The sequence below is a fragment of the Tepidiphilus olei genome, from assembly GCF_006980705.1.
In the GTDB taxonomy this organism is placed as follows: domain Bacteria; phylum Pseudomonadota; class Gammaproteobacteria; order Burkholderiales; family Rhodocyclaceae; genus Tepidiphilus; species Tepidiphilus olei.
Window position 1 is genome coordinate 111700 of record NZ_SBHO01000005.1, and the last position, 57671, is coordinate 169370.

Below are 57671 nucleotides of genomic sequence, written 5' to 3' on the forward strand. Positions count from 1 at the left end.
TCCCCGCGCCGTGCCTGGGTATTGGCGCTGATCACGACCGTGGCTTCGGTGCTGGGCGGATTGCTCGGCTACACCATCGGTTACTTCGCGTTCGCCACGATCCGGCCCTGGCTCGAGGGTTCCTCGTATTGGTCGTCTTATCTCGTGGCGCGGGCGTGGTTCGACGATTGGGGTGTATGGGCAGTGTTCGTCGCCGGCTTTTCTCCGATTCCGTACAAAGTCTTCACGATCGCCGCGGGGGTGGCGCAGATGGCGTTGCTGCCTTTTACTCTGGCTTCCCTCGTGGGGCGAGGTGGGCGTTTTTTCCTCGTCGCGGCCCTGATGCGTTGGGGGGGCGAGCGCATGGAGGCGAGGCTGCACCGCATCGTCGATCGGCTCGGCTGGGCGAGCGTGGCGCTGGCCGTGCTCGCCTTTGGCCTGTATCGCTTGGGCTGGATCTGAGTGACCGACTCGCCCGGATCAATTCACGGGTTCTACGGCGGGTGCGGGGCGTTCGGTCATGCTTCGGTACGCGGCGCTCCAGAACCATTCCCGTTCGCCGAACGCGGGTTCGAGTTCGTCTAGCCAAGTGGCGTTTTCGTCGTATCGGGCAAAGAAGGGGCGATAGGTCCATTGAGGATCGCGCGCCTGGAGAAATCTCAGGACGAAGACCCGTTCGCCGGCGACCGTGCTCACCCCTAGGATTTCCGCTTTGCCCGGCGAGGCGGACATACTGGGGCCGCGCACCGTGCGCGCCAGACCCGAGACGCGGCTCGCGGCGTCGCGATAGATCGTCCAGCAGCGTACCAACGGCACGGCGAAGTGTTGCTTGGCGCCGGTATCGCGTTCCACGAACATGTAGTAGGGGACGATGCCCAGCTCCACTTCTTTTTGCCACAGTTTCGCCCAGACGTCGGGGTCATCGTTGATGTGGCGAATCAAGGGGGCCTGGCCTCTGAGGGTCGCACCGATGCCGCGCAGTCGGGCGATGGCGCGTTGCGTCGCTTCGGGTTCGAGTTCGCGCCAATGGTTGAGGTGCGCCATGATCGCCAGGTGTTTTCCGGCGGCCAGCACGCGCTCGAAGAGCCGCATCAAGGCGTCGCCTTCATCGGGATCGAGGAAGCGGAACGGCCAGAAAGTAAGCGCCTTGGTGCCGATGCGTATGCTGCGAATGTGGGCGAATTCGGGTTCGAGCAGCGGCTCGAGATAGGCGGCGAGATGGGTGGTTTTCATCACCATCGGGTCGCCTCCGGTGAAGAGCACGTCGGTGACCTCGGGGTGACGGCGCAGGTATTCGGTGAGCTGACGCGCCTGTGAGGTGGCGATGCGCAGCGTCTTGTCGCCCACGAATTGGGCCCAGCGAAAGCAGAAGGTGCAGTAGCTGTGGCAGGTCTGCCCTTGAGCCGGGAAGAAGAGCACCGTTTCCGGGTATTTGTGCTGTAGCCCCCAGATGGGCTCGCCGGAGTCATCACGGGGAATGTTGAGTTCGATCTGGCCGGCGGGGTGCGGATTGAGCGCCTGGCGAATGCGCTTTACCGCTTCTTCCAACTGCGCTTTCTCCGCGCCTCGTTCTAGGAGGGTGGCGATCGTTTCATAGTGCTCGTCGGCGAGCATGCCCCGCTGCGGAAAAGTGAGCTGGTATATGGGATCGTCGGGAACGGCGTCCCAATCGATCAGGTGCTCGACGACGTAGCGGTTGACGCGAAAGGGCAGGACGGTCGAAACGACTTGCATATCGAAGCGCACTTGCCGTGGCAGGCGCTCCAGTTGCGGAATACGTTCGAGATCCCTGGCCGTATAGACTTCAAAGGCGGGGAAAGTGTTGGAGTCGAGAAGGGTCGCATTCATGGCGTTCTCCTGCGTTGGGGACCGCGCATCGCCCGGTACGATTTCAGGGGGAGGGCGGTCGATGGTCTCTTCGTGACGGCCGATTCCGGGGAATCGACGGCCTCGCTCGGTTCGGATCACGAACCCAGACGCTTTTCTTGGCGTCACCTCCTTTTTCGTTTGATGACAATATAGTAATACTCGAACACACGAGGCGCCGAGGCGAGCGGGAATCGGCGCGGTGTAAAAGGGTGCGGCGTGTCGGATTGCCGGATCAGCGTCCGCGCAGGAACAAGCGGTCGAGCTCGGTGAGGCTCAATTGCACCCAGGTGGGGCGACCATGATTGCACTGGTCGCTGCGTTCGGTGCGCTCCATGGCACGCAGGAGCGCGTTCATCTCGGGGATCGTGAGTGGGCGGTTGGCCCGTACGGCCCCATGACAGGCCATCGTCGCCAGAATCTTATCACGGAATGATTCGACGGCAAGGCTTTGTGGAAATTCGGAAAGCTCGTGCAGCAGGGCGCGTAGCAAGGGTTCCAGCGCGCCCTGGGCGAGGAGCGCCGGCGCCGAGCGCACGGCCAATTGCCCCGGCCCGAGGGCACCGATGTCAAAGCCCAGGCGCTCGAGCGTGCTGCGCTGTTCTTCCCAGGTGGCGTATTCCCGAGCATCGACCGCGAGCACGAGTGGCACGAGCAGGCGCTGCACGTTCGGCGTGCGATCCCAGGATTCCTTCAGATGCTCGTAGAGGATGCGCTCGTGCGCGGCGTGGATGTCGACGAGCACGAGCCCGGCGGCGTTCTGCGCGAGCAGATAGACCCCGTGCAGTTGCGCGAGCGCATAGCCCAGCGGCGGCGTGGCCATGGCATCGTCGGAGGCGATCTCGGCGACAGGGGCAGGGACGTCGAATGCGCTCGACTTGGCGTGCGCCGCGACCGATGCTTCATTCATTTCCTGCACCGGAGCAAGTGCCGACCGGGCGAAAGCAAGATAGGCGGCCTCGGCGGCGGCGTCATGCAGGCGCGGCACAGGGGATGGAGCGGAAGGGGGAATCACGCGCGAGGTCGGAGCGTCGCTCACGGAAGAGGAGGGAAGGCTTGGCTGCCGAGGCACGGAAGGCTCGACCGTGGCGGCCGCCGCTTCACCCCCATCGTTTTTCTCCTGCTCGAGGACGATGCGGCTCGGGGCGAGCGCCCGGCGTACCGCGTCGAGCACGAAACGGAACACCGCCTGCGAATCGCGAAAGCGCACCTCGATCTTGGCCGGATGGACGTTGACGTCGACGAGTGCCGGGTCGATGGCGAGGAAGAGGGCGAAGGCCGGCTGACGTGAACCGTGCAGGACGTCGGCGTAGGCCTGGCGCAGCGCCTGGTTCAACATGCGGTCGCGCACGAATCGACCATTGACGAACCAGTATTGCGGCGGACGATTCTCCCCGGCATGCCGCGGTTCGATCACCCGCCCGAAGAGCCGTACTGGCCCGGCTTCGGCCTCTACGGGGCGACTGTGCTCGACGAACTTGTCTCCCAGCAGGGCGGCGAGCCGCTCCTGGGGGGTGCCCGGCTTGAGATGCAGCACGCCGCGGGCGTTGTGGCTGAGCGCGAAAGCGACTTCCGGGCGCGCCAAGGCCACGCGCCGCAGGGCTTCCTCACAGTGCGCGTATTCGGTGGCTTCGCTTTTGAGGAACTTCCGTCGCGCCGGTGTGTTGTAGTAAAGGTCGGTGCAGTCGATCACCGTGCCGGATTCCAGTGCCGCCGGCGCGAGTTCACCGCCCGTGGCATCGAACCGCCAGGCGTGCTCGCTGCCCCGGGCACGCGAGGTGATCGTGAGCCGGCAGACGGAGGCGATCGCCGCGAGCGCTTCGCCGCGAAAACCCATCGTGGCGATGCGCTCCAGGTCTGCGGCGGTGTGCAGCTTGCTCGTGGCGTGGCGCATGACCGCGAGCGCGAGCTCCTCGCGCGCGATGCCGTGACCGTCGTCCTTGACCCGGACGCGGCGCACGCCGCCCTGCTCGAGGCTGACTTCCACGGCGCACGCGCCGGCGTCGAGCGCATTTTCGACCAGTTCCTTGACGAGGGAGGCGGGGCGTTCGACGACTTCGCCGGCAGCGATCTGGTTGATCAGGGCATCGGGCAGCAGGTGGATTCGGGACATGGGGCTCGGCGGTAGACGCTACAATCCAAGTTTATCGTGAAGCCGGCGTGAAAGGAGCAGGCGTGCGCAATGTGGTGATCCTCATTTCCGGCCGCGGCAGCAACATGGAGGCGATCGTGCGCGCCGCCATTCCAGGCGCACGCATCGCGGCGGTCATCAGCAACCGCCCCGAGGCTGCCGGCCTCGAATTCGCCCGGCGCCACGGCATCGCCACGGCGGTGGTCGATCACAAGGCCCACCCCTCGCGTGATGCGTTCGATACGGCGCTCGCCCAGGCGATCGACGCCTTCGCGCCCGATCTGGTGGTGCTCGCCGGCTTCATGCGCGTGCTGGGAGAGGCGTTCGTGCGCCGCTACGAGGGGCGGATGTTGAACATCCATCCCTCGCTGCTACCGGCCTTTCCCGGGCTGCACACGCACGAGCGGGCGCTGCAGGAAGGGTGCCGCGTGCATGGGGCCACGGTGCATTTCGTCACCCCGGCGCTCGATCACGGGCCCATCGTCGTGCAGGCGGCGGTGCCGGTGCTGCCCGACGATACCCCCGAGACGCTGGCCGCGCGGGTGCTTGTGCAGGAACACCGTATCTATCCGCAAGCGGTGCGCTGGTTCGTCGAGGATCGCCTGCAGCTCACGCCAGAAGGGCGCGTGGTGCTGCAGGGAGCACCGGCCAGCGTGCAAGAAGCGGCCCTCGTCTGGCCACCATTGGAGTCATGATGTTGAAGAAAATTCTGGTCGTTGTTGGCATGCTCGTTGCGGCATCCGCTTTCGCTGCCGAGTCGCAGCGGCTCGTTTATCGCGTCCTGAGCGGCGAAAGGGGGCTACAGATCGGCCAGGCCGACCTCGCCTGGACGCTGGGCGACGACGGGCGCTACGCCATGACCCTGCAATTACAAACCACCGGTTTGGTCGCGCTGGTCGCCCAGGTCAATGAGAAACGCATGAGTAACGGCACTTGGGACGCGAAGACGGGTTTTCATCCGCTGCACTATGAGCGCCAGCGACAGGGTAAGCCGCCCGAGCTGCTCGATTTCGATTGGAATGCCCGCGTCGTGCGGACCACGCGCAAGGGCCAAACGAAGGAGCTGCCCCTCACCGATCAGGAGCAGGACTATCTTTCCTTGATGCACCAGCTCGGTTTCTTGCGCCAGAAAGGACCGCCGGAAGGCAAGATCGCCGTGGTCACGGGCAGGCGCATCAAGCAGGCGAGCTATCGCGTCGAACCACAGCCGGAGCGTTTGAAAGTGGACGGCCTGGGAGAAATCCCGGTGCAGCGCATCACGGCACGCACCGACAGCGGCGATTTCGCCATGACCGTGTGGTGGCAATCCGAGCCCGTCTCCCGACCGGTGCGCCTGCTCATCGAGTCCGAAGACGGCGTGTTCGATCATTGGCTGCAGTCATGAGCGTTTCCCGCCGCCGCAAGGCCCCATCGGGCGAAACCGCGCCGCGCGCCCCCTGGCTGAGCGAGGCGGTGGCGGCGCTCGCCGAGGCGCTGCGCTTCGAGCGACCGGCCGACGCCGTCTTGTCACGTTTCTTCCGCGAGCGGCCCCATCTGGGGCAGCGCGATCGCGGCGAGATCGCCGAGCGCGTCTATGCCGTATTGCGGCATAGACGCAGTCTGGAAACCTGGGCCGGGCGTACGAATCCGCGCGCGCTGCTGCTCGCCTGGCTCGTGCGCGGCGAAGGCTGGTCGCTCGCCCGCCTCGAGCCCTGGTTGGAGAAAGGGGAGCGCGCCTGGCTTGCCGAACGCAAGGCGGCCGCGCCCGTGCTCTCACGCGCCGAGCGGCTCGATGCGCCCGACTGGCTCATCGAGCGGCTCGATGCCGCCTATGGCCCACCGGAGACCGAAGCGCTGCTCGCGGCTTCGAACCGACCGGCCCCGCTCGATCTGCGCGTCAACTCGTGGCGGACGACGCGCGAGGCGGTGCTCGCGCGACTCCAGGCCGATGGCATCGACTGTGCGCCAACGCCGTTCTCGCCGCTCGGCATTCGTGTGCAGGGCAAACCGGCGCTGCATGCCCATCCCTTCTTTCAGGACGGGATGTTCGAAGTGCAGGACGAGGGGAGCCAACTCGTGACCCTGCTCGTGGCCCCCCGCCGGGGCCAGACGGTGGTCGATTTCTGCGCCGGGGCCGGCGGCAAGACGCTGCAACTCGCCGCAGCGCTGCGCAATACCGGTCAGGTCTACGCCTTCGACATCTCCGCCGGGCGGCTCGCCAAGCTCAAACCGCGGCTCGTGCGCTCTGGGCTCACCAACGTGCAGCCCATGGTGCTCGCGCACGAGAACGACGAGCGACTCGATCGGCTCGCCGGCAAGGCCGATCGCGTGCTGGTGGATGCTCCCTGTTCCGGCCTGGGGACGTTGCGACGCAATCCGGACCTCAAGTGGCGGCAGCACTCGGCGCTCGTCGAGGAGCTCGTCGCCAAGCAGCGTGCCATCCTGCAGGCCGCGGCGCGCCTGGTGCGCCCCGGGGGGCATTTGGTCTACGTCACCTGCAGCCTCTTGCCCGAGGAAAACGAGGCAGTGCTCGAAACTTTTCTCGAACGGGAGACGCGTTTTTCCCTGCTCGATCCCTGGCCGTTGCTCTTCAAGTCGGGCGTGCCCGAGCAGATCCCCCGCTGGGAAATGCCGACGGCCGATGCCCTGGTCGATCGCTTCAGCCCCACGGTGCTGCGCCTCGCGCCCCACGTACACGGCACCGACGGCTTTTTCGCTGCCGTGCTCGCGCGCAACGCCTCGCCCTGAGGCCCGATTTACTCACGAAGGAGGAGTCGCCATGACGCAAGAACGACAATTACCCGAAAAATTCAAATGCCTCATGATCCGCGAAGAGGATGGGGTGGTCCGCTCCGGCATCGAGGAGGTCGGCTTCGAGGTGCTCGATCCGGGCGAAGTCCTCATCCGTGTGGCCTATTCGAGCATCAACTTCAAGGATGCGCTCGCCGCCACGGGCAAGGGCAAGATCATCCGCCGCTTTCCCTGTATCGGCGGGATCGACCTCTCGGGCACGGTGGTCGAGTCGAGCGATCCGCGCTTTCGCCCCGGCGACCCGGTTATCGCCACCAGCTACGACATCGGCGTGTCGCACCACGGCGGCTATGCCGAATACGCCCGTATCCCTGCCGGCTGGGTGATTCCGCTGCCGCAGGGGTTGGATCTGTTCGAGGCCATGGCGTTGGGCACGGCCGGTTTCACCGCCGCGCTAGGCATCCAGCGCATGGAAGACAACGGCCTCGAACCGGAGAAGGGCCCCGTGGTGGTGAGCGGCGCCACCGGCGGGGTAGGGGGCTTTGCCATCCAGATGCTCGCGGGGCGCGGCTATCGGGTCACGGCGCTCACCGGCAAGGCGCAGGAGAGCGGCTATCTGCAAGAATTGGGGGCGGCCGAGATCCTGCTGCGCGACAGCATCGACTTCGCCGCCACGCGGCCGCTGGAGAAATCCCGTTGGGCCGGCGCCGTGGATAACGTCGGCGGCCCCATCCTGCACTGGATGCTCGCCACCATGCAGCAAGCCGGTACGGTGGCTTCCATCGGCAACGCCGCTTCGCCCAAGCTCGAGACCACGGTCTTCCCCTTCATCCTGCGAGGCGTGAGCCTGCTCGGGGTGGATTCGGGCTACATCGGGTTTCCGACGCGCGGCATCGTCTGGCAGCGGCTCGCCACCGATCTGAAACCGAAAAAGCTGCGCGAGATCACGCGCGTCATCACGCTCGACGAGTTGCCTGGCGCCTTCGACGACTTCATCGCCGGCCGCGCCAAAGGGCGCACGGTGGTGCGTATCGGCGGCGAGTAAACCGTATCCTTTTTGTGTCACAACTTCCCGGTTTCGCGGTTTTCTCCGCGAGGCCGGGGATTTCCCCTTTGGTATCATGTCTTATAATAGACATCTTTCGTAAGGCCGGACGGTGTCGTTCCGGAATTTCTTTGTCATCGGGGAGAGGACATGGGCAAGTACCAGGATTTCTACCGTCGCTCGATCGAGGATCGCGACGCCTTCTGGGCCGAGCAGGCGCAGTTCATCCACTGGGAGAAAGCACCCGAGGTCATCTGCGACTACAGCAATCCCCCCTTCGTCAAATGGTTCAAGGGCGGGCTCACCAACCTCTGCTACAACGCCGTGGATCGCCACGCCGCCAAACGCCCCGACGCGCCGGCGCTCATCTACGTCTCCACCGAGACGGGTGAGGAGAAAACCTACTCCTACGGCGAGCTGCAGCGCGAAGTCGAGCGCATGGCGGCGATCTACCGCAAACTCGGCGTGGAGAAAGGCGACCGGGTGCTCATCTACATGCCGATGATTCCGCAAGCCGCGTTCGCCATGCTCGCCTGCGTGCGCCTGGGTGCCATCCATTCGGTCGTCTTCGGCGGCTTTGCCGCTGCCTCGCTCGCCACCCGTATCGACGATGCCAAACCCAAGCTCGTCGTCACCGCCGAAGCGGGCATGCGCAACGGCAACGTCATCCCCTACAAGCATCTGCTCGACGAGGCCTGTCGGATTTCTCAATCTCCCCCCGAGAAAGTGCTCATCGTCGATCGCGGGCTCGACCCCAACTTCGCTCGCGTCGAGGGGCGCGACCTCGACTATGCAACCCTGCGCGAGGAAGTGGGCGAAGCGCGCGTGCCGGTCGAATGGGTCGATGCGACGCACCCGAGCTACATCCTCTACACCTCCGGCACCACCGGCAAGCCCAAAGGCGTGCAGCGCGACACCGGGGGTTACGCCGTGGCCCTCGCGAGTTCGATGAAGTACATCTTCTGCGGCGGCGAAGGCGAGACGATGTTCTGTACTTCCGACATCGGCTGGGTGGTCGGGCATGGCTACATCATCTATGGACCTCTGCTCGCCGGCATGGCCACGGTGATGTACGAAGGCACGCCGCTTCGCCCCGATCCCGGCATCTGGTGGCGGCTGGTGGAGAAATATCGCATCAACGTCATGTTCTCGGCCCCCACCGCCGTGCGGGTGCTGAAGAAGCAGGATCCTTCCTACATGAAGCGGGATCTCTCCTCGCTCAAGCACTTTTTCCTCGCCGGCGAGCCGCTCGACGAGACCACCCACCGTTGGATCCACGAAGCCTTGGGCGTGCCGGTGATCGACAACTACTGGCAAACCGAGAGCGGCTGGCCCATCCTCGCGCTGTGCCGGGGCGTGCAAGAAGATCTGCCCATCAAGTACGGCTCTCCGGGACTGCCGGTCTACGGCTACGATCTGCACGTCTATCGCGAAGACGGCACCGAGTGCGGCCCCAACGAAAAAGGCATCGTCGGCATCGTGCCGCCGCTGCCGCCCGGCTGTCTGAGCACCGTCTGGGGGCAGGACGATCGCTTCGTGTCGACCTATTTCAGCCTCTTCCGCGAGCCGCTCGTCTATTCCACCGCCGACTGGGGCATCCGGGACGAGAACGGCTACCTCACCATTCTCGGGCGCGTCGACGACGTCATCAACGTCGCGGGGCACCGCCTCGGCACGCGCGAGATCGAGGAGGCGATCCAGTCCAATCCCGCGATCGCCGAAGTGGCGGTGGTGGGGGTGCACGACGAGGTGAAAGGGCAAGTGCCGGTGGCCTTCGCCGTGGTCAAGGATCCGTCTCGCATCGCCACGCGCGAGGCCCGTCGAGCACTCGAAGAAGAAGTCAAGAAGACGGTCGACGAGCTGCTCGGGGCGATCGCCCGTCCTCATCGCGTCTACTTCGTGCAAGGGCTGCCCAAGACGCGCTCGGGCAAGATGCTGCGCCGTTCGCTGCAGGCGCTCGCCGAAGGGCGTGACCCCGGAGATCTTCCCACCATCGAGGATCCTACGGCCCTCGAGATGGTTGCCGAGGCCATCCGCGAGAGCTGAGCGCCCTGCTCATGCAAGAAGGTGGCGGCGCCGTGGCCCAAGGGCCAGGCGCCGCTTTTCGCCGAAGGGCAGCTCGAACAACCTGCTGCGCGGCTGCATGGCGGCGTTGCGCGGTGCTCGGATGCTCGCCTATCTGGGTGATATGTCTCGCATCCTGCGCTCCGTGCGCCTTGCCCTGCCGCCGCTCGCGACGGTTCTTCGATGCTGCCCAGAGAAAGACGCTCTTTCAAAAAAAGCGCCTTTCCCGTAAGATCATGGACTTTTCCTGACCCGGACCCCCTTCTTGCTGCACGGGAGAACCGGATTTCGCGGGAGCGTCACGCATGTCGCATCTGATGAACACCTACGCCCGTCTGCCCGTGGCTTTCGTGCGCGGCGAAGGCGTCTGGCTCTACGACGAACAAGGCAAACCCTACCTCGATGCGCTGGCCGGCATCGCCGTCTCCACGCTGGGGCACGGCCATCCGCGCCTGGTCGAGGCGATCGCGCGCCAGGCGAAAGCCGTGATCCACACATCCAACCTCTACCGCATCCCGGCGCAGGAGCGCTTGGCCGACCGCCTGTGCGAGCTCTCCGGCATGGACGAGGTGTTCTTCGGCAACTCGGGGGCGGAGGCCAACGAATGCGCCATCAAACTGGCGCGCTTCTACGGTCACAAAGTGAAGGGGGTGGAAACGCCCAAGATCGCCGTGATGGAGCAAGCCTTCCACGGACGTACCCTCGCCACCCTCTCGGCCACCGGCAACAAGAAAACCCAAGCCGGCTTCGAGCCGCTCGTCGAGGGATTCATCCGAGTGCCGTTTGGCGATGCGGCAGCGCTGACCAAGGTGCTGGCCGAGACGCCCGACCTGGTGGCCGTGATGTTCGAAGTCGTCCAAGGTGAGGGCGGCATCCGGCTCGCCGATCCGGAATACCTGCGCGCCGTGCGCGCTCTGTGCGACGCGCATGGCCTGTTGATGATCTGCGACGAGGTGCAATGCGGCCTCGGGCGCACCGGTAAGTGGTTCGGTTGGCAGTGGAGCGAGGTGCGCCCTGACGTGATGACGCTCGCTAAGGGGCTCGGTTCGGGGGTGCCCATCGGCGCCTGCCTCGCCGCCGGGCCGGCCACGGGGCTCTTCGGTCCGGGCAACCACGGCTCCACCTTCGGCGGCAACCCGCTCGCCTGCACCGCCGGGCTCACCACGCTCGATGTGATCGAGACCGACGCCCTGCTCGACAACGCCGCCCGTGTGGGGGGGTATCTCAAGGCGACGCTCACTGCGCGCCTGGCGCATCTGCCACAGATCAAGGGGGTGCGCGGCTTGGGGCTCATGCTCGGCGTCGAGCTCGACCGTCCCTGCGGGGCTTTGGTGCTCGATGCGTTGGAAGCGGGCCTGCTCATCAACGTCACCGCCGAGCGCGTCATTCGTTTGCTTCCGCCCTTGATCCTCACCATCGAGGAGGCGCAGCAGATCGTCGAGCGCCTGGTGCCGCTCGTCGAGCGTTTCGTCGCGCGTCATTGAGGGGGGAACGTCATGCCGCCGAGACATTATCTCCAGTTCAAGGATTTCAGCGTCGACGAATACGCCTACCTCTTCGAGCGAACGGCCTGGATCAAGCGCAAGTTCAAGAACTACGAACCCTGGCATCCCCTCTTCGATCGCACCCTGGTGATGATCTTCGAGAAGGCGAGTACGCGCACGCGTCTCTCGTTCGAAGCCGGCATCCAGCAACTCGGCGGTTTCGCGGTCTATCTCAACACGCGCGACTCCCAGCTCGGGCGCGGTGAGCCGGTGGAGGATGCGGCCGAGGTCATCTCGCGCATGAGCGACCTGGTGATGATCCGCACCTTTGAGCAGGCGATTCTCGAGCGATTTGCCGCCCGTTCGCGCGTGCCGGTGATCAACGGGCTCACCAACGAGTTCCATCCCTGCCAGGTGCTTGCCGACGTCTATACCTACATCGAGCACCGCGGCTCGATCCGCGGCAAGACCGTCGCCTGGATCGGAGATGCGAACAACATGTGCCACACCTGGCTGCAGGCGGCCGAAGTGCTCGATTTCACCGTGCACGTCTCCACGCCGCCCGGCTATACCGTCGATCCGCAGTTGGCGGGGGTCGTGCCGGGGGGGCACTATCGCTGCTTCGCCGACCCGATGGAGGCCGTGCGCGGGACGGATCTCGTCACCACCGATGTCTGGACCTCCATGGGCTTCGAGCACGAGACCGACGACCGGCTCTCTGCGTTCGCCGATTGGCAGGTCGACGCGGCGATGATGGCCCAGGCCAAACCCGATGCGCTCTTCATGCACTGTCTGCCGGCGCATCGTGGCGAGGAAGTCACGGCCGAAGTGATCGACGGGCCGCAGTCCGTGGTCTGGGACGAGGCGGAGAACCGCCTGCACGTGCAGAAAGCGCTGATGGAATACCTCGTGCTCGGCCGGATGGAGAGTTGAGAGCCTGTGAATCAATCTGCTACGCGGTCCGATTGCGTCGTTGCGCGGTGCTCAATCCTCGCCTGTCTGCGCGATATGTCTCGTCGCTGCGCTCCGTGCGCCTCGCACTCGAACCGCTCGCGACGATGCCTTCACAGGCTCTGAAAAATGTTTTGGGGATCCGGTGCATCTTGCATCCGGATCGTGTGCGAACGTTCGACGGGAAAGGACGATGAGCGAAGTCAAGAAAGTGGTACTGGCCTATTCCGGGGGGCTCGATACCTCCGTGATCCTGAAGTGGCTGCAAGACACCTACCGCTGTGAGGTGGTCACCTTCACCGCCGACCTGGGGCAGGGCGAGGAGCTCGAACCGGCGCGGCAAAAGGCGCTCAAGCTCGGCATCAAGCCCGAGAACATCTACATCGACGATCTGCGCGAGGAATTCGTGCGCGACTTCGTCTTCCCCATGTTCCGCGCCAACACGATCTACGAAGGGGAATACCTGCTGGGCACCTCCATCGCGCGGCCTTTGATCGCCAAGCGCCAGATCGAGATCGCCAAGCTCACCGGGGCCGATGCCGTGGCCCACGGCGCCACCGGCAAGGGCAACGACCAGGTCCGTTTCGAGCTCGGTTACTACGCCCTCATGCCCGAGATCAAGGTGATCGCCCCCTGGCGCGAATGGGACCTCACCTCGCGCGAGAAACTGCTCGCTTATGCCGAGAATGCCGGCATCCCCATCGAGATGAAACACCGCGAAGGCGGCTCGCCCTACTCGATGGATGCAAACCTGCTGCACATCAGCTACGAAGGGCGGCACCTGGAAAACCCGGCCGCCGAGCCGGAAGAATCCATGTGGCGCTGGACGACGGCTCCCGAGAAAGCGCCGGATGTACCGCAGTACGTCGAGTTGCAGTTCGAAAAGGGTGATCTCGTGGCCATCGACGGCGTGCGCCTGCGGCCGCACGAGCTCCTTGCCAAGCTCAACGAACTCGGCTCCAGGCACGGCATCGGCCGGCTCGATCTGGTGGAGAACCGCTACGTCGGCATGAAGAGCCGCGGCTGCTACGAAACGCCGGGCGGCACGATCCTGCTGAAGGCGCATCGGGCCATCGAATCGATCACCCTCGACCGGGAAGTGGCGCACCTCAAAGACCAGCTCATGCCGTGCTATGCCGAGATGATCTACAACGGCTATTGGTGGAGCCCCGAGCGCCGCGCGCTCCAAGCCCTCATCGACACGACTCAGCAGACGGTCAACGGCTGGGTGCGCGTCAAGCTCTACAAGGGCAGCGTCATGGTGGTGGGGCGCGACTCTCCCACCGACTCCCTCTTCGACCCGACGATCGCCACCTTCGAGGACGACCGCGGCGCCTACAACCAAAAAGACGCCGAGGGGTTCATTCGCTTGAATGCGCTGCGCTTGCGCATCGCCGCGAAACTCGAGCAGAAACGCGGCGCCTAAAAATATATTTTATAAATTGGCCGGGTCGACGGATCCGGCCAAGCGAGCACTCCCCATGGAAGACACGATACTCTTCGGACTCACCTTCCCCCAACTCGAAGACCTGGCCTTGAAGATCCTGGTGCCGGCCTTCATTCTCTACATGATTTTCATCATCGCTAACTTGGCGTGGAAGTCCAAGGCCGGCAAGTACGGCGCGATGTGGCTCTTCCTCGCGCTGGGCGTCGGGTTCATCGGCTTCGTCGCCAAAGCGCTGATTCAGTACCTGCTCGGGATCGAGTAAGCCTACCGCAGCGGTTTCGTCCTTTCGTAGAAGCGCGTTCGATCAGATCGCAGCAGCCTCTGATCGAACGGTGCTTGCATGCTCGTCCTTTCCTTGCTGCATTTGCATTGATACACCGTCGAGTAAGAACTTTCCACATCTCTGCCAATTCGTTCAAGACAGCCTCTGCGCTGGTGGTGGGGTGCTCAGCAATCGTCAAACCCGCTGAGCAGGCCCCCTTCCAGGCAGAGGTGGAGACCTTGAGCAAGCGGGATCGTCTTAGGGCGTGGCCCTACGGCAATGTACGCTGCGATGGTCACATGATCGAACCCGGCGTTTAATTGATGCTACAGTATGGCCTTGACGTGTCGATGGAAAATCGTTTCAGGCAGCAACCGGGAATTATTTTCCGTGTGGCTAAGTTTTTTTCTGATGAAACGGTTTTCCGGTGGTTTTTGTCGAGCGGTGATATACGTAAATGAAGAAAGGGGATAAGGATGACATCGAAGACTTTGCCTGATTGCAGCAAACTTTTTATCGGTGGAAAGTGGGTCGATCCGGCCGAAGGGCAATTCTATACCAACGAAAATCCTGCTCGGCGAGAACCGCTGGGTCAGGTTGCCATCGCCACCGGGCCAGACGTCGAGGAAGCAGTGAGGTTGGCCCGTGAGGCGATCGACGGCAACACGGCTTGGACGCAGATGAGCCCAGCGTCTCGCGGGCGCCTTTTGTGGCGTATCGGTGAATTGATCCGCGAGCACGCCGAGGAACTCGCCTGGCTCGAGGCGCTCGACACGGGCAAGCCCTATAGTGAAGCCCTCCATGGCGATATTCCTCATGCGGCTGCTGCTTTCGAGTATTACGCAGGCTGGTGTAACAAGCTCGCCGGCAGCGTTCCGCCAGTGTCACCGCGCTATCTCGACTATACGCGGCTCGAGCCGGTCGGGGTCGTGGGTGCCATCATCCCTTGGAACTTTCCCCTGCAAATGGCTGCGACCAAGCTCGCTCCTGCCTTGGCGGCGGGCAATGCCGTCATCCTCAAGCCAGCCGAACAGACTCCGCTTACCGCGATGGCCTTGGCGCGCTTCTTCGAAGAGGTCGAGCTGCCGGCCGGCGTGCTGAGCGTGCTGACCGGATTCGGTGAAACGGGAGCGGCGCTCGTGGCGCATCCCGGCGTAGACAAAATCACCTTCACCGGTTCGACCGCGGTGGGTAAGCTCATCATGCGCGGCGCGGCCGATACGCTCAAGCGGGTTTCCTTGGAATTGGGCGGGAAGTCACCCAACGTGGTTTTCCCTGACGCCGATCTCAAGCGTGCCGTACGCGGTGTGACGACGGGGGTGTTCTACAACCAAGGCGAAATGTGTACCGCAGGCGCACGGGTCCTGGTGCATGAGTCGATCTACGAGGCCTTCCTCGAGGCTTTTACCACGGCCGTGGCTGACCTTCGTCCAGGCGATCCGCTCGATCCCAATACGCGCCTCGGCGCTCTGGTCAACGAGGAACAGTTCCAGCGGGTGCAGGAATATGTGCGTATCGGTCGGGAAGAAGGGGCCGAGCTCGTGCTGGGAGGGGAAGCACCGGCCGGTCCTGGTTACTTCTTCCCGCCCACCATTTTCACCGGCGTGCGACCTGAGCAGCGCATCGCGCAAGAAGAAATTTTTGGCCCCGTCGTCGCAGTCATGCGCTTCTCCTTCGACGAAGAGGCCTTGCGCATCGCCAACGGCGTGTCTTATGGCTTGGCCGCCGGAGTGTGGACTCGCGATCTTTCCCGGGCGTTGCGCTTCGCCCATGGTTTGCGAGCCGGTACCGTGTGGGTCAATACCTACAACGCCTTGTGGAACGAGGCGCCTTTCGGCGGGTACAAGCAAAGCGGCATTGGACGCGAAGGGGGGCGTGAAGGCATCGAACAATACACCGAGACCAAGAACATCTGCATTGCCCTGTAAAAAAGGAATCCGATCATGTCCAAGACTGGCCGACTCGCGCTGTTCGAAAAACCCCACCAGCCTCTCGTGCTCAGAGAAATGCCTGTTCCCGATCCGAAACCGGGTGCAGCCGTGGTGCGTGTGACCATGGCCAATATCTGCGGCTCCGATCTGCACGCCTGGCATGGTGATTTCAAACTGGCAGGGCTGGGCGGCAAACTGCCTACCGTGCTCGGTCACGAGATGACCGGCCGCATCGTCGCCCTGGGGGAAGGGCTCACGCACGATGGCAATGGGGAGCGTCTGCATGAAGGGGATCTGGTGGTCTACACCTACTTCACCGGTTGTGGGCATTGCCCTTCTTGCCTGCGCGGACGGCGAGTCGCTTGTGATCATCTGTCGATGGCGATGACACACTCGGCGCTCGAGTGGCCCTATTTCGTGGGTGGGTATGCCGATTACTACTACGTCGAGCCCGGGGCGACTCTTTACAAGGTGCCTGAAGGACTGCCTGAAGAAGTGGTGGCCGGGGCCAATTGCGCCCTATCCCAGGTGATCGCCGGTTTCGAGCGAGCCGGGCTCACGTTCGATGAAACAGTAGTCATCCAAGGCGCCGGCGGTTTGGGTTTGTATGCAACCGCAGTTGCCAAGGCATTCGGTGCCCGCTTGGTGATCGTCATCGACGCGGTCGCCAAGCGCCTCGAAATGGCGCGTCGTTTCGGGGCTGATGCAACCATCGATCTCACGGAGCAGGCCGAGGAAAAGGAGCGCGTCAATTCGGTGAAAAAGCTCACGGATGGGCGGGGCGTGGATGTAGTGATGGAGCTCGTGGGGCGTCCCGAGGTGATTCCGGAAGGAATCCGCATGCTCGGCCAATTCGGGCGCTATGTCACGATCGGCAACATCAACGCCGGCTTGACCTATGCGGCCGACCCTTCACGCTTGGTGATGGCCAACAAAACGCTGTATGGGGTGTCCCTCTACGAGCATCCGGTGCTCGGTAAGGCTCTGCGTTTCCTTCAGCGCAACCGCGACCGCTTGCCTTTGAGTGAGCTGCTGAGCACGCGTTTTTCGCTCGAATCCATCAACGAGGCCTTTGCCAAGGCCGACGCGCGTGAAGTCGTGAGGGCAAGTGTCGTTCCATAAGGGCGCCTCGAAAACCCCCTCCACCCTCGCTTCCGATAAAATTCCCTTGTATTCATTCTCGTGAGGAGCCCGAACCATGACTCGCCGCACTGCGATTTTGGCTCGATTCTTTTTGCTGCAGGGGAACATCATGCCAAGCTCGAGCGGTTCGGTGTCCCTCCGCGGTTTTCGGGGACGATGGCCCGCCTCACAGGCAGCTTGTGAACCTGCCTGGCACGCCTGCTTTGGTAGGTGTTTCCCTTCGTGGTATGGGTGACTGGTATGGACCCACCGCTTTTGACCGCGCTTCTTGCTCATATTCCCGATGCAGTCTTGCTCACCGATGAGCGCGGCATCATCCTGGAGGTCAATGACGAGTTTTGCGCGCTGACGGGTTATGCCCGGGATGAAGTCATCGGTCAGACGCCACGTCTGTTGCGCTCCGGTCAGATGTCTCCTTCGTTCTACCGCGAGCTGTGGACGACGATCCGCGCAGGCAAGCGTTGGCGGCACGACATCCTCAACCGGCACAAGGACGGCTCGCTCTACTGGTCCGACGAGATCATCGAACCGGTCGAATTCGGAGGCAAGCGCTACTACCTTGCTTTTCAGCGCGACGTCACCGAACATTACCGCACGCGGCAGGCGCTCGATGAGGCCAAGGCGTGGCTCGAAGGTTTTCTTCGACTGAGTCCCGCGGTTTTCTACGTCTTGCCCGCGTCAGACCCTTTCGTGCCGCTTTTCGTGAGCGGCACGCTCGAAGCCCTCCAGGGTGAAAATCCTGAGCGCATTTTCTCCGATCGCCGCGCCTGGCTCGAGCGCGTGCACCCCGACGATCGATCGGCGCTACGACGCGCATTCGATCCCACGGCCTGGGGCGAAGATCGCCTCTCGGTGCGCTACCGCCTGCGCTGCGCCGATGGGAGCTACCGTTGGCTGCGCGAGCGGGCGATCCTCGTACGCGACGAAGCGGGGGTGCCGAGCTTCGTCGTCGGCGTGCTCCTCGATCTCGGTCAGGAGGCGGATCACTATCACCTGCTCGACAAACTCGCGACCAATCTTCCCGGGGCGCTCTACGTTTTCGAGAGCACGCCCGAGGGAAGAATGACCTTTCGCTATGTGAGCGAAGGCGTGGCCGATTTGTGTGGGGTTCCGGCCCGGGTCCTGCTCGCCGATGCCACGGCTTATTTCGCTTCGATCCATCCCCAAGACCTCCCTGCAGTGAAGGTTTATTATGATAATGTGGTAAGAACGGCCACGCCTTGGCACCAGCGCTACCGCCATCTGTTGCCGGACGGGCGCATCGTCTGGATCGAGGGGCGCTCAGTGCCGGAGCGGCAAGCCGACGGGTCGCTGTGGTGGTATGGTTTCCTTGCCGACGTTACCGAACGGGTTGAGACCGAGCAGCGGATGCAGCGGCAGGAGGCTTTGCAGCGTACGATCCTCAACAACCTCCAAGAAATTTTCTTCGTGGTGAGCGTGGAAGCAGATGGGTTTCGCTTCCGGAAAGGCAATGTTCGGTTTTGCGAGCTTTTCGGTATTGCTCCGGAATCTTTTACGGATCGCCTGCCGCGAGACATCTTCCCCGTTGGCATAGCTGAGCGCATCGAAGAGAGGCTGCAACGCTGCGTCCAAGAGCGTCAGACCCTGCGTTTCGAAAACACCGTACCCACGATCAAGGGGCAGCGGCGCTTCGCCGTTTCGCTCGCGCCCTTGTTCGATGAGCACGGGCAGGTGACGCACCTCGTCGGTCTGGCGATGGACGTCACCGACTACCATACGCTCGTGCGCCAAAGCGCAGAGAACGAAAGGCTTGCCGAAGAACGCGCCCAGACGCTCGATTCGCTCCTTCGGGCCGTGGGCGAGGGTATTTTCGGTATCGATGCCGCTGGGCGCATCGCTTTTTGGAATCCGGCCGCCGAGCGCATCCTTGGTTACCGCGCCGATGAAGTGATCGGGCTCGATGCACATCTCACATTCCATGCACAACGCCCCGATGGAACGCCCTATCCACGGCACGAATGCCCCGTGCTGCGTGCCCTGCGTGAGCGCAGGAGCTTTTTTCTGATCGAAGAGCACTTTCGCCATCGCGATGGGCACTGGATCCCCGTTTTGCTCACGGCCACGCCGGTCGATGCTGAAGGCTCGGTGGCCGTTTTCTCCGACGTGACCACGATCAAGCAGATGCAGGAGACGCTGCGCCGCCAAGCCGAAACTGACCCGCTCACGGGTCTGGCGAATCGGCGCGCTTTTTTCGAAGCTTTGCGCCGCTATGAAATTGCGGTGCGCCAGGGAGATTGCGCAAGCATTTTGATGCTGGATCTCGATCACTTCAAACGCATCAACGATCACTACGGCCATGCCGTGGGCGACGAAGTGTTACGGCGCTTTGCCGATGTGTTACGCGATACCGTACGGGGAGGAGATATGCCGGCGCGCATCGGCGGCGAAGAGTTTGCCGTCCTGCTGCCGCACACCGGGTTCGAAGGTGCCCTGACGCTGGCCGAGCGCATCCGCAGTGCCGTCGCTCAGCGCTGTTCGCTGCCGGAGCATCCCGAACTGCAGGTGACGGTGAGCGTGGGCGTGAGCGAACTCTCGGCCCAGGATGCGGCGGCAGATCGGGCGCTCGTGCGCGCCGATGCCGCCCTGTACGAGGCCAAGGCCCGCGGGCGGGATCGGGTGGTGGTGCGCGAAGGTGCGCTGGGCGCAGGGGATGCGTGAGCTTGAGCGCTTTAGGGAAACGCTGAATAATTGGCTGCGCGGGCGAATCGCTGCGTTGCGCGGTGCTCGCTCATTTCTTCAGCGTCTCCCTAGTTCGTTGGGTGCCTGGGCGATGCGCTCGGCTTCTTGGCGGGGCTGCTCGACTGCACCGGCCGTGCGTTCGATGTCTTGGGCCATCACGGTGCTGCCGCGCGCCGTTCCTGCAGGAGCGAGGAGATGTTCTGGATGGCTTCGAGCGCCTGTCGCGCGCCTTCATGAAGGACTTCTTTGCTCGGTGGTGCGCTGTGCAAGGATGTGGCCGATTCGGCCAACGGTGTGCTAGCACCGAAAACGGCATGGGCGCCGCGGCACGCCAGCGCTGCAGCGTCGCGGCTGAAATACTCAACTCGCGAGCGACCGTCTCCACCGCCGCGCTTCTGCCGCGGCAACAGCCGTGACACCGTCTTGTCCTTGAACGTTTGTCCGTATTCTCGCCACTTCATTCTTCCCTTATCGCTCTCGAGGTTTGGAATCTATCGAAACGACAACTATTCTGACACGGAAGGGCATGGTGGAACCTCTGCGTACTTTGTGGGCAATGACCTATGAGGAACGTTCCCTTAACATCCATACAGAACTTTAGTCCAGAGAGGGTGTTAATTCCAATATTTTTGGAACCAATTCTTCAATAGGGCGACATTCACGCAAAGAAAAATGATATTTTTCAGTTATTCCTATCTTTTGCCCATTGACATAATCTGAACCCGTTGCTTGTCTCGTAAATTTCCTTTTTTTGCCGTGTTCCATGTATATCTTTTTTAGTTCGGACAATTCCTGAAAAACAGTAATTCCTCCAATATCATGACACGGCCTATCAAATTTCCAAACGACAAAGATTTTAATTTCCCTGCCAAATTTATCGAGATCTTCTTTCTGGCATTTAAAATAACTCAGTAGTTTTGGCTCGTCGACGACTAACGTTTCTTTTGGAAAAAGAAATTCTCCAAGTTTTTCTGCTGCCTTCATGAAGGCGTAACCCTGCAAAAGTTTGGCCTCTATCCTGCAAACCAATGATTTTTGGTGACTGACATCGATTACCATAATATCAGGCTCTTTCACGTCTGTTGGTCTCCGACAAACGTAAGGAGTGTTGTTTTCTATGTGCCTTTTTATGACGTCAACGAGCTGTTCAGAGTATTGCAAATCCTTTTTAAAGGGATAATCGAATTTTGATCGTGCTTTGCATATATTGCAGTTTCCGCAAGACAATTGCTTGTCGGTTAAAAATTTTGGGTCAAATTTGCATGATAACACTTTTCATGATCCTTTTATGAAATCACATTATTTGCATTCTAATGTTTCTTGTCGGGCAATGATGCCGTTCAGTTCGAAGAGCAAACTTTTCGTGAGAGGAAAATTTCCGCTTTTCACAGGGTGAACAAACCTTGCTACTTTCCACAAGATTCAAACCTTGTTCCTGATCGTCAATCTTATACCCACCTACGGTGATGCCATCGAGTAAGGTTTTTTATTTCCGAAAAAGTGAGAGGGTTATCTGCCAACACTGACGCATCCTATACAAACTCCGTTTTCATTTTATGAAAACAAAACAGATCTGTTTCACCGAATAAGTTGGAACTTCAATAGGAATCAACCCTCTTCCCAATGAAAGCCTGGAGTGTCGAATAATTACATTTGTCAGACACTCTTGGCGTGTCAGTCGATGTACTTACCTCAAATGTATTGCACGAGAAACTCCGCAACCGCATCATTAACGAGGCGGTTGCTGTTGAAATTTTATCTAATTTTTTTATTGGGAATTAGAATCCAATCAATGGACGTCTGTCCTGAATAGTCTTTATCCCAAACAAACCAAGCAAAGGGGATCATGCTGCTTTGTTTTCTGGTTTCCGATTCCTTGGTTAAAGGCAATCGATTGGAAAATACATAAACTTTTTTCAATGGGTGATTTTTGAACATCTCATAACGAGACTTGCCCTCCAAAAAAGCAAGTTTACACAACATGGCGACTTTTTTTCTCGCACATTCCAAAGCATGTTCAACGAATTCTTGCGCCAAACGATATGGTGGATTCGTAATGATGTGGTCGACGGTACGCCATTCCTTTAGAAAATCTACCCCTTTTTCGCCATAGATATTATCGTAACGAATATCAGTGGCAATACAACCTGGGAAATACCTTGCGATATTTCCAGATCCGCAAGCAGGTTCCCAGACGGTTCCATCAAAAGATTCTCGTTCAAGAAGCGCCTCTACCGCAATTCCAGGAGTTGGGTAATTATCCATCGCATCTCTCGTTTTGCTAAATCCAACAATAGATTGAGCTTTCTTGAGCGAAGAATACTCCTGCTTCCCAGGAATTTTCATTTATTTTCTCCGATGCTATTCGTCACGCCACTTTTTGCTTGGGTTGAACCAAGGTTGTTTTAGCGAGAATTTTCCAGGTATCTCGCCCGAATCAGGCCATCGACAGGTAGCCGTCGGTACTCACGACCAACGGGAACATCGATCAACCTCGGTTTTCCGGAAAACTCGCGGTGAAACCGGCTCTTCATGATTCTCGGTACTGAATTCCCCCCGATTTCCCCCGTTCTGGCCGCCTGTCGCGGCCTCGTGCCCCGGTTTTTCCTTGTCCACGGCCGCTGTGGGCACACTGCGGCCGTGGGTGGGCCTCACTAGCGGATGGCACCGGACTTCACGAGCCACACCGTGCGCCGAAGGTTGTAGCAGGCGGCCATCAGGGTGAGGGCAAAGTCGGCTCTTGCCTGTCCAATGGTGCGGATCATCTTGCCGCCCAGGTGTTCGATCGCAGCAAACACGTGCTCGACCCGGGCACGGACGCGGGCAATGCGCGTGTTGCGCGCGCTCGGCCGCTTAGAGAGCGGCCGATGGGGCTTGGCCTTACGCTGGGGATCTGCGACCGATAGCCTTTGGCCTGCAGCGTTTCTTCCCGCTCCTTGCTCGCATAGCTCCGGTCGGCATAAACGTCGCGGCCCGTGTTGCCGGAGTCGAGCAGCGCCTCGAAGTGCCGGCCGTGTCGGTCTTCAGACGCCGGATGAGCTTGTGCTTGCGATCGACACAGACCAAGCGCTTGTAGCTGTAGTGGCTCTTGCCATGTTTCTTGGTCCAGGTGGCGTCGAGGTCTTTTTGACGGTGTTTCGCCGGACTCCACCCGATGGGCATGGTGAGGTGGTTCGCAATTTTTTCGACCATGCGCATGCTGAGGGTCTGGGCTCGTCTGAGACGTGCGTCTAGGGCGAATTATGGGCACTGGATGTGAGGTGTGTCAATCCGTGCAAGACCTACGAATGGATGATCTACTGGCAAGCAGGATGCGCCGTCAGGGCAGTGACAATACCTTGCTTGACCTTCGCGGCGATGGGTCAAGGTGGATGAACCGTGTCTTCGACGATCAGCCGGTCGAGAATTTCGCCGGTGAGGACGACGGGATCGTCGGTGAATCGTCGTCCGAGGTCCCAGATTCGGGTGTCTTTGCCCAGGGGGATCGTCACTTCTAGTGGGCAAACGCGGGTGGCGTTTGGGTTTGCGGCTCATGTCCAGTTCTCCCGTACGAAGTGTTCGAAGGCGTAGAGGATGCGCATCGTTTCGTTTTGCCAGCGGGTCCGTTCGGCGTGGTACGCGGCGAGTGCCCAGCGTTGCGCAGGGTATTGCAACGGTTTGTGAGCGTGATGGAAGACAGCGTGGGCGTGCAGGGCGGCGCCGGTGAAGGTGACGTGCGGGTTGGCAGTGATGCTGCGCACGTGGCGCAGGGGCACGGCGTGACGGGGGTTCCCGTCGTGGGCGCGGAGGACGAGGCGCTCGGTGCCGTCGAGTTCGACGGTGACTTCGTCGTTGGGCAAGATGAGGAGCGGACGGCCGAAGGCGTCGAGCGCATCGGGGGCGGGGTCGTCGTGCAGGCGACGTTCGATCGCTTGCAGCGTTTGGCTGGCATCCCAGACTGGCCAGCCGCGCCGGATCGCTGATGTCGTAGCCGATGAGGAAGAGGTGCCGTCCGTTCATGCGTTCAGTATGGCGCAGAGATGCGGGGGGCGGCGGCGATGGCAAGCTTGTCGGGAGGGCCATTGGCTCGAGATTCCACCTATATAATCGGGCGCGAACGAACCGAATTTCGATGGAATGGATGCACATGAGAATCCTTCACACTGCCGACTGGCACCTCGGCCGCGTCTATCACGGTGTCTCGCTCCTGGAAGATCAGGCGTACGTGCTCGATCAGTTGGTCGGGCTCGTGCGTTCGGAGCGCCCGGACGTGGTGCTGATCGCCGGCGACGTCTACGACCGCTCGATCCCGCCGGCCGAGGCCGTTCGCTTGCTCGACGAGACGCTCACCCGAATCGTGGTGGGGGAACGTACGCCAGTCGTCCTCATCGCTGGCAACCACGACAGCCCCGATCGGCTCGGCTTTGGCGCGCGCCTGCTGGCCGACGCCGGGCTTACGATCCGGGGGCTCGCGGCTGCCGACACATCTCCCGTGGTGCTGCAAGACCGCCATGGGGAGGTCGCATTCCATCCGCTGCCCTATGCCGAGCCTTCCGTGGTGCGCCAGTCTCTGCAGGACGAGTCGATCGCGGATCATCACGCGGCGATGAGGGCCCAGGTCGAACGCATTCGACAGCTCCACGATCCGAGCCGCCGTTCGGTGCTCATCGCTCATGCGTTCGTCCAGGGTGGAACGGAGAGTGAATCGGAACGCCCTCTGTCGGTCGGAGGGACGGGTGCCGTCGGGGCGGAACTCTTCGAGGGATTCCACTTCGTGGCGCTCGGTCACCTGCATCGCCCTCAGAGCTTGGCTGGCGGTCGTATCGACTATGCCGGTTCGCCCTTGAAATATTCCTTTGCCGAGGCTGGTCACGACAAGAGCGTTTCCCTGGTCGAGCTCGACGCTCAGGGCCGAGTACGCATCGAACGCCTGCCGCTCACCCCGCGGCGAGACTTGCGCCTCCTCACGGGCACCCTGGACGAGATCCTTGCTGCCGCTGAGACCGATTCCGCTCGGGACGATTACGTCCTTGCCCGGCTCACGGATACGGGGGCGATCCTCGATGCGATGGGGAAACTGCGCACGGCCTATCCCAATGCGCTCGCCATCGAACGTCCGCGATTTGCGGGAACGGGGGCGGGGCTCGAAGCAGGCACCGATCACCGCAAAGTCGGGCTGGACGAACTCTTCGAGGCTTTCTACCGTGAGATGACGGGCCGCGCACTCGATGAGGAAGCCAAGCGTCTGCTGCACGCCGAGATGACTGCCCTATCCCAACAGGAACGCGAGGTGGCTCCATGAGACCGCTACGTCTGGTCTTGACTGCCTTTGGCCCCTTCGCCCGGCGCGAGGAGATCGACTTCACGTGCCTGCCGCCGGATGCGCTCTTCCTGATCCACGGCCCCACGGGGGCAGGCAAGACCTCGATCCTCGACGGCATCTGCTACGCCCTCTATGGCGAAACCTCTGGCAGTGAGCGCAGCGCCAAGGAGATGCGCAGCCACCATGCGGCGGACGACACGCTCACCGAAGTCGAATTCGAGTTCGCCCTGGGGCGCAAGCGCTATCGCGTCAGGCGCTCGCCCGAGCAGGAACGCGCCGCCCTGCGGGGCAAGAAGGAGCAGCGGGTGAAGATTCCGGCCCGGGCCGAACTCCAGGTGTGGAACGACGAGGGCTGGATGCCCGTCGTCAGTAAGACCACGGAGGTCACGGAACGCATCGTCGCGCTCCTCGGTTTCGAAGCCGACCAATTTCGCCAGGTCATCCTGTTGCCGCAAGGGCAGTTCCGCAAACTCCTGACGGCCGACTCCCGGGAGCGGGAGCAGATCCTGGAGGCGCTCTTTGCCACCGAAACCTGCAAACGTTTGCAGGAACGGCTCAAAGCGGCGGCGAACGCCTTGGAACGGCAGGCCGAGGAAGCCAAGGCCCGGCAGAAGACGTTGCTCGAACAAGCCGGGGTGGAGTCCGAAGAAGCGCTCCGCGCCCGGATCGAGGAAGCGACGGCACAGCGCTCGCTCCTTGCCGGTGAAGAGCGGCATCGCCGCGCCGAAGAGGCGGCGGCTACTGCTGCGCTGGCGGCCGCTGAAGCGCTGGCGCGGCAATTCGAGGAGCGGGACAGCGCCCGTGCCGCCATGGACAAGCTGGCTGCGACTGCCGCTGCGATCGCAACCCGACGCCGCGAGCTGGATGCCGCCTCCCGCGCACAGCTCGTTCTTCCCGCCCATGCGAACTTCGAGGAATCCAGCGCACAACGCCAGCAGCTCGCCGAGCAGTGGGCGCAAGCCGAGCGCGAGGCCGAGGAGAGCGCCCGTCGGCTCGCCGCAGCCGAATCCGGTCTGCAGGAAGAACGCGCGCGGGCGCCCGAACGGGAACGCGCCATCCGCGAGCTCGAACGGCTCGAGGGCTTGCGCGAGGCCGTGCGCACGCTCGACGAGGCGCGGCGGGAAGCGGAGAAGCACGCCCGTTCGGCCGAAGCGGCTGCGACCGAACTCGCACGCCTGCAAGGAGAAGCCAACGCCCTCACCGAAAAACGTGCCCGGCTGCAGCGGGAGATCGAAGACTACGCCCCGCTGGCTAACCGGGTCGAAGCGATGCGGCGCGATCTCGCCCAGCAGGAGCAGTTGCTCCAGTTGCTGCGCAAGCTCGCGCAGGCCAAAGCCGCCCTGTCCGCTCACCGTGCCGAAGAAGCCAAGTACCGCCAAGCCTTGGAGGCCGCGCAGACGGAGCGGCTCGCCGTCCTGGCGCGCAAGGAGGACTTGGAATCGCGCTGGCGCAGTGGCCAAGCCGCCGTACTTGCCCGGCACTTGAGCGAAGGTGCCCCGTGTCCCGTCTGCGGCAGCCTGCAGCATCCTGCCCCGGCGATGGCGGGCGAGGCCGTGCCGAGCGAGGAAGAACTGAATGCGGCCGCCAAGGCCCTGCAGCAGGCCGAAGCCGCCTTGGAATCCGCTCGTGCCGAGCATCAGGCCGTTCTGAATCGGATCGTGGGGGCCGAATCCGCCGTCTCGACCCTGGAATCGAGCCTGCCGCCCGATCCCCCCAGTCTCGAGCAGGTCAATGCACGCCTGGCTGACCTCGAACGTGACCTGGTGAAAGCGCTCGAAGCGGCCAAACGGCTCGATGCAGCCAAGGCCGAGTTCCAAAGCTGCGAGGAGCGTCTCGCCGCGCTTGGTCCCGCGCTGGAACAGGCGCGCAGCCGCACCGAGACCCTCAGGATCCAAGCCGCGACGGCTGCGGCCCAAGTCCGCGAACGCTCCGACCGGGTCCCGGAACCTCTGCGCGACCTCCGCACGCTCGAGCAGGCGATCGACGCTGCCCGCAAGCAAGTGGACACGCTCGCCGACCGGCTCAAAGCGGCCGAGGAGGCGTACCAGCAGGCAAGCGCCGCGCATGCGGCCGCGTGCTCGAAGCGGGAGACGCTCGCCGAAGCGCTCGCCGTCGCCTCGTCGCGCTTCGATCAGTCTTACGCAGCCTTCCTGCGCGCCCTGCAGGAACAAGGATTCGCGGATGAAGCCGCATTCCGCGAGGCCATGCGTTCGCCCGAAGACATTGCCGCTTTGCGCGCCGAGATCCAGTCCTACGACGAATCCGTGGCGGCGGCCAAGGAGCGCCTGCAGCGTGCTGAAGAGCAGGTGGCCGGAAAAACGCCGCCGAATCTCACCGCGCTCAAAACCGCCCAAGAGGAAGCCCGCTGCGCCGTCGAGCACATCGTCGCCCAGCAGAAGGGGCTCGAAGAGCGCATCGGGCAGGACCGCAAGACGTGTGAATTGCTCGCGGCCGTCGGCAAGGAGCTGAGTGAGATCGAGTCGCGCTATGAAGTGATGGGGCACCTCGCCGGCATCGCCAATGGCGACAACGGCAGGAGGCTCACTTTCCAGCGATTCGTGCTCGCGGCCCTGCTCGACGACGTGCTGCGTCAAGCCTCGTTGCGCTTGCGCACCATGAGCCGGGGGCGCTACAGCCTGCAGCGGCGCGAGGACGTGGCCGATGCGCGCAAGGCCTCTGGTCTCGATCTCGAAGTCTTCGACGAATATACCGGTCGAACCCGACCCGCCAGCACGCTCTCGGGGGGCGAAGGATTCATGGCTGCCCTCTCGCTCGCGCTGGGGCTGTCGGACGTCGTGCAGGCCTACGCCGGCGGCATCCAGCTCGACACCCTCTTCATCGACGAAGGGTTTGGCAGCCTCGATCCCGAGTCACTCGACATGGCGATGAAAGCCCTGAGTGAGCTGCGGCAAAAGGGCCGAATGGTAGGCATCATCTCCCACGTCGATGAGCTCAAGCGCCAGATCGAAGTCGGCATCGAGGTGATCCGGGGGAGAAGCGGCAGCCATGTCCAGGTCGGAGCGGTGGGGTGATCGCGGCAGGACTCGGTCCTAACGATTTGCGAAAAGGCTCGCCTGACCGCGGAAGAGATTGACGGCTCGATGGCTAGCGAGCGAGATTGCTTACCGTACCCGAAGACGAAGGGATCGGGCAGGAAAAGATTTGCGCAGTAATTGCTTGATTTCATTGGTGGTTTGGTGGAATCCTGCAACAAATCTATGTAACTCAAATTCTTAGAACATCTGCGAACTCCTACGTGTCAGAGTCCAGTCCTATCTGCCCACAATCCTACCCGTTGAGTCTGGTCGAGGTCATCATTCAGGCACATCGGGCAGGTCGCCAGTTCGATTTCCATTTTCGTGATCCCCTGCGAAATCACGGAACTGAGCATCGAAGAATCCCTGGCGGTCTGATCAATCACATGAAACAGGTTCCATTTTGGTCCATCATGGGCTAGAATAGCGCATTAGTCGGAGGTTCGCTATGGCCGTCAACGTCAAACTGTCCGAAAGCTTGGTCGAAAGTGCCAAGCGCTACGGCACCATCGAGCACCGCTCGGTCCCCAAACAAATCGAATACTGGTCACAGATCGGCAAGATCGCCGCTGAAAACCCCGATCTGCCCTTCAGCGTCATCCGTGACATCCTGATCGCGGACCAGGAAGAGCCGGTGGGTGAGTATCGATTCGGCTGATGCGTATCCTTGTCACCCCGACCTTCGAGCGCACCGTCAAAAGACTGCACAAGCAGCAGAAAGCCGCGCTCGACGAGGCGGTACGTACCATTGCCCGGCAACCCGAAGCGGGTGAAGCCAAAGTCGGCGACCTTGCAGGCGTGAGGGTCTACAAGTTCCGCATGGGCGGCTTGCTCTGCCTCCTGGCCTACCGGGTCCTCGACGAAAATACGCTCAAGCTGCTGATGGTGGGGCCGCACGAAAACTTCTATCGCGACCTCAAGCGGCTGGACGGATGACAGACAATTGGCTAGCGCCTTCTATCTGCGCAGATCTGCTCCAGGCAAGCGTTTTCACCGTGCCTCCCTTCGGTTCAGTCCGATTCCGCTTGGTATGGCACGATCGGCAAACTGTGATGTACACCGCATTGCTCGCAATCTCGCCAAGATGCAAATCCTACAGCGCATCGCTGAGGAAGAAGAAGCCGAACAGCCCGGCAAGCCGTTCAAGTGGCGCACATCTCATGGTCTGCTATCTCGCGGAGAGCCTGTTTGCAGAGAGACGATTGGGCGGAGCTTCGCCGCGCCGTGCTCGCCGATCCTGCTCTTGGAGAGAAAGTCGATCGCGTCTGCCGTGCGTATATTTCCGATCCCTACTCGCAGCGCCATCGTTTCTGGATGAACTATGTCCGAGCGCACCGCGCGTCCTGAACGGGAGCAGGGCTGCCCCGACGGAATCGAGACCTGCGTGGTGCACCGTCTCGTCCGCCAGGGGACGCCCGAGCCGAGCGAAGAAGAATCGCTTCGTCTCGTCGCCGTGCGTATCCTCGAACGCAACGCCCTGCGCGACTACTTCGACTTTGCCACGCTTGCCGTGCGCGCGCTGCAGCCGTTCGATCGGCTCTATCCGCTGAAGAACGGCGAGTCCGCACTCCAGCAATTGCTCGTCCAACTCGCCCACGCTATACCCTACGATGCGCCGGAAAACGATGCGTACTGGCAGAACGTCAAGGCCGCCTGCGCACGCATGGCAGTCGTGCTCTTTGACCGGGTATGCGACACCTACTCAGCGTTCCGCGCGTGTTCGCGGGGTCTGGGGGAAGCGGATAAGAAAAAACCCCAACCGAGCGTAGTTGGGGTTTGAAGATTGGTGGTGCAGACGCGACCGGAATCCAACCCACTCTCTCAACGATTGAGCAATCCCGGGCAATCCTGCGGGTTGTTGTGGACGCAATGGCCTCGGCAATGAACGCCGGTCAGTCAGTGCAGGGCGGACTCTCACCTTGTGCGGCGCCGATTGACCGGTAGCGTCGCAGCCTACCATCGAGTGGTTAGCCCCAGCTATGACCGATGGCCCGCCAGCGCGTGTTGGTCAACGAGTTGGCCCGACATCCGCTGGCGTGCAGTTCACGAATTGAATCGAGTAGTCAACCGCCGGAATGACCCTGACGGAGAAGACCATCGAGTCGAGCGACCTCGTTGCCGTTGGCTGTAATCTTCTGGCCATCGGCCGTTTCGAGCAATTGCCCCTCTTTCAGGTAGACAGCCCGTCCGAACTTGTCTTCCAGCGCCGTCTTGCCGTCCTCGAATACATACAGGGTTCCACCGTCCTTGAGGAGGAACATTTTCTTGGCGCTGGCCGCTGCCGCGTCACCAGCGAACGATGGGGTTACGATGGCGCTCAGCACGGTGGCGGCGACAACAGCGGTAATCCTGGCTTTCATCTCTACACTCCTTTCAATCAAACGTGAAGGCATTTCTGTCAATGCCTTGTGCGACTGCACAGTATGTATTCTGCGAAGCCACCGCTGACGGGAAGATGAGACGGCCGTTACGTATATGTCAGATTCCATTCGGGATGGGATCGGGATTAATCGTGTGCCAATCTCAATGCATTCCTGCTCACCGAGGCGGGGCGCGGACTCATCGCCACATCGGTGCAAGTGCTTATGGCGATGCCGACAGGGCGCCAAGTGCGGTATCGGTGTGAGGCGGCTCAGGTGCCGTGGTCGAGAGCATTCCAGGCCTCGATAGGGATCAGGTGTCCAACGTCGGGTGGCAACCGATACGACAGACCCAGCGATCTGGGAGTGCAACCAGCACCCACCACGGCACGCGGGACGATCCTCGTGTTCAGACAAGACGGACGCCGCGCAAACGCAGCGCATTGCCGATCACCGATGCGGAGCTGAGACTCATCGCCAGGGCGGCGATCAACGGTGAAAGCAGCCAACCGGTGAGCGGATACAGCACGCCGGCCGCAATGGGAATGCCCAGTGCGTTGTAGAGAAAGGCGAACATCAGGTTCTGCTTCATGTTGCGGACCGTGGCCACTGACAAGGCGCGCGCCACCGCAATACCGCGCAGGTCACCCTTGACGAGCGTGATCTGTGCGCTGTTCATCGCCACGTCGGTGCCGGTGCCCATGGCGATACCGACGTCGGCCTTTGCCAAGGCCGGGGCATCATTGATGCCGTCACCAGCCATCGCAACGATACGCCCCTCGCGCTGCAGCCGCTCCACCAGTTGCAGTTTGTCGGCGGGCTTGAGCTCGCCATACACCTCATCGATGCCCAAGCGCGCCGCCACGGCCTTGGCCGTGGTCAGACCGTCGCCCGTGGCCATGACGACGCGCAAGCCCTCCGCGCGCAGCGACGCCAGCGCTTGCGGTGTGGTCTTCTTCACCGGGTCGGCGACGGCCAGGACTGCGGCGAGCACGCCATCGACGGCCAGATACATCACGCTGGCACCCTCACCGCGCAGCGCCTCCGCCCGCTCGGCCAATGGCCGCACGTCCACACCGAGCTGTTCCATCAGCGCGGTGTTGCCCAGTGCCACGGCATGTCCATCGACGCGCCCGCGCACGCCGATGCCTGAGTGCGAGTCGAACTCCTCGGCGCGTGAGAGCACCAGGCCCTGCTCGCGCGCGGCCGTGACGATGGCTTTCGCCAGCGGGTGCTCGCTGCCCTGGTCGAGGCTGGCAGCCAGTCGCAAGGCTTCGCCGGCGGTGAAGCCTTCGGCTGCGATCGTCGTCTGATAGCGCGGCCGGCCCTCGGTCAATGTGCCGGTCTTGTCGACGATCAGGGTATCGACCTGGCGCATTTTCTCGATCGCGGCGGCATCGCGAAACAGCACCCCCTGCGTAGCCCCTCGCCCGGTCGCCACCATGATCGACATGGGCGTGGCCAAGCCCAGCGCGCAGGGGCAGGCGATGATCAGCACAGACACGGCGTTGATGAGGCCAAAAACCCAACGCGGTTCCGGCCCGAACAGGCCCCAGGCAAAAAAGGTCAGCACGGCGATGGACACCGTCGCGACCACGAAATAGCCCGCCACGACATCGGCCATGCGCTGCATCGGCGCCTTGGACCGCTGCGCCTGCGCCACCATCTGCACAATCTGGGACAGCATGGTCGCCGAGCCGACACGTTCGGCGACCATGACGAGCGCGCCACTGGTATTGAGCGTCCCACCGATGACCTTGTCGCCCACCCGCTTGGTCACGGGCAGGGACTCCCCCGTCAGCATCGATTCGTCCACAGCGCTGCTGCCCTCGATTACCGTACCATCTACCGGAACCTTTTCGCCGGGTCGAATGCGCAGCCGATCGCCGACATGGATGTGCGTCAGGGGCACGTCCTCTTCCGTGCCATCGTCGCGAAGGCGCCGGGCGGTCTTGGGGGCCAGTCCGAGCAAGGACTTGATGGCGGCCGAGGTCTGCGAACGCGCCTTGAGTTCCAGTATCTGCCCCAGCAGGGTCAGGGAAATGATCACCGCCGCCGCCTCGAAGTACACCGCGACCCGTCCCATGGACACGAACGAGTCCGGGAACAGTTGTGGGGCCACGGTCGCCGCCACGCTGTAGACGAACGCCGCCCCGGTGCCCAGCGCGATCAGGGTCCACATGTTCGGGCTGCGATGGACCACGGACTGCCAGCCGCGCACGAAGAACGGCCAGCCCGCCCACAGGACGATGGGCAGGGACAAAACGAGTTCGATCCAGGTCTGTGTGCGCGCCTCGAACCAATGCAACTGGTGGCCGAACATGGCAAGCACAGTGACCATGACGGTCAGCGGCAGGGTGCACCAGAAGCGGCGCTGGAAATCGCGCAGCTCGGGACTCTCTTCTCCTTCGAGATCGGGCAGCACCGGCTCCAGCGCCATGCCGCACTTCGGACAATGACCGGGGTGATCCTGCCGGATCTCGGGGTGCATGGGGCAGGTGTAGATGGTTCCTGCGGCCAGCGCCGGCGCTTCGACAGGCGAAGGCGCGTGGCCGCTGTGGGCATAGCGCGCCGGTTCGGCGACGAACTTCGCCCGGCACCGGGCGCTGCAGAAATAAAAGCGCCGGCCTGCGTGTTCGACGTGGTGCTCGGACTGCGCGGTCACGTCCATGCCGCAGACAGGGTCCTTCAGACCTTCGGCCCGCTGCTGTGCGCTCGGGTGGTCGTGGGTGTGTCGGCGGTGGTCGTGCGCAGATCGCAGGTCCATGGCTTCAGGCCTCTTTGTCGGGGCGGTTGTCGGGCAGTGCGCCATGCCTGCCGTGGCCATGCAGCAGGTGCATCAGCGGGCACGCTAGCAGCAACAGGTACACCCAATTGCCTGCGACATGGCTCCAGTGCTCGCGCAGCAGGTAGAAGCCGCCGATGAGGGCCACCATCAGCAACGCGATCCTGACACGCCGGCTCAGGCCGGACGAGCCACGCGTGTCGGGGTGGTGATCATGATGCGTCGCGCTCATCGCCGGGTGAGGGGTTTCTTCATGGATGGGAACTGAACACTTGTGCCGACCCGTCTTTCCCAACCAGCAAGACCTGGTAGGCATCACGTCGGCCGCCATACACCGGCCCGTCCATGCCGGGTGAACCAATGGGCATGCCCGGCACCGCCAAGCCCAGGGCTTGGGGCTTTTCCTTGAGCAGCCGCTGGATGTCCGTGGCGGGTACGTGGCCTTCGATCACATAGCCCTGGATCAGGGCCGTATGGCAGGAACCGAATTTCTGCGGCATCCCGAGGCGAGTGCGGGCTGCGCTGTTGCCCTGGTCGACGGCACTCACGCGGAATCCGCTTTTCTCCAGGTGGGCAATCCAGTCCTTGCAACACCCACAGTTCGGGTCCTTCCACACCTGCACGGCAAGCGTCTGCGGTGCGGCGGCTGGTGCCAGGGAGGGAAGACTCAGCGCAAGCACCGCCAGCAGCAGCCTGCGCCGCTGGGGGAACGGTTGATCAACGGTTTGGTGCATGATAAGGACTCCCGGTGACGCTGCTTATTCGACGACGATCTTGCCCACCATGCCCGCTTCCATATGGCCGGGGAGGAGGCAGGCGAAGTCCACCGTACCGGGCCGATCGAACTGCCAAACCAGCCCGCCGCGCTGGCCAGGCTGGAGCGTCACCATGTTCGGCTCGGCATGCTGCATCTGGGGCATCTTGCGCATCATCTCGGCGTGCGCCTTGAGTTCCTTCATTGAGCCGATCACCATTTCGTGCGGCACCTTGCCCGTGTTCTTGACGAAAAAGCGGATGGTCTCGCCCTTCTTGACCGCGATGTTCGCCGGCGTGAACCGCATCGTGTCGTCCATGACCACCTCGATGGTGCGGTCGACCTTGGCGGGATCGCCTGGCTTGCCGACGTTGGAGTGTGATGCGCCACCGTGCATCGAACCGTGCATGCCTTGCATGTCGTGCCCGGCCATGCCATGGCCGCCCTGATGATTGCCGGCGGCCAGCGCCAACACAGGCAACGCGCTCAGCGCCAAAACGCTCAAGGTTTTCTTCATCATCGGTTTCTCCTTAGGGTTGGTGAATAAGATCGGAGTTGCGCGTGGCGGCTTCTAGAACCACAGCCGCACACCCGCCACATAACGCGTTTCCCGGGTACGCTGTCCTTCGGCGCGCGCAAAATCCGCGGTCTGTCCAAACTTGCCCGCCCATTCGACGCCGACGTAGGGCGCGAACTGGCGCGAGAATTCGTAACGCAGGCGCAGCCCTATGGTGGCATCGGCCAGCCCGCTGCCCAGGCCACGCGCTTCATCGCGCCGGCCATACAGATTGACTTCCATGCGGGGCTGCAGAATCAGGCGCTGGGTGAGCAGGAGTTCGTACTCGCCCGACAGGCGCAGTGCCGTGCGTCCCGAGCTGCCGACGTAGGCGGTGGCATCGACGTCGAACCAGTACGGGGCGAGCCCTTGGATGCCCACAGCGAGCCAAGTCCGGTCAGGCCCCGTGCCGCTGTCCAGCCGCACCCCGAGTTGGGTGTCCCAGTACGAGGCGATCGCATGGCCCCACAGGACCTCCGTGCGTGCCTCCTCCAGTTTGCCTTTGGCGACGTCACCCTCGGCCTTGAGGACCAGGCGGTCGTAGGTGCCGCCGAACCAGGCTTGCGCCTCATAGGCGGTGGCGTTGCCGTCCTTCGTGTCGACGCGCTCCAGGCGATCGAGGAGCACGCTGCCAAACGCATGTTCATCGGACAGCCGCAGTTGCCGTGGCCCAGGAAATGCGTACGGGCCCGACTCCAAGGTCAAGCCATTGGCATACGCGTGCGGATCGCGGGCATCGGCGGGGGCGGGGCCGCCTTGCATGCGCATGCTGCCGTGGTCCATGGTGGCGCTCGCGGGCGATTCGGCTCGCGTTGGGGCTGGAGCCGTGCCCGGGTGCCCGGCATGGCCGCCGCCTTCCATCGGTGTTTGTGCCCAGACGGGTGCCGCACCGAGCAACACCATCGCCGCAGTGAAGAGAGAACGGGGTTTCATCGAGAATCGTCCTTGGATGAGTTTCATGACACGACCACCACGCGGAACATGCCCATGTCCATGTGCAACATCAGGTGGCAGTGCCAGGCCCAGCGACCCAGGGCGTCGGCGGTCACGAGGAAGCTGACGCGCTGCGCGGGTTGAACCGGGATGGTGTGGCGACGCACCAGGAACTGCCCGTCGGGCGTTTCCACCTCGCTCCACATCCCGTGCAAATGCATCGGGTGCGTCATCATCGTGTCGTTGTGCAGGATGACGCGCACCCGCTCGCCGTACTTCAGGTGCACCGGCGTGCTCTTGCCGAACTCGAGGCCGTCGAGCGACCAGGTATAGCGCTCCATGTTGCCGGTGAGGTGCAGCTCGATCTCGCGCTCGGCCCCGCGTGGGTCGAGAGGACCACCGATCGTCCTGAGATCCGCCAGCGTCAGCACGCGCCGGCCGTTGTTGCGCAGGCCAATGCCCGGATCGTCGAGATTGGTCCGCGGCATGTCCACACGCATATCCGTGCTCGGGCCGTATTCCGTGCGGGCATGACGGACCGTGGCGCTGGGCTTGGCCAACGCGCCGCCAGCCATGCCATGCATCGCGTGCTGACCATGGCCCATCGCCATCGCGCCATGGTTCATGCCGGACATGTCGTGCTTCATGCCAGACATGTCGTGGCCCATCGCCGCGTGGTCCATCGCGCCCATGGCCGAGCCGCCATGCCCCATCGCGCCGTGATCCATCGCGCCCATCATGTCGGCCATGGTGAGCCATTCGACGGGATCGAGCGCAGGCACGGCGGCGTTCAAGCCCTCGCGCACCGCGAGCGTGCCGCGGGCAAAGCCCGTTCGATCCATCGATTGCGCGAAGATCGTGTAGGCGTCCTCCTGGGGCGTGACGATCACGTCGTAGGTCTCGCCCGGCCCGAAGCGGAACTCATCGACGGTGACGGGCTCGACGTTCTGCCCGTCGCTTTGCACCACTGTCATCTTGAGCCCGGGGATGCGCACGTCATAGAAGGTGTTGGCCGCGCCATTGATGAAGCGCAGACGCACCCGCTCACCCGGCCGAAACAGGCCGGTCCAATTGCCGGCAGGGGTGACGCCGTTCATCAGGTAGGTCAATGTCGCCCCCGAGAGATCGGCCAGGTCGGTCGGGTTCATCCGCATCTGGTTCCACATCGCACGCTTGTCGAGTGCACGAGAAAGCCCCATCTCGGCCACGTCACGGAAAAAATCGATCGCCGTCGGCTGATTGAAGTTGTAGTAGTCGCTTTGCGCCTTGAGCTTGGCGAGCACCCGCATGGGGTCTTCGTCGGTCCAGTCGGACAGCAGCACGACATGGTCGCGGTCGGCGCGGATGGGGTCTGCCTCACGCGGCTCGACGATCAAGGCCCCGTACATGCCGGTCTGCTCCTGCATGCCGGAGTGCGAGTGATACCAGTAGGTGCCGGTTTGTTCGAGGCGAAACTGGTAGGTGAAGGTTTCGCCAGGGGCGATGCCCGGGAAACTGACCCCAGGCACCCCGTCCATCTGGTAGGGCAGGATGATCCCGTGCCAGTGGATCGAGGTGGCCTCGCGCAGGCGGTTGGTGACGCGGATGGTGACCGTGTCGCCCTCCCGCAGTTTGAGCGTTGGCGCCGGGATGGAGCCATTGATGGTGGTCGCCATCCGTGGCTTACCGGTGAAATTGACCGGCGATTCGCCGACCACCAGGTCGATGTTCGTGCCGCTGAGCACGGGCGCTGCACCCGTGCGCGTGTCGGACAGCCCCTGCGCCGCAGCACGCAGCCAGGGTGACAGGCCGATCATGACGCCGCCAGCGACCAAGCCGCGCACGAAACGCCGCCGAGCGGGCACCAACGGCAACGGTGAATGAAACGGTCTCAAGGGTGGCATGGGCTCCTCGCAATGAATTGCTGATTTCGTGGATGACATGCTAGAGGGCCACCCCTGTTAGGAAGCTGTCTGTCAGATTACATTTTTGTTATCATCGTGTCAGGTGCGCCCAAAATCGTCACACTAGCGGCTATTCGATATGGCGGAGCACCCTCATGAAAATACTGATCGTCGAAGATGAACCCAAAACGGGCGAGTACCTGCGTCAAGGCTTGAGCGAAGCGGGTTTCGTGGTCGATCTGGCGCAGGACGGCACGGATGGCCTGCACCTGGCCTTGCAGGGCGAATACGACCTGGTGATTTTGGATGTGATGTTGCCCGGCCTCGACGGCTGGCAGGTACTCCAGTCCTTGCGCCGTCGCGGCCTGCAGATGCCAGTGCTGTTCCTGACTGCACGCGATCAGGTGGAAGACCGCGTCAAAGGCCTTGAGCTCGGAGCGGACGACTATCTGGTCAAGCCTTTCTCCTTTGCCGAATTGCTGGCCCGCGTGCGCACGATCCTGCGCCGGGGGCGCAGTGGCAACGAGAGCACCGTGCTGCGCGTGGCCGACCTCGAACTGGACCTGCTGCGCCGACGCGTGTCACGCGGCGGCCGGCGGATCAGTCTGACGGCCAAAGAGTTCGGCTTGCTGGAACTGCTGATGCGCCGTCATGGCGAGGTCCTGCCCCGCTCGCTGATCGCCTCGCAGGTCTGGGACATGAATTTCGACAGCGACACCAATGTGATCGAGGTGGCCATCCGGCGCTTGCGCGCGAAGATCGATGATGGGCATGAGGTCAAGCTGATCCACACCGTACGTGGCATGGGTTACGTATTGGAAGCGCCGGAGGAGCACTGAATGTTTCGCTCCCTGTCACTGACGACCCGGCTCACCCTCTTCTTTACGTTGGCGGCGTCGGCCGTCGTGTTTGGATTGGCCTTGTTGGTCATCGCTGCATCCGAGCGGCATTTCATCGAACTGGATCACATGGCGCTGCAGGACAAGCAGCACCTGATCGAGAATATTTTGGCGCGATCCAATTCGGCCGAGGACGCCAAGTGGCTGCTGCGTGAGGCATTGAGCCACCATCACGGGCTGTACGTCAGCGTCCATGATTCGAAAGGTGAAACGCTCTTCCAGTCCGAAGGATTTCGCCTCCCGCGCGAACTGTCACCGGCGGATGAAGGCAACGGCAACGACGCGCTGAAGCATTGGGCCGACGAAGGGCGAGCGTTTCGCGGAATGCGTTTCCAGGCTGTTCCCGCCTATGACGCGACGACGCGGCTGGACATCCTTGTTGCCATGGACACGGCACATCACACACGGTTCATGCTGGAGTTGCGGCGCACCCTGATGACCTATGCCGTCGTGACGATCGTCATCTGTGGCTTGCTGAGCTGGTTTGCCGCGTACAAGGGGCTGGCGCCATTGCGTGCCATGAAATCCAGAGCCACCACGCTCACGAGCCAGCGGCTGCACCAGCGCATGCCCGTCGAGGCGGTACCCATCGAAATGGCCGATCTGGCTCACGAACTCAACAAGATGCTGGACCGGCTGGAAGACGCGTTCACGCGACTGTCGGAGTTCTCGTCGAATCTGGCGCATGAGCTGCGCACCCCCCTGAGCAACCTGCTGACCCAGACCCAGGTCGCGTTGGCTACCCGGCGCGATGCCGATGCCTACCGGGAGATCCTGGCTTCCAATGCCGAGGAACTGCAGCGTCTGGGCCGCATGGTGTCCGATATGCTGTTCCTGGCCAAGGCCGAACGCGGGATGATGCTGCCGAACCGGGAACGTTTCTCGGCAGCCGAAGAAACGTACGCCCTGATCGAGTTCTATGAGGCGGTCGCCGATGAGAAGGGCGTCAGACTGGCTCAGCGTGGTGAGGGTGAGATAGTCGGCGATCGCTTGATGTTCCGCCGTGCCCTGAGCAATCTGCTTTCGAACGCGCTGCACCACACCCCGCCCCATGGCGAGGTCACGATCGAGATCAGCCAGTCTTCCCAAGCCACCCGGGTGAGCGTCGAGAACACTGGCGAGGACATCGACCCGAAGGTACTGCCGCGCCTGTTCGATCGGTTTTACCGTGCCGACCCGTCGCGGTCACATCCGGAAACCGACGGCGCAGGGCTGGGATTGGCGATTACCCGTGCCATCATGCAAGCCCATGGAGGCTCGGTCAGCGTGACTTCTGCACAGGGCAGAACCCGGTTCTGTCTGGAGTTCCCAGGCGGAACCTGATGAGGTGAAGCAGTTGGGGCGAGCCAGCCCAAGTGCCTTTGGTCTGTGCGCTTTCGCAGAGGCAATGGCCCCGATCGCTGTTGAACCGACCGGGCTGACGGCTCCCGATCACGGATCAGCGTGAACGCTACGAAGAGTTTGAGAGAACTCGAGGGCGTGATCATGCGCCGGGGCCCGGTGCCATGGAGCGGCTTTGCCGTCATGTACCGAGGTGGCCTTGCTCTTGGCGATCCACGTCCTGACCGAGATCATGACTCGGACATGCGCTTTGCAACCACCTGCGCGCGAAAACCTCGGCCGGCTCCGGACGGGCGAAGTAATACCCCTGTGCTTCGTCGCAACCCAATGCCAGCAAGTGTTCCGCCTGCGCTGCCTCTTCCACACCTTCGGCCAGGGTCTTGAGGCCGAGGCTCTTCGCCATGGCAACGATGGCGGACACAATGGCGAGATCGTTGCGATCGGTCAGCATGTCCCGCACGAACGAGATGTCGATCTTCAGTTTATGAACGGGAAATCGCTTGAGGTAAGCCAGTGAGGAATACCCGGTGCCGAAATCATCGATGGACAGCGCAAACCCGGCCGAGGTCAGGGCGCGCGTGACCCTCCATCACCGAGATCGCGGCAGCCGAGAGCATTGACCGGGGGCATGCAAGTCGGATCGCGCAACTGACCCGGCTTGCACCTGACATCGTCGAGGCGTGCGTGGTGGAAAAGGCAGTCGGGCTTGTGCTGGAGCGCCTGATCCGGCGAGCCTTGCCATTGGATTGGGCAGCGCAGCGTGAAATTCCAGGGCGGGAATTCAGTCGTTGATATTGCCGGGGCGGCATGTCCCGCGCTCGCTGCTTCAGGCACCGAGGCGCAGGATGCGCCGCGCACCGTTCAATACCAGCAGCGCGATGAGCGAGCCAATCACCAAATCGGGGTAACGCGATCCTGTCCAGGCGACCAACGCCCCGGCCGCGATCACCCCCAGGTTTGCCAGCACGTCGTTCGTGGAGAAAATCCAGCTTGCCTTCATGTGAGCGCCGCCTTTTCGATGACTGGAGATCAGGACAAGGCAGGTAACGTTTGCAATGAGCGCAACGAGCGCGATCCCCATCATGAGCGGTGGCTCGGGCTCGCTACCAAAGACGAAGCGGCGCAGCACCTCGGACATTGCGCCGAGCGCGAGCAACAGTTGCAGCCAGCCTGACAGCCGCGCCGCCTTCAGCTGGTGCTCGGTAGGACGGCCGACGGCGTAGAGCGCGAGCCCGTAGACGGCGGCATCTGCGAACATGTCCAGTGAGTCAGCCATGAGCCCTGTGGACTGCGCAATCCACCCGATCGTCACTTCGACGACAAACATGGCGGCGTTGATGGCAAGCAACCATTTGAGAGCGCGAGACTCTTGCTCGGAGGACGGCTGGCTGTCGCTTTGCCCATCGACAGTGTGCGGGCCATTCGATTCAGTTGACGCAATGAGACGGGCGCCCAAGCCGAGACTTTCAAGCTTGCTTGCAATGGGTTCGACGGGGCCGTCGTGAAAAACACGCAACTCGCGCTTGCCAAGATCGAACTCGAGTGCGGCCAGCCCGCTCGTATTCTCGAGCGCGAGCCGGATCATGCGCTCCTCCGAAGGGCAGTCCATCTTCGGCACCGAGAACAGACTCATCCTTCCCGTCCCGGTCGGCGTGGCACCCGTCATGGACTCCGCCTTCCGCTCGGACGCACATCCGCAGGATTTCTGGCATTCATCAGTCATAGTCATTGGTCCTTGATTCTTCTCGTTCCTGATCCGGCGAGGCTCTTGCAGAAACCAGCAAGCATCCGGAGGGTATTTTGAGATTTAACACTCTATAGCTACTATAGAGTCAAGTCGATGATAAAAAGGGGTTGCAGCTATGCAGATCGGAGCGCTTGCCCGGCAAACCGGGTGTCCGATTCAAACGATTCGCTTTTATGAGCAGGAAGGACTCCTGCCGCCCCCGTCCCGGAGCGCGGGCAATTTCCGCTTATATGGCGACGCGCACGTCGAACGCTTGCTTTTCATTCGCCGCTGTCGTTCGCTGGACATGACGCTCGACGAGATTCGTGTGCTGTTGCGCCTCAAGAACGTGCCAACCCAAGATTGCAGTGAGGTCAACCGTGTTCTTGAGGCACACATCGAGCAGGTCGCGGTGCGTATCCAGGAACTGAGCGCACTTGAGCAGCAGCTCAGATCCTTGAGGGAAATGTGTTCCGAAGGCAGAAGCGCCGAACAGTGCGGCATCCTGTGCGAACTGTCTCAACCAGTATCTGCCGCCGAGCTCGCCGTACCTTGATGCAAGACGAGGTGAGCAGTGCAGATTCGGTAACCAACGGCCGACCAATTCACAATCGCAACCCGGAAGCCGGAAACCCGCGCCAGTGCTGGCTCTGGCTCGGTGAACGCTCACGAGCCCAGCAGAGAAAAACGGCAGCAGAGAGGCGAGAAGTACTCCGAAACGGCGTCGTTTGGCGGTGCAGCGCTCACGAGGCAACGGGCCGGAACCGCGCCAACACTGGCGCTCAGGGCAAAAAAATCCCAACCGATAAGGGTTGGGATTTTGGGTTTTGGTGGTGGAAGGCTAACGAAAAGGAAGCCCACCATGTCCGGGTATTGAGGGACCCTCGACGACGCGCGGCGGTATTGCAATCAATTCGAGGCGAGTAGGCGCCCCGCTGATTCACCCGGGTTCCCTCGACCTCCCCGATCGGCGTCCCTGGACCTGCCCGCACACGGCCGCACCCGCCATGTCGCCTTGGCTGGTTGCGCGAACAGCGCCGTAATGGTCTGCCGCAGCGCGAATGGAGCACAGACCATGTCGAACGACCACGCCTTCACCGAAACCGAGCTGGCGCAGCGCTGGAACATCAGCGTCAAGACACTCCAACGCTGGCGCAGCGAGAGTCGCGGGCCGCGGTATTACAAGCTGTCCAAGGCCGTTCGCTACGCGCTCGAAGACGTCCTCGCCTACGAAGACGCGCAGCGACAAGGCATGCCGATCGGTGCCGACCCACCCGTCGCTCCGAGCCCTCCACCCATCGAGCCACCTGCACCCACGCCGGCCGTCGTGGAACCCAAGCGATATACGCTTCGTGAGGCTTTCGATCTCGTGTGCCGGCACGGCAGTTTGGAGGCGGCGGAGGCCAGCATGCGGGAGGTGAGCAATGATCTCCAGCGCTGACCTCAACAGAGCCCGGGAGGCCGATGCGCGAGAACAGGAACTGCGTCGCGGCCCCCGCTCCCAACTGCCCAAGATTCGCTACCCGGTGCTGAGTGAGCTTCAGCTTGCGGCGAGGTGGAACGTCACACCCAACACGCTGCAGCGCTGGTGCGCGGAAGGGATCGGACCGCCCTCTTGGCGGATCGGCAAGCAGCCCCGCTATCTGGAGTCGGAGGTCGATGCTTTCGAGCGCAAGGCCCAAGTGGCGCGCAAAGCGGTCGCCGGCAGCGCGTTGTCCCGATCATCGCCGACGGCGCTGAAAGAGGCCATCGAATGGTCGGCCGCGTTCTGGCCGCCCGCAGGTGAGCGCATCCTGCTCGACTGCCATGAGGTCAGCAGCATCACCGGGCTGCCCACGTACTGGCTCGCCGAGCGGAGCGAGCGCAGCCGGCTCAGCGTCCCGCACTACGTGCTCGGCGGCAAGGTCATCCGCTTTTGCATCGAGCAGATCTTTCGATGGGAGCTCGACCACCTGGTGCCGCGTGGCAGCAACGACCTGCCGAGTAACCTGTGAGGGTCTTCGGGCGACAATGCGTTTGCATTGACATGGCAATGCGGATGCATTACACTTATTCTGATAGCAGCCGGAGAACCGCCATGCCCGCCACCCTCGAAGCCGAATCGACGCTGACCGATCGCTATCAGACGACCGTGCCGGAAACCGTGCGCCGCGCGCTGCGCCTGGGCAAGCGCGACAAGATCCACTACACCATCCGCCCGAACGGTGAGGTGGTGCTCACGCGCGCGGCCCCCGGCGACAGCGACGACCCGGCGCTGATGCCGTTCCTCGGCTTCCTGGCCCGCGACATGGCCGAGCATCCCGAACGGCTCCAAGCGGTGGATGCCGGCCTCGCGCAACGCATCCAGGCGCTGGTCGGCGGTGTCGAGGTGGATCTCGAGGCTCCGCTGTCGGCGGATGATGAATGAGCGGCGCCCCGCTGGTCGTCAACGGCTGGGCCCTCTTCGCCCACCCGATCTTCCTCGACCAGCTTGACGCCCTGACCGCGCAGGTCGAGGCGCTCAGGCGCAAGGACCCGGCCGGCTACGCCAAGAAGAACGCCACCAAGCGCCTGGCGGCCATCGCCAAGCTGGCGTTCGAGGTCATCCCTCAGGACCCCGCCCGGCCGGAGTACCGCCAGGGCGACACGCTTGGGCCCGAGCACAAGCACTGGTTCCGCGCCAAGTTCTTCCAGCAGTACCGGCTGTTCTTCCGCTACCACGCCCGGGCCAGGGTGATCGTCTACGCCTGGGTCAACGACGAGGACACGAAGCGGGCCTACGACAGCGCCGACGACGCCTACCGGGTGTTCCGCAGGATGCTCAACAGCGGCCGCCCGCCGTCGGACTGGGGCCAGTTGCTGGCCGAAGCCCGTGCCGAGTCGGAGCGCCTTCGTCGGCTCGCGTCAGGGGGCGGGGCCTGAATTGTCGTACCACTGAAGTTGGTCTTCCAACCGATGCCACGCTGGGTGTTCGGCCACCGATCCCTGCATAGTGCCCTGGCTCACCTGCCGACCGCCTTGGCTATCTGTCATCCCCCCTCCCGCCGCTTGGCTGTTCAAAGATGCACAAGTTTGACGTATCCTTGCTAAGATTACCATCATCACCGGCCCCTGCCTGGTACCGGGTGAGGAAGCGATGAAAGACGACACTGGAGAGATATTCACGCTCGACGAGGTGGCTGCCTACCTCAAGGTAGGCAAACGCACGGTCTATCGCTTGGCGGCGGGCAGGAAGATCCCCGCATTCAAAGTCGGTGGCACGTGGCGATTCCGGCGCCAGGAAATCGACCTGTGGATCAAGAAGCAGACGGCGGAAGCCCAGGGCGACGATGGTCCTGGCGGGGCTCATGGCGGCAATGGGTGAAGGGCTGCCGGATGCTCACACGACTGGACCGTCTCGTAGACGAAATCGCGGCCCTGCACAGCAAGCTGATCCTGCTTGTTGGGCGCCCTGGATGCGGCAAGAGCGCGCTGCTGGCCGAGCTGGCCAATCAGCGCGGTATGAAGGTAATGAATGTCGGAGCGGTGTTGGGAAAGCGTCTCGCGGCGCTGCCGCAGCGGCAACGGGCGCTCCAGGCCAACGTCGCCCTGCGGGAGCTGGCAGATGAATATGCAAGCGGCGATCTACTCCTGCTCGACAACATCGAGCTGCTGTTTGATCAGTCGCTCAAGCTCGATCCGCTGGATCTGCTCAAGCGCCACGCTCATGCCCGGCGTGTGGTGGCGGTGTGGCCGGGAGAGTTACGGGATGGCCGCCTGATCTACGCGGAGATGGGGCATCCGGAATATCAGGACTACGGCCTCGACGGCCTGGTCCCGTTCGAGATTGAAACGGTGGGGTAAAGAGGAAAACGCATGCGCTACGGGGATCTCATTCAGTTCGAGCCGATCGAGTCGGTCATTCAGCTGCTCGACGCCAACCGGCCCGATGAGGCAAAGAAGCTCGTCGCCACCTACGTCATTTCCGACGACATGGCCGAGCGGATCACCAAGCAGATGATCCCGCAGCTCTCGTTCGACGAATCGGTCGACCACAAGGGTGTGCTCGTGGTCGGCAACTACGGCACCGGTAAGTCGCACTTGATGTCGGTGCTCTCGCTGATTGCCGAGGACGCTGCCTACGTCCCGATGATCCACCACCCCAAGGTCGCGGAGGCTGCCGGTTCGATCGCCGGCAAGTTCAAGGTGCACCGTATCGAGATCTCCAGCCAGATGTCCCTGCGCGACATCATCACGCAGGAGCTCGAGATCTTCCTGGAGAACCAGGGCGTCAGCTACGCATTCCCGCCGGCCGACAAAGTGGTCAACAACAAGGCCGCCTTCGAGGAGATGATGGCTGCCTTCGACGAGGTGCACCCCAACCATGGGGTCCTCCTCGTCGTTGACGAGTTCCTCGAATACCTGCGCTCCCGCAAGGACCACGACCTGGTGCTGGATCTGTCCTTCCTGCGCGAGATCGGCGAAGTCACCAAGCACCTGCGTTTCCGCTTTGTGGCCGGCGTGCAGGAAGCCATCTTCGACAGCAGCCGCTTCCAGCATGTGGCCGACAGTCTGCGCCGCGTGAACGAGCGCTTTACCCAGGTCCTGCTGGCCCGCCAGGACGTGAGCTTTGTGGTGGCGGAGCGTCTGCTCAAGAAGTCGGCGGACCAGCAGCACAAGATCCGCACCTACCTCACGCCTTTCGCCAAGTTCTACAGCAACATGAACGAGCGGATGGATGAGTATGTCCGCCTGTTTCCCGTCCATCCGGACTACATCGGCACCTTCGAGCGGCTGATCTTCACCGAAAAGCGCGGCGCGCTGGTCACTTTGCGCGACCAGATCCAGGCTCTCCTGGATGAGGAGGTGCCGACCGATCGCCCCGGCTTGATCGGCTACGACAAGTTCTGGGACACGGTCACCTCCAACTCGGTGCTGCGATCAGACCCGAATATCGGCCCAGTATTGAAGGTGGCCGAGGTGCTCTCCGAGCGCGTACAGAAGGCCTTCACTCGCCCCGCTTACAAGGCGATGGCCATGCGGGTGATCAAGGGGCTGTCCGTGCACCGCCTGACGACCGGCGGCGACATCTACGTACCGGTAGGCCCAACGGCCGAGGAACTGCGTGACACGCTTTGCCTGTACCAGCCCGGCATCGAGGATATGGGTGGTGAGCCCGCCGACGACCTGCTGACCGCCGTGCAGACGACCCTGCGTGAGATCGTCAAGACGGTCAACGGCCAGTTCATCTCCAAGGCACCGGACACCGAGCAGTACTACCTCGATCTCAAAAAGGACGTCGACTACGACGCCCAGATCGAGAAGCGCGCCGAAGCCCTGTCGGACGACGCGCTGGACCGCGCTTACTACAGCGCGCTCATGCAGCTCATGGAATGCACCGATGAGCATGCCTACGTCAGCGGCTACAAGATCTGGCAACACCAGGTCGAATGGCAGGAACGCCGCGTGGAGCGCAACGGCTACCTGTTCCTCGGAGCGCCCAACGATCGGCCGACCGCCCAGCCCGAGCGCGACTTCTATATCTATTTCATCCAGCCGTTCGAGCCGCCTCGTTTTCGCGACGAAGCCAAGCCGGACGAGGTGTTCTTCCGGTTGAAGGGTCTGGATGACGCGATCAAGCGTCATCTCTCGTTCTACGCCGCAGCCCAGGAACTGGCATCGACCGCTAGCGGTGCGGCGAAGGCCGTCTACCTGGACAAGGCCAAGGATGCCCTGCGCGACATGAGCAAGTGGCTGCAGGACAAGCAGATGACCGCCTTCGAAGTCACCTACCAGGGCAAGACCAAGACCCTGCAGGAATGGGCCAAGGGCGTGTCGATGCGCGACAAGCTCCGGTTGGGGCCGGATGAGCGCGCCAACTTCCGCGACATCGTCAACGTAACTGCCGGCCTTGCCCTCGGCACCCACTTCGCGGATCTGGCGCCGGAATATCCGACCTTCTCGGTGCTGGTCACCGAATCCAACCGCAAGCAGCTCATCACCAATGCTCTCAGGGCGCTGGCGGGCGGCACGCGCACCAAGGACGCCATCGCCATCCTCGATGCGTTGGAGATGCTGGACGGCGATCGCATCGAGCCCACGCGATCCAAGTACGCGCAGGAAGTGCTGAACCGGTTGAAGGCCAAAGGTCACGGCCAGGTGCTCAACCGCAGCGAGCTCATCAGCGGCGCCACCGACGTCGAGTACTTCGCGCCCGTGCGTTTCCGCCTGGAACCCGACCTGCTCGTGGCGGTGCTGGCCAGCCTGGTCTACTCGGGCGACATCGTGCTGGCGATTACCGGCGACAAGATCGACGCCGGCAAGCTGTCGCTCCTGGCCGAACGATCCTTGGACGACCTGATCCAGTTCAAGCACATCGAACCGCCCAAGGAAATCAATGTCGCCGTCCTGCGCTCGCTGTTCGAGCTGCTGGGATTGCCCAGTGGCTTGGCTCAGATGGCGACTCAGGGCAAGGAGGAGCCCGTCAAGGAGCTGCTGGATGCGGTCGCCAAGTTGGTCAACCGCGTGCTGACCGTCGGCACCGACCTGCGGAATCGCCTCAGCTTCTGGGGTCAATCCCTGCTGCGCGAAGAAGAGCTGCGCGACAGACAACAGAGGCTGGAAGCACTCAAGGGCTTCCTGGAAGGGCTGTCGCCCTACAACACTATCGGCAAGCTCAAGAATCTGCGCATCACCCAGGACGACATCGAGACTCAGAAGAAGAACCTCGATGCGCTTGCCGCAGTGGAGAGACTGCGTGACCTGGTTGCCGAGCTGGGCAATGTTGCCGCCTACCTCTCCCAAGCCGAAATGGTGCTGCCCGGCGATCATCCCTGGGTACAGCAGGCACAGGCTGCCCGCAAGGACATTCTCGACAAGCTCGCCGAGGACCGCAGTGCGCAGCATGCCGCTGAATACCGCCAGCGTCTGGCCACGTTGAAGAAGGACTACATCACCGCCTACGTGGCGCAACACAGCAAGGCCCGGCTCGGCGTGGCAGAGGACAAGACCAAGTCCGCTCTGCGCAAGGATCTGCGCATGGTGACCCTGCGCGCCTTGGCTGGCATCTCCCTCATGCCCACCGGCCAGCTCACCACCTTCGAAGACAGACTGGACAAGCTCAAGAGCTGCGCATCCCTGGTGGAAAGGGAGCTGGAAACAAGCCCGGTATGCCCGCACTGCGGTTTTCGCCCCGCCAACGAACAGGGCGACCTGCTGCCGGCCGCCAACGTGCTCAAGGCCCTGGACGACGAACTCGATCGTCTCCTGGAAGGGTGGCAGCGAACCCTACTGGACAACCTAGATGACCCGATCATTCAAGCGAACTTCGAACTGCTTAGACCTAAGCAGCGTGACCTGATCAAGGGCTTCCTTGCGTCGAAAGCCTTGCCGGATCCGGTCACGCCCGAGTTCGTCGCAGCGGTTCAGGAAGCGCTGTCCGGCCTCGAAAAGATCGTGGTCACCGGCGACGACATCAAGAGGGCGCTGCTCGCTGGTGGATCCCCCGCGACGCCCGAGGATCTGCGCAAGCGTTTCGAGTCGTTCCTGAGCGAGCGCTGCAAGGGCAAGGATGCCGGCAAGTTGCGGTTTGTCATCGACTGATGCGCGGCGAAGATGAGCCCGGTAATTGATGTGAGCCAGATAACGATGCCCGCCAACTTGTCCGAATGGCTGACGCTCGCGAACGTCCTATTGACCGCGATATTCGCCGGCCTGACGTTCTTCATCCTGCGCGCAAACCGTGCGGCCGTTGCAGCAATGCGCGACCAGATGGCTGACCAGAATCGGCCCTATGTCTGCGTGACGGTACAGGTTCGTCTCGGGACACCGGTGTTGCAGCTGCTTATCAGGAACGTCGGCCGCTCGCCAGCGGAGAACCTTCGATTGCATATCGACCGGGACTTCTACCAGTTCGGGGAGCGGTCGAAGGCGCGCAATCTGGCCGAGCATTCTGCGTTTACCAAGCCGATCGACTGTCTTCCGCCGATGTCGGAACTGCTCTTCGATCTCGGTATGGGATTCAAGATCTTCGCGGAGGACGCCGATCCTGTAGTCTGTCCGCTCACCTTTGTTGTCTCGGCCGAATACTGGCACGGCAAGAGCAAGTACAGCGAAAAAACGCATGTTGATCTGCAGCCCTACATCGGCACCAGCGTTCCCTACCATCCAGTAGTGGACGAACTGCAGCGAGTCAGAAAATCCATCGACAACCTCAGTGGTGCAGTCAAGCAGTCTGCGAATTCACTGATTCAGGCCGGCCGCGCCGAGAACAAAGAATGAGCACCCTATTCAAGAGCACAAAAGGCGATAACGCCCCCGTCGAATGCCTGGGCCTGTCCTTTCCCAACGACCAGGCGCGCCGTGATCACTTTCTCAAGCTGCTCGCCGAAAAGCTGAAGGACCCGGAATTCCGCAAGCAGGAAGGTTTTCCGCAGGGAACGGATGAGGCCATCCTCGCCATGTCCGATCCGCCGTACTACACCGCCTGCCCGAACCCGTGGCTCGCGGACTTCGTCAAGCACTACGGCAAGCCCTACGACCCGAACGAACCGTACCGGCGCGAACCGCTGGCCATCGACGTCTCGGTGGGCAAGACCGACCCGATCTACAAGGCGCATTCCTACCACACCAAGGTGCCGCACCTGGCCATCGTGCCGTCGATCCTGCACTACACGCAGCCGGGCGACCTCGTGCTCGATGGCTTCGCGGGTTCGGGCATGACGGGCGTGGCCGCGCAATGGTGCGGATCGGCGCCAGCCAGCTACCGGCACGAGATCGAGATGGCTTGGAAGAAGGAAGGCCGACCGGCGCCCAGGTGGGGCGCGCGGCGTGTGGTCCTGAACGACCTGTCGCCCGCGGCCACCTTCATCGCCGCCAACTACAACCTGCCGTTCGATGTGGACGCCTTCGCCAGGGCAGGCAAGCAACTGCTCGATGAGCTGGAAGCCGAAATCGGCTGGATGTACGAGACCCTGCACTCGGACGGCAAGACCAAGGGGCGGATCGAGTATACGGTCTGGAGTCAGCTCTATAGCTGCCCCGAGTGCGCCGGCGAAGTGAATTTCACCGAGGAGGCGTTGGATGAGGAGTCCAAGCGAGTCAAGGACGCCTTTCCCTGCCCGCATTGCGGTGCCGAGCTCACCAAGTCTCGGCTCGAACGACTGTATTCGACCAAGCTTGACCCGAGCACAGGCAAGACGATCCAGGTACCCAAACGTGCGGCGACACTGATCTCCTACAGTGTCGGCAAGACCCGCTACGAGAAGAAGCCGACCGCCGACGACCTGGTAGTCCTCCAGCGTATCGAGGCATTGCTGCTGCCATCCCAGGTGCCGACCATCGAAATCCCGCCCATGCACATGACGCACGAGCGGGCACGCATGGACTACGCGGGAGTCACCCACATCCACCACTTCTTCCTGCCCCGCGCCGCGCAGGCCATGGGCAAGCTATGGGAAAAGGCAAAGGCGCATCCCGATGCGCGCATCCGGGCGTTCTTGCTGTTCATGGTGGAGCAAGGGATAGGCCCCATGTCCGTGCTCAACCGATACCGCGCAAATCAAACCTCTCAATCCAATCAAATACTGACTGGTGTTTATTACGTTCCATCGCAAATAGCCGAAATATCGGTTTCCTATCGTTTTGCAAGTAAGCTGAATCAACTGGTCAAAACCTTCCGCTCGCTAGAAGTCGGCGCTGGCCAGACGGCGATCAGCACCGGCACGGCTGCCCGGCTGTCGCTGCCCGACGATTCGGTGGATTACATCTTCACCGACCCGCCGTTTGGCGAGAACATCTACTACGCCGATCTCAACTTCCTGGTCGAGTCATGGCACGGCGTGGTGACCGACGCCCAGCCGGAGGCCATCATCGACCGCTTCAAGCACAAGGCGCTGCCCGAGTACCAGCATTTGATGCAGCGCTGTTTCGCCGAATACCACCGCGTGCTCAAGCCCGGCCGCTGGATGACCGTGGTGTTCTCCAACAGCCGCGCCTCCGTCTGGAACGCCATCCAGGTGGCCTTGCAGCAGGCCGGGTTCGTCGTGGCCGAGGTCACCGCCCTGGACAAGGTGCAAGGCAGCTATCGGCAGGTGACGTCCACGACAGCCGTGAAGCAAGACCTGGTGATCTCCGCCTACAAGCCCAACGGCGGGCTGGAGCAGCGCTTTGCCGAGCGCGGCGCGTCCGAAGCCTCGGCCTGGGATTTTGTGCAGACGCACCTTCGATATCTCCCGGTGGCCAAGACCAAGCACGGCGAATTGGAGTTCATCGTCGAGCGCGACCCGCGGCGTATCTACGACCGGATGGTGGCCTGGTTCGTGCGCCACGATGCGCCGGTGCCCCTGTCGTCGGACGAGTTCTTGAGTGGCCTGCGCAGCCGCTTTCCAGAGCGCGACGGTATGGTCTTCCTGCCCGAGCAGGTGGCCGAGTACGACAAGAAGCGCGCGCAAACCGCCCAGGCGCCGCAGATGGAGCTGTTCGTTTCCGACGAGCGCAGCGCCATCGACTGGTTGGCTGACTTCCTGAAAAGACGTCCCTCGACTTACCAGGAGATTCACCCTGAGTTCACCACCCAACTCGGCGCCGGCTGGAAGAAGCATGAGGCCAAGCCGGAGCTGATGGCGCTCTTGGACAACAACTTCCTGAAGTACGACGGATCGGGGGAAGTCCCGAGCCAGATCCACGCTTACCTTTCGTCCAACTTCAAAGAGCTGCGCGGGCTGGAGAAGAGCGACCCACGCCTGATCACCAAGGCCAAGGATCGCTGGTACGTGCCGGATCCGAACAAGGCGCAGGATCTGGAGAAGAAGCGCGAAAAGGCACTGCTGAAGGAGTTCGAGCAATACCAGCAACACAGCGGCCGCAAGCTCAAGGAGTTCCGGCTGGAGGTGCTGCGCGCCGGCTTCAAGGACGCATGGAGCAAGAAGGACTACGCAACCATCATCAAGGTCGCCCAGAAGATCCCGGACGAGGCGCTGCAGGAAGACGAGAAGCTGCTGCTCTGGTATGACCAGGCGCTGACGCGCACGGAGGCTGGTTCCTGATGGCGATTGAGGTGCCACGATGAACCAGGATGAGCTGCTCGCGCGCCTGAACGGCTTCGAGTGGAACGATTTCGAGTGCAAACGCGCGCAGCGCGGCGTGCCCGAGGACGCCTACAAGACCGTCTCGGCCTTCGCCAACACGGCCGGAGGCTGGCTGGTGTTCGGCGTGAGCGAGCGCGACGGGGAACTGGAAATCACCGGGGTCGAGGAGCCGGACAAGGTGCAGAACGATTTTCTGGCTGCGCTGCGTGGCGGTCAGAAGTTGAACCGCGTCATCGCCGTTGAGCCGCGGAAGTTCGAGATCGACGGCAAGCATATTTTCGCTTTCCACGTGCCCGAGTCATCCCGGGCCGACAAGCCGGTCTATCTCAAAGGTGATCCGCGCCAGAGCTACATCCGCCGAGGCGCGGGCGATGAACAATGCACCCCAAGCGAGCTCGAGCGTTTCCTGCGCGATGCCGCACAGGATCGCTATGACGGTATGGCGCTTCCGGACATCCCGGTGGATCGCTGCTTCGACCTGGAGACGGTCAAGTGGTATCAAGCGCAGTTCGCCCGTCGCAATCCGGAGCACCCGGAGATCGCAGACCCGATCGAGTTTCTGCTCAACTGGAATTTCATCGTCGAACAGAGCGGCAGCATGCTGCCCACCCGCGCAGGCGTATTGCTGTTTGGCGATGGGCGCTATGTGCGGCAGATTCTGCCGCGGCCGGTGCTGGACTATCAGCGCATCGACACGCCCTTCGACCAGTGGTCGGCGGATCAGCGCTGGCATGACCGCTACGTCTTCGAGGAGAACATATTCCAGACATGGCAGGGCCTGGTTGCCCGCTACATGCGGATCGCCGAGCACCCGTTTTCGCTCGACCCCGCGACACTTCGCCGCAATGACGATCCGCCCGACTATGTGGCCTTCCGGGAGGCTGCGATCAACCTGCTGATCCATCAGGACTACGGCGATCACGGACGTAAAGCATCCATTCGGCTGTTCGCCGACCGCACCATCTTCTGGAATCCCGGCGATGCCTTTGCGACCGAGGCGGAACTTCTGGACCCGACGGAGAAAGAAGTACGCAACCCGACCATTGTGAAGGCGTTCCGGCGAATCGGGTTGTCGGATCAGGCGGGAACAGGCATCCGCGCCATCTTCCGCAACTGGCACGACCTGGGGCGCGTACCGCCGAAATTGAAGAACGACAAGGCGCGTAAAGAGTTCGAGCTGGTGCTTATCAACAGGCCGCTGGTCACCGAGGCGATGCAGCGTTTCCGCCAGACCATCGGGGTGAACCTGACCCGAGAGCAGGCGGACGTGCTGGCCCTCGGGCTCGGACGCTCAGCTGGTGAGCGTATCAGCCTGACCGATATTCGCGGGCTGGGTGTAAGCACGACGCAGCAGGCCAAGCAAATCGCCGATTTCCTGGTTCGTCAGCAGTTGCTTCAGCCAGTGAGCGAGACTCTGTTCGAGGTACGGGATGCGCTGCGGCAACGATTCGCCCGGGCGACTGAACAAGTCACCCCGCAAGTGCCCCCCCATGTCACCCCCCATGTCACCCCCCATGTCACCCCCCATGTCACCCCCCAAGTGACCCCACAAGTTACCCCGCAAGTCCTCGCGCTATTGAGAAAGGCTACGGGGGAGATGGCACGGCAGGAACTGATGGACGCCTTAGGTCTTAAGGACCGCAAGCACTTCGGGGATGCCTATCTCCAGCCCGCTCTGGAGGCCGGTTTGCTGGAAATGACGATTCCCGACAAGCCCCAGAGCAGCAAGCAGCGGTACCGCTTGACCGAACAGGGACGGGCAGTGCTCAAGAAGGATGAGGCATGAGTGGCGGTTTCGCCATCGGCGACTGGTGCTGGCATGCCCGGCAGGCGTCGCCCTGCCGGGTGATCGACCGCCAGGACGTGTGGGGGGGGGTCGCCTACCGCGTCTGGCTGCCGGCCAAGGACGCCGTGGTGCGTGCCCGCGCCCAGGATCTGGGCGAACTGACCAGTGTGCGCCCGACCGTGGAGCAGATCCTGCACGCGGCGGCCGCGGCCAAGCTGCTCGACGCGCTGGAAGACAACCTGCTGCTGGCGCCGATCCAGTCCAGCGTGGTGCCGCTGCCGCACCAGCTCTACGCGTTGAACCGCGCCATGAGCCGCGATCGCATCCGCTACCTGCTGGCGGACGAGGTGGGCTTGGGCAAGACCATCGAGGCAGGCTTGATCCTGCGTGAGCTCAAGCTGCGTGGGATGGCGCGGCGCGTGCTGGTGGTGGCGCCGAAAGGACTGGTGCGCCAGTGGCAAGCCGAAATGCGGCTGCACTTCGGCGAGCACTTCCGCTTCGTCGAGCCATCGGAACTGGCCGCGTTCCGCCAGTGGCGTGAAAACGACCCTGGGGAGTTTCAGCGAAGCTACAACGGCACCCAGAACGATGAGAACCTCTGGCGCATGCACGACCAGGTAATCGTTTCGCTCGACTCGGTCAAACCCATCGAGGGCCGACGCGGCTGGAGCCTGGAGCAACTGAACACGTACAACCGCGAGCGCTTCGAGGATCTGATCTCGGCAGGCTGGGATTTGGTGATCATCGACGAGGCACACCGCCTCGGCGGCAGTACTGAGCAGGTTGCCCGCTACAAGCTCGGTGCCGCCTTGGCCGAGGCCGCTCCCTACTTGCTGTTGCTATCCGCGACGCCGCATCAGGGCAAGACCGACCAGTTCATGCGGTTGATGCAGTTGTTGGACCGAGAGGCGTTTCCGGACGAAGGCAGCATCGACCGCGATCGGGTGCGCCCGTTCGTGATCCGCACAGAGAAGCGGGCCGCCATCGACGCCGATGGCCAGCCGCTGTTCAAGCCTCGGTCCACACGACTTCACCCGGTAGCTTGGCAAGAGCGGCATGCCGCTCAGCGAAGGCTCTATGAGGCCGTGACGGACTACGTCCGGCACGGCTACAACCAGGCGATGGCTGCCAAGCAGCGACACATCAGCTTCCTCATGATTCTGATGCAGCGCCTGGTGACGTCCAGTACGGCCGCCATCCGCGCCACCCTGGAGAAGCGCCAGGCCGTGCTGGAGGCGCCTCAGGCGCAGGCGAACCTGTTGTCGGGCCCATCCCTGGACCCGCCCCCTTCGGGGCCAGCCTGGCGGCTGTCCAAAATCGCTCCCGGCGATTTTGTCGAGGCGGTGGACCCGGATGAATGGGCAGAGCTCGACGGCCAGTCCCAGCTCGACATTGCCGTGCAGGCCAGCGGGTGGGAGCGGGAGAAGTCGGAGGTCGAGATGCTGCTGGATCTCGCCCGCGAAACCGAGCGACAGGGGACGGATGCCAAGGCAGAAGCGCTGTTGGAGTTGATCTACAGGCTCCAGCAGGAGGAGAACGACCCGCAGCTCAAGGTGCTGGTCTTCACCGAGTTCGTTCCCACCCAGGCCATGCTGGCGGAGTTCCTGGAGAGCCGGGGCTTCTCCGTGGCACTGCTCAACGGCGAGATGGACCTGGACGCGAGAACCCGCGCCCAGCAGGCCTTCTCACGAGATGTCCGGATCCTGATCTCCACCGATGCCGGCGGCGAGGGCCTGAACCTCCAGTTCTGCCATGTCATCGTCAACTTCGACATGCCGTGGAACCCGATGCGGCTGGAGCAGCGCATCGGCCGGGTGGACCGCATCGGCCAGCCCCATGTCGTGCGAGCGATCAACCTCGTGCTGGAAGACACGGTAGAGCACCGGGTGCGCGAGGTGCTGGAGGAGAAGCTCGCCGTCATCGCCCAAGAGTTCGGTGTCGACAAGGCAGCCGACGTGATGGATTCGGTGGAGGTGGAGCCGCTGTTCGACGAGCTGTTCGTGCATGGACTGCAAAACCCAGCGTCGATCGACAAGGAATGTGATGCGGTCATCAGCCAGGTGCGCGAGAAGGTCGCCGCCAGTCGCAAAGACACCGATCTGTTGACGGAAGACCACGCGCTGGAAGCAGACGATGCCCGCAAGTGGCGGGATCATCCAGCGCAGTATTGGTTGGAGCGTGCGATCACCGCCGGGTTGCCTGCGAGAGGTGGAGCGGCTGAGAAGGCAGGCGACGCTTGGCGCGTGAGGTGGGCGGACGGGAGCGAGTCACCCCGTGTCTGCTTCGACGCGCGCACCGCCGAACAGAACCCTGAGATGGAGTGGATCACGTTGGAAGATCCACGTGCCCGCGCAGTCATCAGCGAACTGCCGCGCTGCGTGGCGGGCCAGCCCCTGCCGATTGCGGCAGTCAGCGGCTTGCCCGATACGGTGCACGGCGTGTGGTCGCTGTGGGAGATCAGCATTAACGCGTCCAATCTCTCTGAGAACTTCAACCGGCGGCGATTCTTGCCCGTGTTTGTTACCGACGATGGCCGCACCTTCGTGCCGACCGCCAAGCGGATCTGGGATTTGCTGCTGACCGAGAACGTGACGCTCGCCCCGAAGGTCGAGGTAGAGCATGCCTTGGCCTGCTTCGAAACGTCGCTGGCTGCGGCCAAGGCACAGGGTGAGCGGCTTTTTACCGAGCTGCTGGAGGAGCACCGTGCCTGGCTCGCCGAGGAGCGTGAACGGGCGCGCTACGCCTTCGAGGCGCGTTACCAGGCAATCGGTCGGATCGGCCTTCCCGCCGTCAGGGAGCACCGCCGCAAACGGCTCGTAGCTGAGCACGAGGCACGCATGGCAGCGCTGGCGATTGCTACAGCCTGCACGCCGGATCTCAATGCGGTGCTGATGCTTCGCATTGGTCACCCGGGAGGTACGCCAGCATGACCGCCTGGGTTGACCGCATCCTGACGGAGTTTCCCGCCGATCTGGCCCGGCTCTGGATCGTTGCCGACCCGGACGATGTGCTGCTGGATGAGCAGGTGTTGTCGGGATTGCGTGAGCACGGCTTTGAAGTACTGCCCTTCGAGGACAGCATCGCGTTCCGGGCAGAGTACGAGGAGCGCTATCGGGCGGCGTGGGATCGCGGCGAGCCAGGTCCCTCCCGTGCCTTGATCCTCCATCTGCGGGGAATGAACGTCGCCGACTTGCCTTGGGACTACCTGCGTCAGGCGCGCAAGCTCTCCTTGAGTCTCGCTGAGTTGTTCCCTAGGCTGAGCTATACCGTGGTGAGGCAGCTGGGTAGTGAGATGCTGCCCGCGCTGTTCGAGGCGCAGGCGAGGCACGCGCATCAGTCGCTGGGCGAAGCGGCGACCAAGGAGTTCGTGCTGACGCACATCTTCCGGATCAGCCCCCACTTGATCACGCGCCCGGAGGACTTCTGGCGTGAGCTCCTTCGTCTCCATTACCGCAAGGCGGCCCTTCCGCCTGTGCTCGCGCAGCACGTGGAGCAAGTGGTCGGTGAGCATGACGCCTTCAAGGGCATACCCA

At 62.6% G+C, this 57671-nt stretch carries 48 protein-coding genes and 2 pseudogenes (2 of these 50 only partly in view); 34 read left to right on the forward strand and 16 right to left on the reverse strand.

Annotation, left to right across the window (positions count from 1 at the left end; genetic code table 11):
- On the forward strand, window positions 1-441 hold the 3' portion of the coding sequence (locus tag EPD80_RS07115; protein WP_142805253.1) for a YqaA family protein. The gene continues 147 nt to the left of window position 1, outside the view; the window shows 441 of its 588 coding nt (coding positions 148-588); the start codon falls outside the window, past its left edge; it ends in the stop codon at window positions 439-441.
- An 18-nt stretch (window positions 442-459) separates the two neighbouring features.
- Here the strand turns inward: EPD80_RS07115 and EPD80_RS07120 are convergent, their stop codons facing one another.
- Both EPD80_RS07120 and mutL read right to left on the reverse strand, forming a co-directional pair.
- Complete coding sequence (locus tag EPD80_RS07120) at window positions 460-1827, reverse strand: KamA family radical SAM protein (RefSeq protein ID WP_142810654.1); 1368 nt, start codon at window positions 1825-1827, stop codon at window positions 460-462.
- A gap of 253 nt (window positions 1828-2080) precedes the next feature.
- On the reverse strand, window positions 2081-3958 hold the full coding sequence (gene mutL, locus EPD80_RS07125; protein ID WP_142810656.1) for a DNA mismatch repair endonuclease MutL: 1878 nt from the start codon (window positions 3956-3958) through the stop codon (window positions 2081-2083).
- A gap of 62 nt (window positions 3959-4020) precedes the next feature.
- Between mutL and purN the strand changes: the two genes are divergently transcribed.
- The 12 genes from purN (at window position 4021) to EPD80_RS07185 (ending at window position 19712) form a co-directional block, all read left to right on the forward strand.
- Window positions 4021-4671 (forward strand): phosphoribosylglycinamide formyltransferase, encoded by a 651-nt coding sequence (gene purN, locus EPD80_RS07130; RefSeq protein WP_142810658.1) that lies wholly within the window; start codon window positions 4021-4023, stop codon window positions 4669-4671.
- A complete protein-coding gene (locus EPD80_RS07135) occupies window positions 4668-5360 on the forward strand; it encodes a DUF3108 domain-containing protein (protein ID WP_142810660.1) in 693 nt (230 codons plus the stop codon). The genes purN and EPD80_RS07135 overlap by 4 nt, the downstream gene beginning before the upstream one ends.
- Window positions 5357-6703 carry an RsmB/NOP family class I SAM-dependent RNA methyltransferase gene (locus tag EPD80_RS07140; protein ID WP_142810662.1) on the forward strand — a complete coding sequence of 449 codons (1347 nt, stop codon included), beginning with the start codon at window positions 5357-5359 and terminating at the stop codon, window positions 6701-6703. The genes EPD80_RS07135 and EPD80_RS07140 overlap by 4 nt, the downstream gene beginning before the upstream one ends.
- Before the next feature lie 73 nt (window positions 6704-6776).
- Window positions 6777-7751: an oxidoreductase gene (locus tag EPD80_RS07145; RefSeq protein WP_390613073.1), complete on the forward strand. Its 975-nt coding sequence runs from the start codon at window positions 6777-6779 to the stop codon at window positions 7749-7751.
- A gap of 150 nt (window positions 7752-7901) precedes the next feature.
- On the forward strand, window positions 7902-9797 hold the full coding sequence (locus EPD80_RS07150) for a propionate--CoA ligase (RefSeq protein ID WP_142810666.1): 1896 nt from the start codon (window positions 7902-7904) through the stop codon (window positions 9795-9797).
- A gap of 323 nt (window positions 9798-10120) precedes the next feature.
- Window positions 10121-11299, forward strand: a complete 1179-nt coding sequence (locus EPD80_RS07155; protein ID WP_142805261.1) for an aspartate aminotransferase family protein — start codon at window positions 10121-10123, stop codon at window positions 11297-11299.
- A 12-nt stretch (window positions 11300-11311) separates the two neighbouring features.
- Window positions 11312-12232 (forward strand): ornithine carbamoyltransferase, encoded by a 921-nt coding sequence (argF, locus tag EPD80_RS07160; protein WP_142810668.1) that lies wholly within the window; start codon window positions 11312-11314, stop codon window positions 12230-12232.
- Between the two features lie 211 nt (window positions 12233-12443).
- Window positions 12444-13676, forward strand: coding sequence for an argininosuccinate synthase (locus tag EPD80_RS07165; RefSeq protein ID WP_142810670.1), 1233 nt, complete (start codon window positions 12444-12446; stop codon window positions 13674-13676).
- A 55-nt stretch (window positions 13677-13731) separates the two neighbouring features.
- Entirely contained in the window at window positions 13732-13959 is a 228-nt protein-coding gene (locus EPD80_RS07170) for a DUF2788 domain-containing protein (RefSeq protein ID WP_142805264.1), read from the forward strand.
- Between the two features lie 476 nt (window positions 13960-14435).
- Window positions 14436-15887: an aldehyde dehydrogenase family protein gene (locus EPD80_RS07175; RefSeq protein WP_142810671.1), complete on the forward strand. Its 1452-nt coding sequence runs from the start codon at window positions 14436-14438 to the stop codon at window positions 15885-15887.
- A 15-nt stretch (window positions 15888-15902) separates the two neighbouring features.
- Window positions 15903-17012, forward strand: coding sequence for a zinc-binding dehydrogenase (locus EPD80_RS07180; RefSeq protein WP_142810674.1), 1110 nt, complete (start codon window positions 15903-15905; stop codon window positions 17010-17012).
- Window positions 17013-17273: 261 nt separating this feature from the next.
- Window positions 17274-19712, forward strand: a complete 2439-nt coding sequence (locus tag EPD80_RS07185; RefSeq protein WP_142810676.1) for a PAS domain S-box protein — start codon at window positions 17274-17276, stop codon at window positions 19710-19712.
- Between the two features lie 340 nt (window positions 19713-20052).
- Here the strand turns inward: EPD80_RS07185 and EPD80_RS11585 are convergent.
- From EPD80_RS11585 to EPD80_RS11490, 5 genes and pseudogenes are all read right to left on the reverse strand, one after another.
- Window positions 20053-20194: pseudogene (locus EPD80_RS11585) on the reverse strand (transposase); the annotation flags it as partial.
- A gap of 136 nt (window positions 20195-20330) precedes the next feature.
- Window positions 20331-20810 carry a hypothetical protein gene (locus EPD80_RS07195; RefSeq protein ID WP_142810678.1) on the reverse strand — a complete coding sequence of 160 codons (480 nt, stop codon included), beginning with the start codon at window positions 20808-20810 and terminating at the stop codon, window positions 20331-20333.
- 678 nt (window positions 20811-21488) lie between these two features.
- Window positions 21489-22079 (reverse strand): class I SAM-dependent methyltransferase, encoded by a 591-nt coding sequence (locus EPD80_RS07200; RefSeq protein WP_142810680.1) that lies wholly within the window; start codon window positions 22077-22079, stop codon window positions 21489-21491.
- Between the two features lie 308 nt (window positions 22080-22387).
- Window positions 22388-22895, reverse strand: a pseudogene (locus EPD80_RS11485) (transposase); the annotation flags it as partial.
- 200 nt (window positions 22896-23095) lie between these two features.
- Window positions 23096-23224 carry a hypothetical protein gene (locus tag EPD80_RS11490; RefSeq protein ID WP_260677381.1) on the reverse strand — a complete coding sequence of 43 codons (129 nt, stop codon included), beginning with the start codon at window positions 23222-23224 and terminating at the stop codon, window positions 23096-23098.
- Window positions 23225-23398: 174 nt separating this feature from the next.
- On the opposite strand from EPD80_RS11490, the gene EPD80_RS07210 reads away from it, so the two are divergent.
- From EPD80_RS07210 to EPD80_RS07235, 6 genes are all read left to right on the forward strand, one after another.
- Entirely contained in the window at window positions 23399-23695 is a 297-nt protein-coding gene (locus EPD80_RS07210) for a hypothetical protein (protein ID WP_142810684.1), read from the forward strand.
- A gap of 164 nt (window positions 23696-23859) precedes the next feature.
- Complete coding sequence (locus EPD80_RS07215; protein WP_142810687.1) at window positions 23860-25014, forward strand: exonuclease SbcCD subunit D; 1155 nt, start codon at window positions 23860-23862, stop codon at window positions 25012-25014.
- Window positions 25011-28067 (forward strand): AAA family ATPase, encoded by a 3057-nt coding sequence (locus EPD80_RS07220; protein ID WP_142810689.1) that lies wholly within the window; start codon window positions 25011-25013, stop codon window positions 28065-28067. Before EPD80_RS07215 ends, EPD80_RS07220 begins: the two co-directional genes overlap by 4 nt.
- Window positions 28068-28518: 451 nt before the next feature.
- Window positions 28519-28728 carry a TA system antitoxin ParD family protein gene (locus tag EPD80_RS07225; RefSeq protein ID WP_142804689.1) on the forward strand — a complete coding sequence of 70 codons (210 nt, stop codon included), beginning with the start codon at window positions 28519-28521 and terminating at the stop codon, window positions 28726-28728.
- Entirely contained in the window at window positions 28728-29006 is a 279-nt protein-coding gene (locus EPD80_RS07230; protein ID WP_142804688.1) for a type II toxin-antitoxin system RelE/ParE family toxin, read from the forward strand. Before EPD80_RS07225 ends, EPD80_RS07230 begins: the two co-directional genes overlap by 1 nt.
- A 385-nt stretch (window positions 29007-29391) precedes the next feature.
- On the forward strand, window positions 29392-29850 hold the full coding sequence (locus EPD80_RS07235) for a hypothetical protein (RefSeq protein WP_142810691.1): 459 nt from the start codon (window positions 29392-29394) through the stop codon (window positions 29848-29850).
- 283 nt (window positions 29851-30133) lie between these two features.
- Here EPD80_RS07235 and EPD80_RS07240 read toward each other — a convergent pair whose 3' ends face one another.
- The 7 genes from EPD80_RS07240 to EPD80_RS07270 form a co-directional block, all read right to left on the reverse strand.
- Entirely contained in the window at window positions 30134-30430 is a 297-nt protein-coding gene (locus EPD80_RS07240; RefSeq protein WP_142810693.1) for a CopK family periplasmic copper-binding protein, read from the reverse strand.
- 409 nt (window positions 30431-30839) lie between these two features.
- A complete protein-coding gene (locus EPD80_RS07245) occupies window positions 30840-33197 on the reverse strand; it encodes a heavy metal translocating P-type ATPase (RefSeq protein ID WP_142810695.1) in 2358 nt (785 codons plus the stop codon).
- Between the two features lie 4 nt (window positions 33198-33201).
- On the reverse strand, window positions 33202-33366 hold the full coding sequence (locus EPD80_RS07250) for a DUF2933 domain-containing protein (protein WP_305781985.1): 165 nt from the start codon (window positions 33364-33366) through the stop codon (window positions 33202-33204).
- A gap of 100 nt (window positions 33367-33466) precedes the next feature.
- Window positions 33467-33949 (reverse strand): DUF411 domain-containing protein, encoded by a 483-nt coding sequence (locus EPD80_RS07255; protein WP_142810697.1) that lies wholly within the window; start codon window positions 33947-33949, stop codon window positions 33467-33469.
- A gap of 24 nt (window positions 33950-33973) precedes the next feature.
- A complete protein-coding gene (locus EPD80_RS07260) occupies window positions 33974-34489 on the reverse strand; it encodes a cupredoxin domain-containing protein (RefSeq protein ID WP_142810699.1) in 516 nt (171 codons plus the stop codon).
- 51 nt (window positions 34490-34540) lie between these two features.
- Window positions 34541-35458, reverse strand: coding sequence for a copper resistance protein B (locus EPD80_RS07265; protein WP_260677382.1), 918 nt, complete (start codon window positions 35456-35458; stop codon window positions 34541-34543).
- A gap of 23 nt (window positions 35459-35481) precedes the next feature.
- Window positions 35482-37341, reverse strand: coding sequence for a copper resistance system multicopper oxidase (locus EPD80_RS07270; RefSeq protein WP_142810704.1), 1860 nt, complete (start codon window positions 37339-37341; stop codon window positions 35482-35484).
- A gap of 155 nt (window positions 37342-37496) precedes the next feature.
- On the opposite strand from EPD80_RS07270, the gene EPD80_RS07275 reads away from it, so the two are divergent.
- Window positions 37497-38180, forward strand: coding sequence for a heavy metal response regulator transcription factor (locus EPD80_RS07275; RefSeq protein ID WP_142805373.1), 684 nt, complete (start codon window positions 37497-37499; stop codon window positions 38178-38180).
- Complete coding sequence (locus EPD80_RS07280; protein ID WP_142805374.1) at window positions 38181-39563, forward strand: heavy metal sensor histidine kinase; 1383 nt, start codon at window positions 38181-38183, stop codon at window positions 39561-39563.
- 199 nt (window positions 39564-39762) lie between these two features.
- On the opposite strand, the gene EPD80_RS07285 is transcribed toward EPD80_RS07280, so the two are convergent.
- A complete protein-coding gene (locus EPD80_RS07285; RefSeq protein WP_082438493.1) occupies window positions 39763-40152 on the reverse strand; it encodes an EAL domain-containing protein in 390 nt (129 codons plus the stop codon).
- Between the two features lie 255 nt (window positions 40153-40407).
- The gene (locus EPD80_RS07290; protein ID WP_221928902.1) at window positions 40408-41304 is read right to left on the reverse strand and encodes a cation transporter; all 897 of its coding nucleotides are present in this window, start codon (window positions 41302-41304) and stop codon (window positions 40408-40410) included.
- Window positions 41305-41443: 139 nt separating this feature from the next.
- Here EPD80_RS07290 and cadR point away from each other — a divergent pair, with 139 nt between their 5' ends.
- The 13 genes from cadR to pglZ all read left to right on the forward strand — a co-directional run.
- On the forward strand, window positions 41444-41863 hold the full coding sequence (cadR, locus tag EPD80_RS07295; protein ID WP_037989410.1) for a Cd(II)/Pb(II)-responsive transcriptional regulator: 420 nt from the start codon (window positions 41444-41446) through the stop codon (window positions 41861-41863).
- A 519-nt stretch (window positions 41864-42382) separates the two neighbouring features.
- The gene (locus EPD80_RS11390; protein ID WP_206673309.1) at window positions 42383-42748 is read left to right on the forward strand and encodes a helix-turn-helix transcriptional regulator; all 366 of its coding nucleotides are present in this window, start codon (window positions 42383-42385) and stop codon (window positions 42746-42748) included.
- The gene (locus EPD80_RS07305; protein WP_142810708.1) at window positions 42732-43301 is read left to right on the forward strand and encodes a helix-turn-helix domain-containing protein; all 570 of its coding nucleotides are present in this window, start codon (window positions 42732-42734) and stop codon (window positions 43299-43301) included. The genes EPD80_RS11390 and EPD80_RS07305 overlap by 17 nt, the downstream gene beginning before the upstream one ends.
- Window positions 43302-43384: 83 nt before the next feature.
- Window positions 43385-43714 carry a type II toxin-antitoxin system PrlF family antitoxin gene (locus EPD80_RS07310; protein ID WP_055424395.1) on the forward strand — a complete coding sequence of 110 codons (330 nt, stop codon included), beginning with the start codon at window positions 43385-43387 and terminating at the stop codon, window positions 43712-43714.
- A complete protein-coding gene (locus EPD80_RS07315) occupies window positions 43711-44208 on the forward strand; it encodes a type II toxin-antitoxin system YhaV family toxin (protein WP_142810710.1) in 498 nt (165 codons plus the stop codon). The genes EPD80_RS07310 and EPD80_RS07315 overlap by 4 nt, the downstream gene beginning before the upstream one ends.
- Window positions 44209-44422: 214 nt before the next feature.
- The gene (gene mads1 / locus EPD80_RS07320) at window positions 44423-44650 is read left to right on the forward strand and encodes a methylation-associated defense system helix-turn-helix domain-containing protein MAD1 (RefSeq protein WP_055424393.1); all 228 of its coding nucleotides are present in this window, start codon (window positions 44423-44425) and stop codon (window positions 44648-44650) included.
- A gap of 11 nt (window positions 44651-44661) precedes the next feature.
- Window positions 44662-45129, forward strand: coding sequence for a BREX-3 system P-loop-containing protein BrxF (brxF, locus tag EPD80_RS07325; protein ID WP_062194137.1), 468 nt, complete (start codon window positions 44662-44664; stop codon window positions 45127-45129).
- A 12-nt stretch (window positions 45130-45141) separates the two neighbouring features.
- Entirely contained in the window at window positions 45142-48867 is a 3726-nt protein-coding gene (locus EPD80_RS07330; protein ID WP_142810711.1) for a DUF6079 family protein, read from the forward strand.
- 12 nt (window positions 48868-48879) lie between these two features.
- The gene (locus EPD80_RS07335) at window positions 48880-49545 is read left to right on the forward strand and encodes a hypothetical protein (RefSeq protein ID WP_142810713.1); all 666 of its coding nucleotides are present in this window, start codon (window positions 48880-48882) and stop codon (window positions 49543-49545) included.
- On the forward strand, window positions 49542-52310 hold the full coding sequence (locus tag EPD80_RS07340) for a DNA methyltransferase (RefSeq protein ID WP_142810715.1): 2769 nt from the start codon (window positions 49542-49544) through the stop codon (window positions 52308-52310). The genes EPD80_RS07335 and EPD80_RS07340 overlap by 4 nt, the downstream gene beginning before the upstream one ends.
- A gap of 19 nt (window positions 52311-52329) precedes the next feature.
- The gene (locus EPD80_RS07345; RefSeq protein ID WP_142810717.1) at window positions 52330-54138 is read left to right on the forward strand and encodes a Fic family protein; all 1809 of its coding nucleotides are present in this window, start codon (window positions 52330-52332) and stop codon (window positions 54136-54138) included.
- Entirely contained in the window at window positions 54135-57068 is a 2934-nt protein-coding gene (locus EPD80_RS07350; RefSeq protein WP_142810719.1) for a helicase-related protein, read from the forward strand. Before EPD80_RS07345 ends, EPD80_RS07350 begins: the two co-directional genes overlap by 4 nt.
- Window positions 57065-57671, forward strand: partial view of a BREX-3 system phosphatase PglZ gene (gene pglZ / locus EPD80_RS07355; RefSeq protein ID WP_142810721.1) — the start only. 1388 nt of this gene lie beyond the right edge of the window; only the first 607 of its 1995 coding nucleotides appear in the window; its start codon is at window positions 57065-57067; its stop codon lies beyond the right edge, outside the window. The genes EPD80_RS07350 and pglZ overlap by 4 nt, the downstream gene beginning before the upstream one ends.

Coding starts and splice junctions, on each gene's coding strand:
- EPD80_RS07120 (WP_142810654.1), bottom strand. CDS start 1,827: ATGAATGCGACCCTTCTCGACTCCAACACTTTCCCCGCCTTTGAAGTC.
- mutL (WP_142810656.1), bottom strand. CDS start 3,958: ATGTCCCGAATCCACCTGCTGCCCGATGCCCTGATCAACCAGATCGCT.
- EPD80_RS07135 (WP_142810660.1), top strand. CDS start 4,668: ATGATGTTGAAGAAAATTCTGGTCGTTGTTGGCATGCTCGTTGCGGCA.
- EPD80_RS07140 (WP_142810662.1), top strand. CDS start 5,357: ATGAGCGTTTCCCGCCGCCGCAAGGCCCCATCGGGCGAAACCGCGCCG.
- EPD80_RS07145 (WP_390613073.1), top strand. CDS start 6,777: ATGATCCGCGAAGAGGATGGGGTGGTCCGCTCCGGCATCGAGGAGGTC.
- EPD80_RS07150 (WP_142810666.1), top strand. CDS start 7,902: ATGGGCAAGTACCAGGATTTCTACCGTCGCTCGATCGAGGATCGCGAC.
- EPD80_RS07155 (WP_142805261.1), top strand. CDS start 10,121: ATGTCGCATCTGATGAACACCTACGCCCGTCTGCCCGTGGCTTTCGTG.
- argF (WP_142810668.1), top strand. CDS start 11,312: ATGCCGCCGAGACATTATCTCCAGTTCAAGGATTTCAGCGTCGACGAA.
- EPD80_RS07165 (WP_142810670.1), top strand. CDS start 12,444: ATGAGCGAAGTCAAGAAAGTGGTACTGGCCTATTCCGGGGGGCTCGAT.
- EPD80_RS07170 (WP_142805264.1), top strand. CDS start 13,732: ATGGAAGACACGATACTCTTCGGACTCACCTTCCCCCAACTCGAAGAC.
- EPD80_RS07175 (WP_142810671.1), top strand. CDS start 14,436: ATGACATCGAAGACTTTGCCTGATTGCAGCAAACTTTTTATCGGTGGA.
- EPD80_RS07180 (WP_142810674.1), top strand. CDS start 15,903: ATGTCCAAGACTGGCCGACTCGCGCTGTTCGAAAAACCCCACCAGCCT.
- EPD80_RS07185 (WP_142810676.1), top strand. CDS start 17,274: ATGGACCCACCGCTTTTGACCGCGCTTCTTGCTCATATTCCCGATGCA.
- EPD80_RS07200 (WP_142810680.1), bottom strand. CDS start 22,079: ATGAAAATTCCTGGGAAGCAGGAGTATTCTTCGCTCAAGAAAGCTCAA.
- EPD80_RS07215 (WP_142810687.1), top strand. CDS start 23,860: ATGAGAATCCTTCACACTGCCGACTGGCACCTCGGCCGCGTCTATCAC.
- EPD80_RS07220 (WP_142810689.1), top strand. CDS start 25,011: ATGAGACCGCTACGTCTGGTCTTGACTGCCTTTGGCCCCTTCGCCCGG.
- EPD80_RS07225 (WP_142804689.1), top strand. CDS start 28,519: ATGGCCGTCAACGTCAAACTGTCCGAAAGCTTGGTCGAAAGTGCCAAG.
- EPD80_RS07230 (WP_142804688.1), top strand. CDS start 28,728: ATGCGTATCCTTGTCACCCCGACCTTCGAGCGCACCGTCAAAAGACTG.
- EPD80_RS07235 (WP_142810691.1), top strand. CDS start 29,392: ATGTCCGAGCGCACCGCGCGTCCTGAACGGGAGCAGGGCTGCCCCGAC.
- EPD80_RS07240 (WP_142810693.1), bottom strand. CDS start 30,430: ATGAAAGCCAGGATTACCGCTGTTGTCGCCGCCACCGTGCTGAGCGCC.
- EPD80_RS07245 (WP_142810695.1), bottom strand. CDS start 33,197: ATGGACCTGCGATCTGCGCACGACCACCGCCGACACACCCACGACCAC.
- EPD80_RS07250 (WP_305781985.1), bottom strand. CDS start 33,366: ATGGTGGCCCTCATCGGCGGCTTCTACCTGCTGCGCGAGCACTGGAGC.
- EPD80_RS07255 (WP_142810697.1), bottom strand. CDS start 33,949: ATGCACCAAACCGTTGATCAACCGTTCCCCCAGCGGCGCAGGCTGCTG.
- EPD80_RS07260 (WP_142810699.1), bottom strand. CDS start 34,489: ATGATGAAGAAAACCTTGAGCGTTTTGGCGCTGAGCGCGTTGCCTGTG.
- EPD80_RS07265 (WP_260677382.1), bottom strand. CDS start 35,458: ATGAAACCCCGTTCTCTCTTCACTGCGGCGATGGTGTTGCTCGGTGCG.
- EPD80_RS07270 (WP_142810704.1), bottom strand. CDS start 37,341: ATGCCACCCTTGAGACCGTTTCATTCACCGTTGCCGTTGGTGCCCGCT.
- EPD80_RS07275 (WP_142805373.1), top strand. CDS start 37,497: ATGAAAATACTGATCGTCGAAGATGAACCCAAAACGGGCGAGTACCTG.
- EPD80_RS07280 (WP_142805374.1), top strand. CDS start 38,181: ATGTTTCGCTCCCTGTCACTGACGACCCGGCTCACCCTCTTCTTTACG.
- EPD80_RS07290 (WP_221928902.1), bottom strand. CDS start 41,304: ATGACTGATGAATGCCAGAAATCCTGCGGATGTGCGTCCGAGCGGAAG.
- cadR (WP_037989410.1), top strand. CDS start 41,444: ATGCAGATCGGAGCGCTTGCCCGGCAAACCGGGTGTCCGATTCAAACG.
- EPD80_RS11390 (WP_206673309.1), top strand. CDS start 42,383: ATGTCGAACGACCACGCCTTCACCGAAACCGAGCTGGCGCAGCGCTGG.
- EPD80_RS07305 (WP_142810708.1), top strand. CDS start 42,732: ATGATCTCCAGCGCTGACCTCAACAGAGCCCGGGAGGCCGATGCGCGA.
- EPD80_RS07310 (WP_055424395.1), top strand. CDS start 43,385: ATGCCCGCCACCCTCGAAGCCGAATCGACGCTGACCGATCGCTATCAG.
- EPD80_RS07315 (WP_142810710.1), top strand. CDS start 43,711: ATGAGCGGCGCCCCGCTGGTCGTCAACGGCTGGGCCCTCTTCGCCCAC.
- mads1 (WP_055424393.1), top strand. CDS start 44,423: ATGAAAGACGACACTGGAGAGATATTCACGCTCGACGAGGTGGCTGCC.
- brxF (WP_062194137.1), top strand. CDS start 44,662: ATGCTCACACGACTGGACCGTCTCGTAGACGAAATCGCGGCCCTGCAC.
- EPD80_RS07330 (WP_142810711.1), top strand. CDS start 45,142: ATGCGCTACGGGGATCTCATTCAGTTCGAGCCGATCGAGTCGGTCATT.
- EPD80_RS07335 (WP_142810713.1), top strand. CDS start 48,880: ATGAGCCCGGTAATTGATGTGAGCCAGATAACGATGCCCGCCAACTTG.
- EPD80_RS07340 (WP_142810715.1), top strand. CDS start 49,542: ATGAGCACCCTATTCAAGAGCACAAAAGGCGATAACGCCCCCGTCGAA.
- EPD80_RS07345 (WP_142810717.1), top strand. CDS start 52,330: ATGAACCAGGATGAGCTGCTCGCGCGCCTGAACGGCTTCGAGTGGAAC.
- EPD80_RS07350 (WP_142810719.1), top strand. CDS start 54,135: ATGAGTGGCGGTTTCGCCATCGGCGACTGGTGCTGGCATGCCCGGCAG.